This is a genomic window from Streptomyces sp. NPDC052101, assembly GCF_040680235.1.
Lineage (GTDB): Bacteria > Actinomycetota > Actinomycetes > Streptomycetales > Streptomycetaceae > Streptomyces.
Map to the genome: position 1 here is coordinate 1 of NZ_JBFAWH010000029.1, position 56477 is coordinate 56477.

Genomic DNA, 56477 nt, shown 5'->3' on the forward strand with positions numbered 1-56477 from the left:
GCGGCCACCGCCTCCCTGGGCCTGTCGTCCCGGCACCGTACCGACCCGTACCTCAGAGCCGGTGTCCTGGCCTGGCCCACCCGTCCGGGCGGCGCCGTCCGCCGCCTGGGCCTTGAGGGCCCGCTCGATGCCCGCGCGGGACTCCGAGACGAGGCGGCGCAGGGCCGCGTTCGGTTCGGCCGTGGCCAGCCAGGTGTCCGTCTTGGTCAGGGTCTCCTCAAAGACCTGGACCGTCGGGTACAGGCCGATCGCGATCTGCTGGGCGATCTCGTGCGAACGGGAGTCCCAGACGCCCTTGAGCGCCTCGAAGTACGTGTCCGCGTACGGCGCCAGCAGCTCGCGCTGGTCGGTCTGCACGAAGCCGCCGATCACGGCCTCCTGCACGGCGTTCGGCAGCTTGTCGGAGTCGACCACCGAGGCCCAGGCCTCCGCCTTCGCCTCCTCGGTGGGGCGGGCGGCGCGAGCCGTCGCCGCGTGCCGCTCACCGGCGGCCGTCTTGTCCCGCTCGTACTCGGCCGCGATCTCCGCCTCGTCGAAGCGGCCGACCGCCGCCAGCCGCTCCACGAACGCCCAGCGCAGCTCGGTGTCCACGGCCAGGCCCTCGACGGTCTGGGTGCCCTCCAGCAGCGCCTCCAGCAGGTCCAGCTGCTCCGGGGTACGGGCCGTCGCCGCGAAGGCACGGGCCCAGGCCAGCTGGTGGTCGCTCGCCGGCTCGGCCGCACGCAGGTGCGCGAGCGTGGCGTCGGTCCAGCGGGTGAGCAGGGACTCACGGGCGGCCGGGTCGGCGTACAGGTCGATGGCGAGCTTGACCTGGCGGTGCAGCGACTGCACGACGCCGATGTCGGACTCCTTGCCGATGCCGGACAGCGCGAGCGAGAGGTAGTCGCGGGTGGCCAGCTCGGCGTCCCGCGTCATGTCCCAGGCCGAGGCCCAGCACAGCGCGCGCGGGAGGGAGGCGTCGAAGTCGCCGAGGTGCTCGGTGACGAACGCCAGCGACTGCTCGTCCAGGCGGACCTTGGCGTACGACAGGTCGTCGTCGTTGAGGAGGACCACCGCCGGGCGGTGCTTGCCGGTCAGCTGCGGTACGGCCGTCAGCTCGCCGTCGACGTCCAGCTCGATCCGGTCGGTGCGCACCAGCTTGCCGGAGTCGGCGTCGAGGTCGTACAGGCCGACCGCGATGCGGTGCGGGCGCAGCACCGGCTCGCCCTTGGCTCCGGCGGGCAGCGCCGGGGCCTCCTGGCGGACGGCGAAGGAGGTGATGACGCCGTCGGCGTCCGTGGCGATCTCGGGGCGGAGGACGTTGATGCCCGCCGTCTCCAGCCACTTCTTCGACCAGGTCTTCAGGTCGCGGCCGGAGGTCTCCTCCAGGGCGCCGAGCAGGTCGGACAGGCGCGTGTTGCCGAACGCGTGGCGCTTGAAGTAGGCCTGCACGCCCTGGAAGAACTCGTCCTCGCCGACGTACGCGACGAGCTGCTTCAGGACGGAGGCGCCCTTGGCGTACGTGATGCCGTCGAAGTTGACGAGCACGTCGTCCAGGTCACGGATGTCCGCCATGATCGGGTGCGTGGACGGCAGCTGGTCCTGCCGGTACGCCCAGGTCTTCATGGAGTTCGCGAACGTGGTCCACGAGTGCGGCCAGCGCGAGCCGGGGGCGGCGGCCTGGCAGGCGATGGAGGTGTAGGTGGCGAACGACTCGTTCAGCCACAGGTCGTTCCACCACTCCATGGTGACGAGGTCGCCGAACCACATGTGGGCCAGCTCGTGCAGGATGGTCTCCGCGCGCACCTCGTACGCCGCGTCGGTCACCTTGGACCGGAAGACGTACTGGTCCCGGATGGTGACGGCGCCCGCGTTCTCCATCGCGCCCGCGTTGAACTCGGGCACGAACAGCTGGTCGTACTTCGCGAACGGGTAGGCGTAGTCGAACTTCTCCTGGAACCAGTCGAAGCCCTGCCGGGTCACCTCGAAGATCGCGTCCGAGTCCAGGAACTCGGCGAGGGACGGGCGGCAGTAGATGCCGAGCGGCACGGACTGCCCGTCCTTCTCGTACACGCTGTGCACGGAGTGGTACGGGCCGACGATCAGCGCCGTGATGTACGACGAGATGCGCGGGGTCGGCTCGAAGGCCCAGACGTTGTCCTTCGGCTCCGGCGTCGGGGAGTTCGAGATGACGGTCCAGCCCTCGGGCGCCGTCACGGTGAACCGGAAGGTCGCCTTCAGGTCCGGCTGCTCGAAGGAGGCGAAGACCCGGCGGGCGTCCGGCACCTCGAACTGGGTGTACAGGTACGCCTGCTCGTCGACGGGGTCGACGAACCGGTGGAGGCCCTCGCCGGTGTTGGTGTACGCGCAGTCCGCGACCACCCGCAGGACGTTACGGCCCTCCAGCAGCCCCGGCAGCGCGATCCGCGAGTCCGCGAAGACCTCGGCGGGGTCGAGCGCGTCGCCGTTGAGCGTCACCTCGTGCACGGCCGGTGCGACCAGGTCGATGAAGGACTCGGCGCCACCGCGCGCGACGTCGAAGCGCACCGTGGTCACGGACCGGTAGGTACCGCCCTCCTGCGCGCCGGAGAGGTCGAGATCGATCTCGTACGAGTCAACGGTGAGCAGCTCGGCCCGCTGCTGCGCCTCTTCGCGAGTCAGGTTTGTGCCAGGCACGCGGTCATCTCCTCGTTATGTGTGGGTTGCGCCATCCTTCCATGGGATCCACGGGGAACGCGATGTCCGGTTGCCGCCGGTGAGCGGGGCGCCGGGAGCGGACGCTGGACCCATGACGACGACACGCTCCGCAGCGACGTACACCGCACGTCCGATCAGCCCCGAGGCCCTGAGGGACCTGCGGACCGGCACCGACGACGCGGGCCGCCCCATGGCTCCCTTCACCGACGAGGAGGGCGGCGCCCCGCTGCGCTGCTGTCTGCGCCGCAGCGAGCCCGGTGAGTCGATCGCCCTGGTCTCGTACGCCCCCCTGCGCCGCTGGGCGGCCGGGACGGGCGCGGATCCCGGCGCGTACGACGAGCAGGGCCCGGTCTTCGTCCACGCCGAACCGTGCCCGGGCCCGACCGGCCCCGCCCTGCCCTTCACCGACGCCCACCGCGTACTGCGCCGCTACTCCGCCGACGGCCGCATCCTGGGCGGCCGCCTGGTGGACGACGACTTCCCGTCCGCCCTCACGGAGGCCTTCGCCGACCCGGAGGTGGCGGTGGTGCATGTGCGGGCGGTGGAGTACGGGTGCTTTCTGTACGAGGTACGGCGAGGCTGAGGCCGCGCCCTGGTACCGGGTCACTAGTGACCACCGGCGGTGGCCGCGTCCCGGAGTGCCTGCAAGGCGTGGGTCACCGCTCGGCCCATTTCGCCGCCCCTGCGGACCGCCGCCGTCACATGCCGGACCGGGCCGTCGGGCCCGAGGTCGCGCATCACCACACCGTCGCGGCGGGCCGCGGCCATTCTCGGGACCAGGGCCACGCCCATGCGCGCCTCCACCATGGCGAGGATCGCGGTCCAGCCGGAGGCCGAGTGGCCCTGGTGGGGGCTGAAGCCGGCCGTCTCGCAGGCGCGGCGGGTGATGTCCGACCAGGGGCCGCTGCCGCCGAAGATCCAGGGTTCGGCGGCCAGGTCGGTGAGGGTCAGGGTGGGGGCCGCGGCCAGGGGGTGGTCGGGGGGCAGGGCCACGTCCAAGGGGTCGGCCAGGAGGGGGACTTGGGTGAAGCGGGGGTCGGCCGCGCTCGGGGCCTGGGCCGCCAGGGACAGGGCCAGGTCCACGTCGCCGGCGGTCAGGAGGTCGTAGGCCTCCGCCGCCTCCGCCTCCCGTACGCGGACGGTCACTCGGGGGTGCGTGGTCCGCAGGGCGCGTACGGCCGGTACGACCAGGGCGGGGACCGCCGTGGAGAAGGCGCCTACCCGGACCTCGCCCGCCTCACCCTGGCTGTATGCCGCCAACGCGGCCTCCGTGCGCTCCAGTTGCTCGAAGACCGGCTCCGTGTGGGTCAGCACCAGGCGGGCCGCGTCGGTGAGCCGGACCCGGCGGCCCCGCGCCTCCAGCAGGGGTACGCCCAGCTGCCGGGAGAGATTGGTGAGCTGCTGGGAGACGGCGGACGGGGTCATGTGCAGGGCCTCGGCGGTCGCGGTCACCGTCCCCCGCTCGCGCAGGGTGCGCAGGATCTGCAGCTTCCGGATGTCCCACTCGGCCATGCCGGAAAGCTACACGTCAACGGCGTGCCCCCGCGCCCAGCACCACCCCGCCCAGGATCAGCCCCATCGACAGCAGCTGCGGCATGCCGGTCGTCTCGCCCAGGACGGGCCAGGAGAGTACGGCCACGCAGACCGGCTGGAGGTAGTAGACGATGCCCGCGCGGGTCGCGCCGATCAGGGCGATGGCCTTGTTCCAGGCGAAGAACGCGAGGGCGGAGGAGGCCACGCCCACGTAGAGGAGCGGCAGGACCGTGCCGGGGGTCGGGGTGAAGCCGCCCTGGAGGGCCACGCTCGCGGCCTGGGCGGGCAGGAGGAGGACGGTGCCGATGGTGAACGTGATGAACAGGAAGGCCGGGCCCGCCAGTTCGGCCGGCTTGCGGCGCAGCAGCGCGCTGTAGCCGGCGAAGCAGCAGGACGCGGCGATCATCCACAGGTCGCCGGGCGAGAAGTGCGCGCCGCCGCCGACGAGCAGCGCCACGCCCGCGCAGGCGATGAGCAGGCCGGTGGTGCGGCGCGCGCCGAGCCGTACGCCGCCGAGCCGTTCGAACAGCGCCATGAGCACCGGCGAGGCGGCCATGATCATGCCCATGGTGGCGGCCGGGGTGGTCAGCCCGGCCTGGTTGACGAGGGTGTTGTAGACGGCCACGCCGAGGAACGACGCGAAGAAGACGTAGCGGGCGTGGCGGCGGATCAGCGCCCGCTGCCGCCATGCCTGCCGGGCACCGAAGGGGGCCACGGCGATCAGGGCGATCACCCAGCGCCAGAAGGCGTGCTGGACGGGCGGGACGCTGTCGTGCAGCCCGCGCGAGGTGACGAAGCTGCCCGACCAGACGACCGTCGCGAGCGCGGCGCAGGCGAGGCCGAGCAGGGAGGTGGCGGCCTCGCGCGGGCGGCGGGCGGCGGCCGGGGTGGTGGTCCGGTGCAGGACGGCGGTCATGGGGTCCTTTCAGGAGCGGGAGCGGGAGCAGCGGCGGGAGCGACATGGATGCGTGCTCCTACCGTCGCAACGGCCGACCTGTCAGGTCCATCGAAAGTTTTCGACCGTTCTTTTCAGTAGAACTGAACGATCACGGGGCGAGCCCCAGGTGGCGGGTCACGGCCGCCTCGATGTCCGCCGTGGTGGCCGCGTCGGCGGCCCAGGCCGCGTATCCGTCGGGGCGCACCAGGACGGTCGTACGGCGGTCGCTCGCCCAGTGGGCCACGGCCAGCCGGTCCGCGCGGCCGGCTCCCGCCTCGTACGGCTCCGCTGTGATCAGGACGAACCGGCCGCCGCGCAGGGCCGCGTACAGGCGGCCGCCGCCGGCCAGGGTGACGTCCGGGACACGGGTGCCGCTGAGACGGTGGGCGCCGCGGGGTGCCGGGTAGCGGTAGCCGACGCCGGTGACCTGGGCGGCGACCTTGCGCCGGGCGGGGCCCACGGCGTTCAGGAACGCGGTGAGCGCGGCGCGCGCCGCGAGCGTCCAGGGGCGCTTGGCCATGGCGAGGCGGACGATCCCGCCGCTGCTGCGCAGCACCGCCCGGCCCACGGGGTGCCGCTCGGCCTGGTAGGTGTCGAGCAGCGCGGGGTCCGCGTGCCCGGTGGCGACCGCCGCCAGCTTCCAGCTCAGGTTGGCCGCGTCCTGGAGTCCGGTGTTCATGCCCTGGCCGCCGGCCGGGGTGTGCACATGCGCGGCGTCGCCGGCCAGGAAGACCCGTCCGACCCGGTAGGCGGGCGCCTGCCGTTCGTCGCTGTGGAAGCGGGACATCCAGCGGGCGTCGTGCATCCCGAAGTCCCGGCCGAGGGCGAGGCGGGTGATCTCCTTGACCTCCGCCAGGTCCAGCGGCTCGCTGTCGGGGACGTCGCGGCCGCGGTGCCAGCCGATGACCCGGTGGTAGCCGTCGCCGAACGGCGCGAGGAAGGCGAACGCGTCACCGACGGCGTTGACGGTGAGCAGCGTCGGCGGCTCCTCGGCGAGCTTGACATCGGCGAGGACCACGGACCGGATCACCGACCTGCCCGGGAAGGGCAGCCCGATCGCGTCCCGTACGGCGCTGCGCATGCCGTCGGCGCCGACGACGTACGCCGCCCGGAGCGTCTCCGTACGGCCCTCCGGCCCGCGCGCCGCGACGGTCACCCCGTCCGCGTCCTGTGTGAGACCGGCCATCTCGGTCTCGTACCGGAAGTCGACGCCCGCCTCGACCGCCCGCCGCTCCAGGGCCTTTTCGACCTCGCACTGCGGGAGGACGAGGAGGTGGTTGAACCGGGAGGGGAGGGCGGAGAGATCGATGGCCAGCCGGCCGAACAGGCGGAGGCGGTCGAGGGGCTGCCCGACCTTTTCGAGGTCGTCGGCGAGGCCCCGCGCATCGAGCTGTTCGAGCGTGCGGGCGTGCAGGACGAAGGCGCGGGAGAGGTTGCTGATCCTGTGGGGGCGCTTTTCGAGGACGGTGACCGGGACGCCGGCGGCGGCGAGGTCGCCGGCGAGGAGCAGGCCGGTGGGGCCGGAGCCGACGACTAGGACGGTGCCCGGGATGTCGGTGGTGCCGTTATTGCCAGTGGTGCCGGTCATGGTGGCCTCCTGGATGCCAACGCCTGTTGGTCAACGCTTGTTGGCAACGGTAGAACCGCACACCAACGCCAGTCAACACTTGTTGGCCCACAGATGTTGGCCTACGCTCGTTGGCATGACCGGCAGCAGCAGGACGAACCAGGCGCGCCGCTCGGACGCCACCCGTACCGCCATCCTCGACGCCGCCCGCGAGCGGTTCGCCGCCGACGGCTACGAGCGGGCCACCATCCGGGCGATCGCCAAGGACGCGTCTATCGACCCGTCGATGGTGATGCGGTACTTCGGCAGCAAGGAGGGACTGTTCGCGGCGGCCGTCGCGCTGGATCTGCGGCTGCCCGATCTGACGCGGATGCCGCGGGACGAGGTGGGGCGGGCGCTGGTGGGCCACTTCCTCGACCTGTGGGAGGAGAACGAGGAGCTGACGGCCGTTCTCCGGGTCGGCGCCACCAACGAGGCCGGGGCCGAGCGGATGCAGGGCATCTTCCGGGACCAGCTGCTGCCGGTGGCCCGGCAGGTGTGTCCCGACCCCGAGCAGGTCCCGGCACGGGCCGCGCTGTGCGCGGCGCAGCTGCTCGGGCTGGCCCTGACCCGCTATGTACTGCGACTGCCGCCGGCGCGGGAACTCACCCGCGAGGAACTGCTGGCCTGGCTCGGGCCGACGGTGCAGCGCTACCTGACGGCGCCGAATCCCTGAGCCGCACGAAGGAAGTCCCTGAGCGGCGCGACGAGAGCCGCACGAGGGAAAAAGAAAGCCGCACGAAGGAAAACGAGCGGCGGAGGAAACGCCGAGGGCGCCGCCCTCACCCCGGTACGGCGTCGCGCGCGTACCGGCGGGAGAGGAGGCGCCCCCGGCGGGAGTACCGGTGTCCGGTCAGGCCTTGGCGCCCGCTCCGGACTTGACGTCGGCGTCGGACGAGGAGGCGGTGCCCGGCTTGATGACCCGGATCTTGGACCTGTCCAGCGCCATCACCAGGCCGGCGATGACCGCGAACAGGGCGAGCGGAGCCAGCACGTAGAGGCCCAGCGTCTGGACGACGCTCAGGCCGTGGCCGGGGTCGTCGCCGTCGTCGCGGGTCAGCGCGAGCGCGGGGGACGACATGAGCAGCATCATCAGCGTCGTACCGGCGGCCAGGGCGCCGGCGCGCAGGGCGTTCTTCTTGTCCACGATCTCAAGTTAGCGAATCACCCGGAAGGACGCGCGCCCGGGGTCCCCTAGCGGGCGGCGGCACTCTCGCGACCTGCGCGAATACGGCGAGTAGCGCCCTGAGGCGGGGCGCGGCCGCCAGTTCCTCCAGCGGCATGGGGCGGCCCTCGCGGTCGGCGATCGGCAGCCGCCAGTTCGGGTACTGGTCCCAGGTCCCCGGAAGGTTCTGCGGGCGACGGTCGCCGACCCCGTCCGGGAGCCAGACGCCGATCAGGCGGGCCGGGGTGCGCAATAGGAAGCGGTGGACGGCGCGGATCTCCTCCTCCTCGTCCGTGCCGGGCGGTCCGGCGGCGGTGAGGTCCAGCAGGCCGAGGCTGCCCAGCAGGGCGAGCCACTCGGCGGCGTCGGCGGTGGCCTCGGCGCGTTCCTCGGTCGCCGGGCGGGTGAGCAGGCCCAGGCGGTCGCGCAGATCGACGTGGTCGCCGGTGAGCCGGGCGGCGGTGGGCGGCAGATCGTGGGTGGTGGCGGTGGCGAGGCAGTCGGCGCGCCAGCGGTCGGGGGGCAGCGGGCGCCCGTCGCCCTCCCAGTCGCGTTCGAACCACAGCACGGAGGTGCCGAGCACCCCGCGCCGCTGGAGCGTCTCGCGCACGCCGGGCTCCACGGTGCCCAGATCCTCGCCGATGACGACGGCACCGGCGCGGGTGGCCTCCAGGGCGAGGAGGGCGAGCATGGCCTCGGCGTCGTAGCGGACGTACGTGCCCTCGGTGGGCGGGCTGCCCTGGGGGACCCACCACAACCGGAACAGGCCCATGACGTGGTCGATGCGCAGGGCGCCGGCGTAGCGGAAGAGGGCGCGCAGGAGGTCGCGGTAGGGGGCGTGGCCGGTGGCGGCGAGCCGGTCGGGGCGCCAGGGCGGCAGGCCCCAGTCCTGGCCGCGGGCGTTGAAGGCGTCGGGCGGGGCACCGACGGAGGTGCCGGCGGCGAACACGTCCTGCTGGGCCCAGGCGTCGGCGCCGACGGGGTGCACGCCGACGGCGAGGTCGTGCACGATCCCGACCTCCATGCCGGCCTCCGACGCGGCGCGCTGGGCGGCGCGCAGCTGGCCGTCGGTGAGCCAGGCGAGGCGGGCGTGGAACTCGACCCGGTCGGCGAGGTCCGCTCTCGCGCGGGCGGTGGCGGCCGAGCAGGGGTCGCGCAGGCCGGCGGGCCACCGGTGCCAGTCGCAGCCGTGGGTCTCGGCGAGGGCGTACCAGGTGGCGTGGTCGTCGAGGGCCTGGCCGTGGGCGGCGCGGTAGTCGTCGTAGGCGGCCCGGCGGCCGGGGCTCAGCGGGACGGCCAGGACCAGATCCAGTGCCGCGCGCTTGACCTCCCACACCGCGTCCCGGTCGATGAGGGCGCCCTTGTCGAGAACAGCGGCGCGCAGTCGGGCGGCCCGCTCCAGCAGGCCGCTCAGCCGCTCGCGGTCCTCGACGTAGGCGAACTCGGGGATCGCCTCGATCCGCAGGTGGACGGGGTCGGGGAAGCGGCGGGAGGACGGGCGGTAGGGGGAGGGGTCGGTGGGGGCGCCGGGTACGGCCGCGTGCAGCGGGTTGACCTGGACGAATCCGGCGCCTGCGGTGCGTCCGGCCCAGCCGGCCAGCTCGGCGAGGTCACCGAGGTCGCCCATGCCCCAGGAGCGGCGCGAGAGCAGCGAGTACAGCTGGACGAGGAGGCCGTAGGAGCGGCCGGGCGGGGCGGGCAGCCGGTCGGGGGCGACGACGAGGTGGGCGTGGCCGGTGCGTCCGTCGGGGGCGACGGCACTCACCCGGTGCACGCCGAGCGGGAGGTTCCAGGTCCCGTCGCGCTCCTCCCCGTCCTCGGTCTCGACGCGCAGCCTGGTGCCGGGCGGCAGTGCGGCGAGGGCGGCGGGGCCCTGCGGGTCGCCGGCCCAGTGCACGACGGTCGGCGGCAGCAGGCGCTCGCGCAGCTCGCGTTCCCGTGCGGCGAGCGCGGTGTGTACGGCGTCGGGGCCGGCCGCGTCGACGCCGAGCGCGGCGAGGGCGGCGACCACGGCGGAGGCGGGGACCGGGACGTCACGGCCCGGGGCGGGGCTGTAGGAGGTGGCGACGCCGTGCAGCTCGGCGAGCCGGGACAGGTCCGCGTCCTCGAACGCCGCGGGCATCTACACCCCCGTACCGAACGCGTCGGATTCGTACGACCCCGTACCGAAGGCGTCGGACTCGCTGGTCAGCGGGCTGGTCTCGGCGAGCGGCGGCTCGCTGGTCAGGGGCTCGGCGTCGGGCAGGGGCGGTTCGCTGGTCAGCGGGACCTGGGCGCAGGCGCTCTCGGCGCTGAAGACGCACAGCGGTGCCTCGTCGGCCGGGGCGGACAGGGCTGCCTCGGGTTTCCACTGGGCCGGGATCGAGAGTCGCGTCGGTGCGGGCACGCGGGGCTCCTTCGGGTCGGTCGGATGGTGCGGCTTTGAACGGGTTACGGCAATACGGCAGGCCTACCCCGTGTCGGCGTCCGCACTCGTTCCCGTTCCGGGAGCACCTGAAAGGGGCGGCGGTGATCCGGCGCCGCGGAGGTGATCGACTGTCAGGGAGCAACGGCGAGCCGAAGGGGGCGCGGGGAACTGCGCGACCAGCCGCAACGAACCCGCAGTCGCCGAACAGCCACCACCACGCCCCCACCGGGCGCAAAACAATACAAGCCCGGATCTAGGCAGAAATGCCGTCGATCCGGGCCAAGGCGTCATCCGCGCCATATGGCTGCAAGTAGGGCAACCATTGCGGATCCCTGTGCCCGGTGCCGATGATGCGCCAGGCCAGCCCCGTCGGCGGAGCCGGTTTGTGCCGTAGCCGCCACCCCAGCTCGACGAGGTGACGATCGGCCTTCACGTGGTTGCAGCGGCGGCAGGAGGCCACCACGTTGTCCCAGACGTGCTTGCCCCCGCGACTGCGCGGGATGACGTGGTCGACGCTGGTTGCGACGCCACCGCAGTACATGCACCGGCCCCCGTCCCGCGCGAAGAGCGCACGGCGGGTGAGAGGAACGGGCCCCCGATAGGGAACCCGGACGAATCGCTTGAGCCGGACCACGCTGGGTGCGGGGACTGTGACGGTTGCGCTGTGCATAAAGGCGCCGGATTCCTCGAGGGAGACGGCCTTGTTCTCCAGGACGAGGATGAGCGCGCGGCGGAGCGGTACGACACCGAGCGGCTCGTACGACGCGTTGAGGACCAGGACATGCGGCACGGGTGCCTCCTTGGGCGTCGGCGGCGCGTGGCTCGCGCCGGGACGATCTGCAGTCAGTCTCCCCTCATGCCTGGTGGAAGCGCCACCATGTCCCGGTAACGGGCTGGGAGTGTTTTCGACCACATCCGATACATCCCCCGGATCATGGCCTGTTCAAGCCAGGGTGAGCCCTGTCTCTCCTGCGCCCCTCCTTGGCGGATCCGCGCGAGGCACACACAATGCCCCGTTAGTGTGGTGGTCCTGTCCGTCCGGTGATCTTTTCGTGACCTTGCACCCCTTGACCGCCCCACCGGTACGGACCGCGCAGCACCTTGGAGGTACCTGCCGTGTCGTCCTTGCCCGCCGTCCTGGTGGCCGCCGGTGCGTCGCCGACTCCGTCCCCTTCCCCCTCGCAGACGACGCCGACCGTGCCGTCGTTCCAGGACGCCCAGCAGAGCGCGACGAACGCGGCGAGCTGGGTCGAGCAGAACTGGTCGACATGGCTCGCGATGGGCCTGCAGATCCTGCTGATCCTGGTCATAGCGGTGGCGCTGCGCGCGGCGGTACGGCGGGCGATAACCCAGCTGATAGACCGGATGGGCCGTACCGCCGAAGCCGTGAACGGCACGGCGCTGGGCGGGCTGCTGGTCAACGCCGAGCGACGCCGACAGCGCTCGCAGGCGATCGGCTCGGTGCTGCGGTCGGTGGCGAGCTTCCTGATCCTCGGTACGGCCGCGCTGATGATCCTGTCCACCTTCAAGATCAACCTGGCGCCGCTGCTGGCGTCTGCCGGTGTGGCGGGTGTGGCGATCGGTTTCGGCGCCCGGAACCTGGTCACGGACTTCCTCTCGGGCGTGTTCATGATCCTGGAGGACCAGTACGGCGTCGGCGACGTGGTCGACGCGGGGGTGGCCACCGGTGAGGTGATCGAGGTCGGGCTGCGCGTCACCAAGCTGCGCGGCGCGGACGGCGAGATCTGGTACGTCCGCAACGGCGAGATCAAGCGGATCGGCAACCTCTCGCAGGGCTGGGCGACGGCCGGGGTCGATGTGACGGTGAGGTCGGGCGAGGACCTGGACCGGGTGAAGTCCACGCTGGACGACGTCGCCGAGCGGATGAGCAAGGAAGAGCCCTGGAACGAGCTGCTGTGGGGCCCGGTCGAGGTGCTCGGCCTGGACTCGGTCCTGATCGACTCCATGGTGGTGCGGGTCTCGGCCAAGACGATGCCGGGCAAGGCGCTGAAGGTCGAGCGGGAGCTGCGCTGGCGCATCAAGCGGGCGTTCGACGCGGCGGACATCCGCATCGTGGGCGGCACCACGGCGGCGGAGACCGTGGCGGACACCCCGGACCCGGCGGCCGCGATGGCGGCTCCCTCGGCCTTCTCCAACGCGGACTCGCCGCAGGCGAAGGCGACGGCCCCGATAGTTCCGCAGCAGCCGACGTCGCCGGGCAAGTAGGCGTTCGAGCCGATCGATGGGGCATTCCGGCGCCGGGGGCGCACGGGGTGCCCCATCGTTCGTACAACGACTCCGCCGCCTCGGCGGCGTTGTCTATTGACGCCCCCTTCGTCCTGGGCTTACGTTCCTCCCACCCGAATAGGAAAGTTTCCTAACAGTGATCTTCCGCGGCCGTTGATCGTCTCCGCACCCGAGACTGGACGTCCGCGCAGGTCACTGGGAAGCTGGGCGGCTGGAGAGGCAGGTGTCGACCCCATGGCAGGAACCGCCGGTACGCCGGGCACCCCGCGCGTGCTGCGCGCCATGAACGACCGCGCCGCACTGGACCTCCTGCTGGAGCACGGCCCGCTGTCGCGCACCCGGATCGGCAAGCTCACCGGCCTGTCCAAGCCCACCGCCTCCCAGCTGCTGGCCCGCCTGGAGGCGGCCGGCCTGGTCCGGGTCACCGGCACCAGCGAGGGCCGACCGGGCCCCAACGCCCAGCTGTACGCGGTCGACCCCCGTGCCGCGTACGCCGCCGGCCTCGACGTCGCCCCCCATCGCATCCGCGCCGCCGTCGCCGACATCACCGGCCGCACCGTGGGCGAGTACGAGCTGCCCACCCCGGGGCGGCATCCCGCACGGCCCGTCGTCCAGCAGGTGACGGACGCGCTCGACGGGGCCGTCAAGGCCGCCGGGCTCGCCCGGTCCGATGTGCACCGGCTCGTCATCGGCACCCCGGGCGCCTTCGACCCCACCACCGGCCGGCTGCGCTACGCCTCCCATCTGCCCGGCTGGCACTCCCCCACCCTGCTCGACGAACTCGCCGCCGCCCTGCCGATGCCGGTGGAGTACGAGAACGACGTCAACCTCGTCGCCCTCGCCGAGCAGCGGCTCGGGGCCGCCAAGGGCCACGGGGACTTCGTGCTGCTGTGGAGCCAGGAGGGCCTCGGCGCCGCCCTGGTCCTCGGCGGCCGGCTGCACCGGGGCTGGACCGGCGGCGCCGGCGAGGTCGGCTTCCTGCCGGTGCCGGGCACGCCCCTGGTGCGCCAGGTGACCAAGGCCAACAGCGGTGGCTACCAGGAGCTGGCCGGCTCCCAGGCCGTACCGAAGCTGGCACGGGAACTCGGTATCCACGATGTGCCGTCGGGGCCGTACACCGAGGTCGCCGCCGAGCTGGTGGCCCGGGGCGCCGACCATGCCTCCGGCCCCTACCGGGAGCTGCTGCAGGCCTACGCGACCCGGCTCGCCACCGGTCTCGCCTCGCTCGTCTCCGTCCTCGACCCCGAACTCGTCGTCCTCAGCGGCTCCGCGCTGACGGCCGGCGGCGAGGGCTTGCGCGCCCTCGTCCAGGCCGAGCTGGCGGAACTGGCCGCGGCCCGCCCCCGGCTGGTCGTCGGTGACGTCCATGAACACCCCGTCCTGCGCGGCGCGTTGGAGTCCGCGCTCGTCACCACCCGCGACGAGGTCTTCGACACCTCGCGCTAGAGCGTCCGCCCCCCCGTCTCACCCACCCCGCCCCCTGGGAGACCTCGTCATGCCCGAAGTCATACCCTCAGCTGCCCGAAAAGCGGCTTTCGCCCTGACTGCATCGCTGGCCCTGCTCACCACCGCGTGCACCGGTCAGTCCGGCTCCGGCGCCACGGACGACGCCTCGAAGGACACGACGATCAACTTCTGGCACGCCTGGAGCGCACAGAACGAGGTCAAGGCCGTCAAGTCGCTGGTCGCCGGCTTCGAGAAGGCGCACCCCAACATCCACGTGAACATCGTCGGCGACATGACCGACGACAAGATCAACCAGGCGCTGCGGTCGGGCGGTGGCACAGCGCCGGACGTGGTCTCCTCCTTCACCACCAACAACGTGGGCAAGTTCTGTTCCTCCGGCGCGCTGGTCGACCTCAACCCCTTCTTCAAGAAGTCCGGCATCGACCCGCGGTCCACCTTCCCGAAGCCGATGAATGAGTACACCCAGTTCGACGGCAACCGCTGCACGGTGCCGCTGCTCGGTGACGCGTACGGGCTCTACTACAACAAGACGGCGTTCAGGAAGGCCGGTATCGCCGGCCCGCCGAAGACCTGGTCCGAGTTCGAGTCCGACGCCAAGAAGCTGACCATCGCGCAGGGCGACAGCTACAAGCAGCTCGGGTTCATGCCGGACTACCACGGCTGGGAGTCCACCACCGAGCACTATTTCGGGCAGTTCTCGCCGACGTACTTCGACAAGGACGGCAGGTCGAACCTCGCCAAGGACCCGGCGTTCGAAAAGGGATTCAGCCTCCAGAAGCAGCTGGTGGACGAACTCGGCGGATTCCGGAAGCTGGAGAAGTTCCGCGCCACGCTCGGCGACGAATGGGGTCCCAGGCATCCCTTCCACACCGGTCAGGTCGCCATGCAGCTCGACGGCGAGTGGCGGCTCGGCATGACCGAGCAGACCAAGCCGCGATTCGAGATCGGCGTCGCTCCGCTGCCCGTGCCCGACGACCAGGCCGCGCAGTACGGCAAGGGGTACATCACCGGCACCATCGCGGGCATCGCAGCGAGCAGCCACAAGCAGAACGCGGCCTGGGAGTTCGTCAAGTACATCGCCACGAACACCGACGCCGTGGTCGGCTTCGCCAACGACATCCACAACGTGCCCTCGACACTGGCCGCGCTGAAATCGCCGAAACTGACGTACGACCCGCGGTTCAAGACATTCCTCGACATCGCCGCCGACCCGGATTCCACCACCTCTCCCGCCTCGGTCAACGGCGGCCAGTACCTGGTGACGATCCAGCAGCTCGGTTACGACTACGAGAGCGGCAAGGTCACCGATCTGAAGGCCGGTCTGAAGAACTCGGCCGCGCAGATCGACACGGACATCGCACAGGCGAAGTAGCCGATGAGTACGGTCACTCTGGCGTCCAAGCGCCGCCGGTCGGCGCTGCGGACCCTCGCCTTCATGTCACCCTGGCTGATCGGCTTCGCGGTGTTCTTCGCGTATCCGCTGATCTCGACGGTCTATTTCTCCTTCATGCACTACGACGGCTTCAAGGCGCCGACGTGGAGCGGGGGCAAGAACTGGACCTATGTGTTCGCGCACTACCCCCTCTTCTGGCCGGCGCTGCGCAACACGCTGTGGCTGGTCGCGGTGATGGTGACGCTCCGGGTGGTCTTCGGGCTCGGCGTCGGGCTGCTGATCACCAAGATCAGGACGGGCACGGGTGTCTTCCGCACCCTGTTCTATCTGCCGTACCTCGCCCCGCCGGTCGCCGCGACCATGGCCTTCGCCTTCCTGCTCAACCCCGGTACGGGCCCGGTCGACTCGATCCTGGAGAAGGCCGGCGTCCCGGCGCCGGGCTGGTTCAACGACCCGGCCTGGTCCAAGCCGGCGCTCACCCTGCTGGCGCTGTGGGGCATCGGCGACCTGATGGTCATCTTCATGGCCGCGCTGCTGGACGTGCCGACGGAGCAGTACGAGGCGGCCGAGCTGGACGGCGCCTCGGCCTGGCAGCGCTTCCGGTACGTCACCCTGCCGAACATCTCCCCGATCGTGATGTTCGCGGTCGTCACCGGCGTGATCCAGACGATGCAGTACTACACCCAGCCGCTGATCGCCGGGAAGGTGGCCTCCGGGGTGATCCAGGGCGCGGGCACCCAGTTCGAGCCCGGCTACCCCGACAAGTCCACGCTCACCCTCCCCCAGCTCGTCTACAACCTCGGCTTCCAGCGCTTCGACTACGGCTCCGCGTGTGTCGTCGCCCTCGTCCTCTTCGCCCTGTCGATGGTGTTCACCGGGTTCCTGATGCGGCGCCGGGGCGGTCTCATCCAGGCAGGTGACTGACCATGACCCAAGTACTGGACCGGCCGGTGCGGCCGGCACCGACGGTGTCCGGGGCGGAGCGCACCGCCCGCCGCAGGGCCCTGTTCGAATGGATCGCCGTCCACTCCCTCGGGGTCGCCGCCGCGCTCTTCTTCACGCTGCCCTTCGTGTTCGTGTTCCTGACCTCGCTGATGAGCGACACCCAGGCGCTCAGCCGCGATCTGATCCCGCACACCTGGGAGTGGGGCAACTACAGGAAGGTCTTCGACACGCCCGGCTTTCTGACCTGGTGGAAGAACACGCTGGTCTACGCCGGCCTGGGCACCGTGCTCACCGTCGTCTCGTCGATCCCGGTGGCGTACGCGCTCGCCAAGTTCCGCTTCCGGGGCCGCGGTCTGTCGCTCATGCTGGTGATCTCGATGATGATGCTGCCGCCGCAGGTGGTCATCATCCCGATGTACCTGTTCTGGGCGAAGCAGCTGGACCTGTCCGGCACGCTGTGGCCGCTGATCATCCCGATGGCGTTCGGCGACGCGTTCTCCATCTTCCTGCTGCGCCAGTTCCTGATGACGATCCCGAACGAGTACCTGGACGCGGCGAAGGTCGACGGCTGCGGGGACCTCAGGACCCTGCTGAAGGTGGTCCTGCCGATGGCCAGGCCGGGCATCGCCGCCGTGGCCCTCTTCCAGTTCTTCTACGCCTGGAACGACTACTTCGGCCCGCAGATCTACGCCTCGGAGAACCCGGGCGCCTGGACGCTGTCCTACGGCCTGGAGTCCTTCAAGGGCGCCCACCACACCGACTGGAACCTCACGATGGCCGCGACCGTGCTGGTCATGGCGCCCGTGATCGTCGTGTTCTTCTTCGCCCAGAAGGCGTTCGTCGAGGGCGTCACGCTCACCGGAGTGAAGGGTTAACCCCATATGCGGCATCTTCCCGGGGGACAACCCCCGGACCCCCGGCCGATGATCACCATCCCCCGCGCCCGGAAGCGAGGCAACCTCCAGTGAAACTCACCGTGGTCGGCGGAGGCTCGACCTACACCCCCGAACTCATCGACGGCTTCGCACGCCTGAGGGACACCCTGCCCGTCGAGGAACTCGTCCTCGTGGACCCGGCCGCCGAGCGCCTGGAGCTGGTGGGCGGGCTGGCCCGGCGGATCTTCGCCAGGCAGGGTCACCCCGGCCGGATCGTCACCACCGCCGACCTGGACGCGGGCGTCGACGGCGCCGACGCCGTCCTGATCCAGCTGCGCGTCGGCGGCCAAGCGGCCCGGCAGCAGGACGAGACCTGGCCGCTGGAGTGCGGCTGTGTCGGCCAGGAGACCACCGGCGCGGGCGGCCTGGCCAAGGCGCTGCGCACGGTGCCGGTCGTCCTCGACATCGCCGAACGGGTCCGCCGGGCCAACCCGCGCGCGTGGATCATCGACTTCACCAACCCGGTCGGCATCGTCACCCGCGCCCTGCTGCAGGCCGGGCACCGCGCGGTCGGGCTGTGCAACGTGGCGATCGGCTTCCAGCGGACGTTCGCGGGCATGCTGGGCGTGGCCCCGGCGGATGTGCATCTGGCCCATGTGGGCCTGAACCATCTCACCTGGGAGACGGATGTGCGCCTCGGCGGCCCGGAGGGCGAGAACGTCCTGCCCGAGCTGCTGGCCGAGCACGGCGACACGATCGCCGGGGACCTCCGGCTGCCCCGCCCCCTCCTGGACCGGCTGGGCGTGGTCCCCTCCTACTACCTGCGCTACTACTACGCCCACGACGAGGTCGTGCGTGAACTGCGCACCAAGCCCTCCCGGGCGGCCGAAGTCGCCGCCATGGAACGGGAGTTGCTGACGATGTACGGCGACCCGTCCCTGGACGAGAAGCCCGCGCTGCTCGCCAGGCGCGGCGGCGCCTACTACTCGGAGGCGGCCGTGGACCTGTCGGCGGCGCTGCTCGGCGGCGGGGGCAGCCCGTACCAGGTGGTGAACACCCTCAACCGGGGCACGCTGCCCTTCCTCCCGGACGACGCGGTGATCGAGGTCCAGGCGGCGGTCGGCCCGAAGGGCCCGGCTCCGCTGCCGGTACCCGAGCTGGACCCCCTGTTCGCCGGTCTGGTCGCGAACGTGACGGCGTACGAGGAGCTGGCCCTGGAGGCGGCGCTGCGCGGCGGCCGGGACCGCGTCTTCCGCGCCCTGCTCGCCCACCCCCTGATCGGCCAGTACGCGTACGCCGACACCCTCACCGACCAGCTGATCGCGCACAACCGGGAGCATCTCGCGTGGGCCTGACCGCACCTGGATCCGGGAGTGTTCTCGCCGTCGACGCGGGCAACAGCAAGACCGACGTGGCCGTGGTCACCGCCGCCGGGGAGGTGCTGGCCACGGCTCGCGGCGGCGGCTTCCGGCCGCCCGCGGTGGGGGTGGCGGCGGCGCTGGACGCGCTGGCCGAACCGGTCGCGCGCGCCTTCGCGGACGCCGGCGTCACCTCCGTCTCCCATGTCTCGGCGTGCCTGGCCAACGCCGATCTCCCCGTCGAGGAGGAGCAGTTGGCGACGGCGCTCAGGGCGCGCGGCTGGGGGGCGTCGGTGGAGGTCCGCAACGACACCTTCGCGATCCTGCGGGCGGGCGTCGCCGAACCGCGCGGGGTGGCCGTGGTGTGCGGCGCGGGCATCAACTGCGTCGGCATGCGCCCCGACGGCCGTACCGCGCGCTTCCCGGCCATCGGCCGTATCTCCGGTGACTGGGGCGGCGGCTGGGGTCTGGCGGAGGAGGCGCTGTGGTTCGCGGCCCGCGCGGAGGACGGCCGGGGCGAGCCGACGGCCCTCGCCCGCACGCTCCCCGGCCACTTCGGGCTGCCGACCATGTACGCCCTCATCGAGGCACTGCACCTGGAGCACGTCGGCCACGACCGCCGGCACGAGCTGACCCCGGTGCTCTTCGCGACGGCCGCGGGGGGCGACACGGTGGCCCGCCGCATCGTCGCCCGGCTCGCGGAGGAGGTGACGGTGCTGGCCACGGTGGCGCTGACCCGCCTGGAGCTGCTCGGCGAACAGACGCCGGTGCTGCTCGGCGGCAGCGTCCTGACGGCCGGGCACGCCCTGCTCGACGACGGCATCCGCGACCTGCTGACGGCCCGCGCCCCCAAGGCTGACGTCCACGTGGTCACGGCAAGCCCGGTCCTCGGCGCGGCCCTGCTGGGCCTGGACCGGCTGGAGGCGGGGACGGCGGCTCGGGAGCGGGTACGGGGGTACTGGCATCGGTAGCGGAACCGAACAGTTGCACCCGGCGTATTCATGAACAGCGTGCGCTGCGATCCGATCAAGATCCAGTGAAGGCCGGTGCGGATGTCGGTCCCGGCGGCGATACTTGGCGGCGAACGGATGACCATGGGGGAGGTCGAGTGACACACCCGCCGAAGAGCGCAGCACCGCCGGTGCCGAGTCCCGGCCTGCCCGCCGCCCCCGGCATCCCCGCGCAGCCCGCCCGCCCGGCCCCCGTCGGCTCCCCCGCGCCGTCCGCCCCGCGGACCGCGTTCGCCGAGGGCGTCGACCGGCTGCGGTCCGCCGCGACCACCGAACCGGGCCGGCTGCGGATCATCGGGGCCGTGCTGGCCCTGCTGGTCGTGGCGTTCGGCGCGGCCACCGCCTGGCAGGCCGGCGAGCGGGCGGCCGCCGCCGACGACGTGCTGCACCGCAGCCAGCCGCTCAGTTCGGGCGCGGCCGGCATCTACCGTTCGCTGGCCGACGCCAACACGGCCGCCTCCAGCGGCTTTCTGGCCGGCGGCCAGGAGACGGCCGCCTCCCGGGACCGGTACGAGAAGGACATCCGTACGGCCGCCGCGGGCCTGGTGACAGCCGCCGCGAACGCCGAGCCGGGCTCGGCCTCCGAGGCGACGATCGCGAAGCTGAACACGCTGCTGCCCCAGTACAAGGGGCTGATCGAGCGGGCCCGCACCTACAACCGGCAGGGGTACCCGGTCGGCGGCGCGTATCTGCGCTACGCCAACGAGAAGATGCAGAAGGAGATGCTCCCGGCGGCGGAGGATCTCTACACCAAGGAGAACCAGCGGCTGGACGCCGACTACGGCGACGCGACGCCGTTCCCCTGGGTCGCGATCGCGCTCGGCGTGCTCGCGCTGGCCGCGCTCGGCTGGGCCCAGCGCCGCACGTACCGGCGCACCAACCGCGTCCTCAACCACGGCCTGGTCGCCGCCTCCGCCGCCACCGCCGTCGCCCTGCTGTGGCTCGTCGTCGGGCACACGGTGGCCCGCGTGGAGCTGAACGGCTCCTACGACCACGGCATCCGCTCGCTGACCGTGCTGCACGACGCCCGGATCGCCTCCCTGAAGGCGCGCGGCAACGAGAACCTGAGCCTGGTGGCGCGCGGCGCCGAGACCATCACGGTCGACGGCAAGCCGTACGACGCGTACTACTACGACTTCGACAAGGACATGACCACCCTCGGCACGGGCCTGACCCGGGCGGAGCAGCTCGCCGACGACCAGGGCGGCCGTACGCCGGTCAAGGCGGCCGAGTCGAACATGGCGGTGTGGAAGCAGCGGCACGCGAGCGCCCGCACCGACGACGAGAACGGCAACTACGAGCAGGCGCTGGACAAGGTCATCGGCGCCAAGGGCGCCACCGGCGAGTGCTTCGACGGTGTCGACAGCAGTCTGGCCCGGGCCGTCGACCACGAGCAGGCCGAGTTCCAGCGGGCCGCCGGTGCCGGGCGGGACGCCCTGACCGGGCTGCCGGTGGGCGCGGCCGTGCTCGCGGCGCTCGGCGCGGCCGGCGGGCTGCTCGGCATCGGGCGCAGACTTTCGGAGTACCGGTGACAGGGGGCATGACGATGTACGCGGCACGTGTACGGGCCTCCCTGCGGGGCTGGGGCGGGGTCGGCGCGATGGCGGTGCTGTGCGCGCTGGCGCTCGCGTTCGTCCTGCTGCTGCCGAGCACCACCCAGACCCGCCGCCAGAGCGAGAGCCTCGGCGGCCCCGGGGTGGCCGACGGCAGCCAGGCCAGGGCCGAGGACTGCACGGACTCCGAGGCGCAGCAGCAGACCCTGGCGCCGTCCGGCGCGGACGGGCCCGCCATCGACGCGATCAAGTCCCGTACGGGCGCCAGGCGCAAGCTGATCGTCGGCGTCGACCAGAACAGCTACCGCTGGGGCTACCGCAATCCGAACACCGAGGGCGCGGAGCTGGAGGGCTTCGACATCGACCTGGTGCACCGGATCGCCAAGGACATCCTCGGCGACCCGGACGCGGTGCAGTTCAAGGCGATCCCGACCAGCCAGCGGATCTCCGCGATCCAGGACGGCCGGGTCGACATGGTCGTACGGACCATGACGATCACCTGTGAGCGGCTGTCCCAGGTCGCGTTCTCGGCGCCCTACTTCAAGACCGGCCAGCAGGTCCTCGCGCCCAAGTCGTCCTCGATCACCGGCTACGACTCCACCCTGGCGCACAAGAAGGTGTGCACGGCGGCCGGTTCGACGACGTACGCCAAGCTGGACGCCGACCGGAAGACCGGCGCCCTGCCCGCCTCCACGGACCTCTCCACCACCGTCCCGAACCAGCTCGACTGCCTGGTCAGGCTGCAACTCGGCGAGGTGGACGCGGTGGTGACCGACGGCGCGCTCGCCGCCAGCCAGGCCGCGCAGGACCCGACGGTCGAACTGAAGGGTGCACCGTTCACGACCGAGTACTACGGCGTGGCGATGAAGAAGGACGCCTCCGATCTGGTACGCCGGGTCAATCGCATTCTGGTGGACTACCGCGCCGACGGCTGGCAGCAGTCGTACGACACCTGGCTGTCGGCGACACTGGGAAAGGACTCGGGGCCGTCGAAGCCGCCCGCACCGCAGTATCTGCGCACGAGTTGAGCCACATCCGACCGGAACAGACAAGCAGCGAGAGGTGATCGATGGGCGTCACGGACCCCGCCGGGCCGGTGATGGACCGGGACGAGGTGGACCGTGCGCTGGCGCGGCTCGGCCAGGAGCACGAGGCGATCGAGACCTCGCTGCTGGCCCTGCAGGACCACGCGGGCCGCAGACTCCTCGAAGGCGCCCGGCTGACCGGGGTCACCAGCCGGCGCTGGCAGGCCACGGAGGCGCAGATCACCCTGCTGTGGGGGTATTTCGACGCCTACGCGGCCGCGCTGCGCTCCGCCCGTGAGATCCGCGGCCGGCGCCGCTGGGCCAGCCGCGAGGACCTGGTGGAGCTGACCGAGCTGCTGCGCGGCGAGTCCGTCACCGTGGCCGGGAACGGCCGGCTCAGCGAGTCCTACTCCCTGACCGCGCTGGTGGACCGGATGAACGAGCTGTACGCGACGAGCCTGGACCTGGTCGTCACCGCCGACGCGGTGTGGTCGGCGCTGCCCGCGCGGATCGATTTACTCGCCGCGGAGCTGCAGCGCACCCGCAAGCTCGCGCACTCCGTCGGCGTACGCCCCGGCGAGCACCCCTCCGGTGACGACCTGGAGCGGATCACGCGCACGCTGACCCGGCTGAGAGAGGACGTCGTCTCCGACCCGCTCGCGTTCTGGGTGCCGGCCGAGGGCAGTTCGGCGCCGGGCGGCGGCCGCCCGGACACCCTGGTGTACGACCGTGAGGCGCGCGCCCTGGAGGACGTGCGCCGCGAGATCGACGCCGTGCTGACGGTCCGGCAGGACGCGGAGGCGCGGCTGATCCGGCTGCGGGACGTGCTCTCGCGCGCCGACCGCACCCTCGCCGAGGCCCGTACGGCGCGCGGCGAGGTGCTGGCGAAGATCGCGGCGACGGAGGTGCCGGTGGTCAGCGGCCCGCCGACGGTGCTCCAGGAACAGCTGGCGACCGCGGCCGAGTACCGCAGGCAGGCGCAGTGGCACCGGCTGTCCCCGCTGCTGGAGTCGCTGGAGCAGAAGGCCGAGGACGAACTGCTGCGGGCCCGCGAGTCGTTGACCGCGGTCACCGCGCCGCTCGCGGTCCGCGCCGAGCTGCGCGGCCGGCTCGACGCCTACAGGGCGAAGATCGCCCGGCACGGGCTCGCGGAGGATCCGTTCCTGGTCGAGCGGTACGACGCGGCCCGGCGGATGCTGTGGAGCGCGCCCTGCGACCTGCGGGTGGCCGAACAGGCCGTGCTGCGCTACCAGCAGTTGGCGGCCGAGCTGATCGGCGGCGCGGGGGCGCAGGAGAACCGTGGGGGGGACCAGTCATGAGCCAGGCGGGGCAGGCCTGTCAGCGGCCCGGCTGCGAGGGGTCGTACGACGACGTCGGCGGCGGTGAGCTGTACTGCGACACCTGCGGCCTCGCACCGGTGGTGTCGGCGAACGGCATGGTCGGCTCGCCGCCCACCGGGCTCACCAAGGGCGCGGTGGACAGCGGAAGTTCGCGCGGTTCGCACAGTTCGCGTACGTCGTCGCAGTCGTCGAAGTCGCGCCGCTCGGTGTCCGGGCGGCTCTCGCGGTCCCTGTCGGGCCGCTCCACCGGGCGTTCGGTGTCGGTGCGCAGCTCCGGCTCCTCCTCCGGGGCGTCCGCGCGGGGACGGCTGGGCGCGGGGCTGGTGAACGTGCCGCAGGTGCCGCGCCCGGACCCGCGCTCGATGGTGCTGGAGCACCCGGAGGTGCCCGAGCGGAAGCGGTTCTGCTCGCGCTCCGACTGCGGGGTGCCGGTCGGCCGGGCCCGGGGTGACCGGCCGGGTCGCACGGAAGGTTTCTGCACCAAGTGCGGGCACCCGTACTCCTTCGTGCCGAAGCTGAAGACCGGGGACGTGGTGCACGGCCAGTACGAGGTCGTGGGCTGTCTCGCGCACGGCGGGCTCGGCTGGATCTATCTCGCCGTCGACCGTGCCGTCTCCGACCGCTGGGTGGTGCTCAAGGGCCTGCTGGACACCGGCGACCAGGACGCGATGGCCGCCGCGATCTCCGAGCGGCGCTTCCTCGCGGAGATCGAGCACGCCAACATCGTGCGGATCTACAACTTCGTCGAGCACCTCGACCAGCGCACCGGCTCCCTCGACGGCTACATCGTCATGGAGTACGTCGGCGGCAAGTCCCTGAAGGAGATCGCCAACGACCGCCGCACGCCCGCGGGCCGGCGCGACCCGCTGCCGGTGGAGCAGGCGTGCGCGTACGGCATCGAGGCCCTGGAGGCGCTCGGCCATCTGCACAGCCGCAACCTGCTGTACTGCGACTTCAAGGTCGACAACGCCATCCAGACCGAGGACCAGCTCAAGCTGATCGACATGGGCGCGGTGCGCCGCATGGACGACGAGGAGTCCGCGATCTACGGCACGGTCGGCTACCAGGCTCCGGAGGTCGCCGAGACCGGCCCGTCGGTGGCGAGCGACCTGTACACGGTGGGCCGTACGCTCGCGGTGCTCACCTTCGACTTCCAGGGCTACACGACGGTCTACGTGGACTCGCTGCCCGATCCGGACACCATCGAGGTCTTCCGCCGCTACGAGTCCTTCTACCGGCTCCTCGTGCGCGCCACCGACCCCGACCCGGCCCGCCGGTTCGGCTCCGCGCAGGAGATGGCCGAGCAGCTGACCGGTGTGCTGCGCGAGGTGGTCTCGCTGCAGACCGGGCACGCGCGGCCCGCCCTGTCGACGCAGTTCGGCCCCGAAGTGCGGGTCACGGACCGGGAGTTGTTCCCGCAGCTGGACGGTGACGTGTCCCGGCTGGGAGCGCGGGAGACGGCCAGGGCCACGCCCTCCGCCCCGGCGCTGCCCCCGGCCGCCCTGGTCAGGTCCGTCGACACCCCGGCCACCGCGCTCGCCCTGCCCGTCCCCCTGGTCGACCCGGGCGACCCCAACGCGGGCTTCCTGGCCGGCCTGCTGGCCTCCGCGCCGGCCGAGCTGATCAGCGCCCTCGACGCGGCGCCCGCCCAGACCGTGGAGACCCGGCTCAGGCAGATCCGCGCCCGGCTGGAGAGCGGCGATCAGCAGGCCGCGCTGATGAGCCTGGGCAAGCTGGACGAGGAACGGCCCGACGACTGGCGGGTGGTGTGGTACCGGGGCGTGGCCGCCCTGGTCACCGGCGACTTCGAGGGCGCCGCGCTCGCCTTCGACGCGATCTACGACGCCTTCCCCGGCGAGGCCGCGCCCAAGCTGGCGCTCGGCCTGTGCGCGGAGGTGCTCGGCCAGCTGGACAACGCGGCCGACTACTACCACCTGGTGTGGGCGACCGACCCCAGCTATGTGAGCGCCGCCTTCGGGCTCGCCCGGGTGCAGCTGGCGGCCGGGAACCGGCACGCCGCGGTGCGCACGCTGGAGTCGGTGGCGGAGTCCTCCATCCACTACACGGCCGCCCGGGTCGCCGCCGTACGGGCACGGCTCAGACAGCGCACCGCGACCGCCGGTGACGTACCGTTCCTGGACGACCTGACGGCCGCCGCCCGGCAGGTCGAGGCGCTGGACGCGTACGGCCTGGACCCGGCGCGGCGCGAGCAGTTGTCGGCGGAAGTGCTCGGCTCGGCGCTGGACTGGATACTCTCCGGGGGCCAGGGCACCGAGGCCGCCGCCGGCGGACGGGTGCTGCTGGGCAGCGGTCTGGACGAGCGGGGCCTCCGCTTCGGCCTGGAGCGCGCCTACCGCACGCTGGCCCGGCTGGCGCCCGGCGGCGAGGAGAGGATCGAACTGGTGGAACGGGCCAACCGTTACCGCCCCCGGACGTGGGTGTAGTTGATGTCGCAGATGCCCCAGCAGGCCGCACTGGCGAAGTGCCCGAGCTGCGCGGAGCCCGTCGAGTCGGGTGACCTCTTCTGCGGAGCATGCGGGTACGACCTCTCCGTCGTACCCGCGCCGCCGCAGGACCATCCGACGCTCACCATGACCGGCTCCGCCGGGGAGGGCCCAAAGGGCCCTGCCTGGCCCGCCCCCGAGCCCGACAGCGCCGCCGCCCCGCCGGAGGTGCATCTGCCGGCCGATCTGCCCGGCACCGACTCCGGCGGCGCGCCGCTCGCCGGCCACGAGACCGGCGGGGGCGGGGAGTCCGGCGCGCCCGGCTCGTCGCCGCACGGTCACGAGCCCGGCGCCGGGGAGCCGCAGCGGCCGGCCGGGTCCGGGGTGCGCTTCGACCGGCCCGCGGAGCCGGAGGAGTACCCGCTGCAGGCGCCCGACCCGCGCGTGGCCGAGAACCCGGGCGACCTCGACAACCCCGGGAAGCCCGAGAACCCCGGGAACCCTGAAAGCACGGCCGTACCGGAGGAGCCCGCGCAGGTGTGCGTGGCCTGCCGGGCAGGCCGGGTGGACAGCGACGGCTACTGCGAGAACTGCGGGCACGCCCAGCCCCGCGAACGCGACCACATGGAGCGGGAGTCGGGTCCGGTGGCCGCCGTCAGCGACCGGGGCCTGCGCCACCACCGCAACGAGGACGCCTTCGCCGTGGGCCACACCACGCTGCCCGACGGCACCCCGGCGGTCCTCGCGGTCGTCTGCGACGGCGTGTCCTCCGCGACCCGCCCCGACGACGCGTCCTCCGCGGCCTCCCAGGTGGCCGGTGACACGCTGCTGGCCGCCCTGCCGCGCGGCACGCATCCGCAGACGGCCATGCACGAGGCGATCGTCGCCGCCGCGCAGGCCGTGAACGCGCTCGCCGAGGAACCCGCCACGGCCCGCGAGCACGCCCCGCACCAGAACGCCCCGGCCTGCACGATCGTCGGCACGGTCGTCGCCGCCGGGCTGCTGGTCGTCGGCTGGGTCGGCGACAGCCGCATCTACTGGGTGCCGGACGACCGGAGCGCGCCCGCGGCCCGGCTGACCGAGGACGACTCCTGGGCCGCGCAGATGGTCGCCGCCGGTCTGATGAGCGAGGCCGAGGCGTACGCCGACGAGCGCGCCCACGCCATCACCGGCTGGCTCGGCGCGGACGCCTACGAACTGGAGCCGCACACCGCGTCCTTCAAGCCGGACCGGTCCGGCGTCGTGGTGGTGTGCACCGACGGCCTGTGGAACTACGCCGAGACGGCCGAGGAGATGGCCGAGGCCGTGCCCCAGGACGCGGCCGAGCGCCCGCTGCACAGCGCCCGGGTGCTGGTGGGCCACGCCCTGGACGGCGGGGGCCACGACAACGTAACAGTGGCCGTCGTACCGTTCCCGGCACCGCCCGAAGGGGCAGGATCGGCCTGAGGCCGCAGACCGGAGGGGACCGGTCTGTTCACCGCCGTCGCCCTGCGTCAGCAGGGGCATCAAGGGGGATTTGAATACGCATGGCCAATTTCGCGAAGTCGCATGCGCCGCGGTTCTCGATGGACGTCTACCAGAACGAGTACCTGCCGGAGGGCGGGCGCGAGGTCAACGCGATCGCCACCGTGACCGCGACCGGCGGCGGCACGGTCGGCAGCGCCATGACCCCGGTGTACCCGGCGGGCCGCGGCCCCTCCGCCGCCGTCGCGCTCATGGTGGACTGCTCCGGCTCCATGGACTATCCGCCGGCCAAGATGCACAACGCCCGGGCCGCCACGGCGGCCGCGATCGACACCCTGCGCGACGGCACGCACTTCGCGGTGATCGGCGGCACCCACGTGGCGAACGAGGTCTATCCGGGCGGCGGCCGGCTCGCGATCGCGGACGCGGGCACCCGTGAGCAGGCCAAGCAGGCGCTACGGCGGCTCAGCGCGGGCGGCGGTACGGCCATCGGCACCTGGCTGCGGCTCGCCGACCGGCTGCTGAACCCGGCGGACGTCACCATCCGGCACGGCATCCTGCTCACCGACGGCCGCAACGAGCACGAGTCGCCGGAGGACCTGGGGGCCACGCTTCAGGCATGCGCCGGACGGTTCACCTGTGACGCGCGGGGCGTGGGCACCGACTGGGAAGTGAAAGAAGTCACAGGGATCGCCTCCGCGCTCCTCGGCACCGCCGATATCGTCGCCGATCCGGCCGGTCTCACCGCCGACTTCACGCAGATCATGGAATCGGCCATGGGCAAGGAGGTCGCCGACGTCTCGCTCAGGGTGTGGACGCCGGTCGGCACGACCATCCGGTTCGTCAAGCAAGTGGCGCCCACCGTCGAGGACTTGACCGCCCGCCGCACCGAGGCCGGACCCCGCGCCGGGGACTATCCGACCGGGTCCTGGGGCGACGAGTCCCGCGACTACCACCTGTGCCTGGAGGTCCCGGCGGCCGGTCTCGGCCAGGAGATGCTCGCCGCCCGGGTCTCCTTGGTTGTGCCACAAGCGGACAGATCGGTACAGAACCTCGGCGCACAGGGCCTCGTACGGGCCGTGTGGACCGACGACATGGCCGCCTCCACCTCGATCAACCCCCAAGTCGCCCACTACACCGGGCAGGCCGAACTGGCACAAGCCATCCAGCAGGGGCTCGATCTTCGCAAAGCGGGCGATTTCGATGGAGCAACGGCCAAACTGGGGCGCGCTGTTCAGCTCGCCAGTGCCTCCGGGAACGCCGATACTGCGAAACTGCTTGCGAAGGTGGTGGACGTGGTCGACGCCGCGACAGGTACTGTGCGGTTGAAGACGAAGGTCGCAGAGGCGGACGAGATGACTCTGGAGACCCGGTCCACAAAGACTGTTCGTGTAAAGAAGTGACTTTCTAGAACTGGCCCTGAAAGCGTAGGAGAAGGGGAAGCGCCGACATGCCGACCTGCCCGAACGGACACCAGTCGGGTTCCGACGACTGGTGCGAGGTCTGCGGTCACCGCATGGCCGGTGCCGTACCTCCGCCCCCGCCGCCCCCGCCCACGAGCGGTTACGGCTTCCCGCCCCCGCAGGGCGGCCCCACCGGCGGCCGTCCGCCGGCCGCCCCGGAGCCGGAGCTGTGCCCGCAGTGCCGTACGCCCCGCGAGGGCGGCGCGCCCTTCTGCGAGGAGTGCCGGTGGAACTTCCTGACCAACACGGCCACCTCGTACACCCCGGCCGCGCCGCACTCGCCGCAGCCGCCGCAGCCGCGGTTCCAGCCGCCGAGCGCGACCTACGGCGGCGGTGACGGGTACGAGTACCACGGCTCGCGGCCCTCGCAGGTGAACCGGCCCGCCGAGCCGATCCCGTCCTTCGGCAGCGAGCCGTCCGGCCCGACGCCGTTCGGCGGCGACCGCGGCCCGTCCGGCCCGCCGCCGACCTCCCCCGGCCCGTCCGGCTTCGGCGGTGTCCCCGGCCAGGGGCCCGGCGGTCCCGGTGGCCCGTCCGGCTTCGGCGGCGGTCCCGGACAGGGGCAGGGTGGTCCGGGTGGCCCGTCCGGCTTCGGCGGCGGTCCCGGGCAGGGCCCCGGTGGTCCGTCCGGCTTCGGCGGTGGCCCGGGGCAGGGTCAGGGGCAGGGGCCTGCTGGTCCCGGCGGTCCCGCCGGTCCGCCGTCCTTCGGCCGTGAGCAGTCCGGTCCCGGCGCGCCCTTCGGCCGCGAGCCCTCGGCCCCCGGTGCCCCCACTCCCCCCGGCCCGCCCGGTCCCGCCGGCTTCGGCGGCGCCCCCTCGCGGCCGGTCCCGCCGCCGCCCGGCCCGACCCCGCACGCCGGGCCCGGTGCCGGTCCCGGCGCCGCCCCGCAGGGGTATGCCCAGTCCGGTCCGCCCGCACCGCCCGCGTTCCCGGGCGAGACCGGCCGGCCCCCGCTCGGCGGTCCGCCCTCCGGCGGCCCCTCCTTCGGCGGCGGTGACGACGACTGGGTGATCCCCCCGCCGTCGGCCGGCGGTCCCGGCGGCGGCCCGAACGGCGGTCCCGGCGGCGGGTACGGCTATCCGCAGCCCGGTGCCACCCAGGCCCCGCCCCCGCCCGGCCCCGGCTTCCCGCAGGCGCGGGGCACCTGGACGGCGACCATCGGCCCGGACCGCGACTACTTCATGGCGATGATGCAGCGCTCGGGCCCCGAGGCGGCGGGCCTGAACCTGCCCGCGTACTCGCCGGAGCAGCAGCGCACGCTCAGCGGCAACCAGCTCACCATCGGCCGCCGCCGGCACTCCACCGGCGACACCCCCGACGTCGACCTGTCGGTGCCGCCGGAGGACCCGGGCGTCTCGCATCAGCACGCGGTGCTGGTGCAGCAGCCCGACGGCAGCTGGGCGGTCGTCGACCAGAACTCGACCAACGGCACCACGGTCAACATGTCCGAGGAACCGATCCAGCCGTTCGTACCGGTGCCGCTGCAGGACGGCGACCGGGTGCATGTGGGCGCCTGGACGACGATCACCATCCGCCTGGCCTGACCGCGCTCACGGCAGGGGCCAGCCGTACGGCCCCGCCGGGTCGTCCAGCCACGCCCACTCGTGCTCGCCGTCGACCGTGACGCCGTAGCGCTCGCGCTCCGGGCTGCCCTCGCGCTCCCACAGCGCGTAGGCCTCCCGCGGATCGAGGGTGCCCCGGGTCAGCGCGAGCAGGAAGCGGAACGTCTCCTGCTCGCGGGCCCGGCCCGGCAGCCCGGCGAGCGACACGCTCCCCGGCTCCGCCCTGCCCTCGCCGCGCAGCGGGACGAAGTAGGCGGCCGTGGGCAGGAAACGGCCCTCGGCGTGGGCCGCGTCCCGGACCGTGAGCGCGAGCAGGCCATTGGCCAGCGGGGTCAGGATCCGGGCGCCGGGACGGCACTGGGCGAGCCAGGCGCGCGGGACCGTGGACAGCTCGCAGGTGGCGATGATCCGGTCGAAGGGGGCGCGTTCGGGCACCCCGCGCGCGCCGTCGCCGGTGACGACGACGGGGTGGAAACCGGCCGCGTCCAGGTGCCGGCGGGCCGCCTCGGTGATCTCCGGTTCCAGATCGATGGTGGTGACGAGGTCGTCGTCGCCGAGCCGGTGGGCGAGCAGGGCCGCGTTGTAGCCGGTGCCGGCGCCCACCTCCAGGACCCGGTCGCCGTCCTCGACCTCCAGCGCGACCAGCATCCGCGCCATCAGGGAGGGCTGGCTGCTGGAGGAGAGCAGCTCGCCGTCGCGCAGCCGGGTGGCCAGCGGCATGTCCGCGTAGGCGCCGCGCACCCAGCGCTTTCGGGCCTCCCGGTCGGGGCTCTCGCCCCAGCGGCGCTCGTAGCCGCGCCGGCCGGCGACGTAGTAGTACGACACGAACAGGTGCCGGGGCACGGCGGCGAACGCCTCCCGCCACACCGGGTCCGCGGCGAAGACCCCGTCGGCGTCGATCTCCCGCACCAGCGCGGCCCGCGCGGCGGCGGCCAGGGCCTCGATCTCGGTGTCGTAGGCACCCATACCCATGGGTCCACAGTAGGGGCGGGCCGGTTCCGCGAGTCCTAGGCCTTGAGTCCTGGGTCGCCCGGTCTGAGACGATGTACAGGTGAATGAGATTCGGCGCGGCACGCTTCAGGAGCAGACCTTCTACGAGCAGGTCGGCGGGGAGGAGACCTTCCGCCGGCTCGTCCACCGTTTCTACGAGGGTGTCGCCGGGGACCCGCTGCTGCGGCCCATGTACCCGGAGGAGGACCTGGGCCCGGCCGAGGAGCGCCTCGTCCTGTTCCTGATGCAGTACTGGGGCGGCCCCACCACCTACAGCGAGAACCGCGGCCACCCGCGGCTGCGCATGCGGCACGCCCCGTTCACGGTGGACCGCGCGGCGCACGACGCCTGGCTGCGGCACATGCGGGCGGCCGTCGACGAACTCGGGCTGTCCGAGGAGCACGAGACGACGCTGTGGAACTACCTGGCGTACGCCGCCGCGTCGATGGTGAACACCCCGGACTGAGCCTCGACTCGCGTGTGAGCGGAGTGCTTCAGCGGACGCTGACGCCGAGCGCCCCGAGCCCGGCCCGCCGTACGACGACGGACCCGTACGGGGTGCGCAGCCTGAGCCACGACCCCGAGGAGAACAGCCCGGTGTCGGCGGGATCGCCGCCCGGCCGCAGGAAGCCCAGGGACTGGGCCGCGTGCACGGCCCGCACCGGAAGCCCGGTCCGCCCGATCTCCCGGGACCAGATGTCCCGCCCGATCCGGTCCAGTTCCGCGCGGGTACGGCCGTCCGGCGCCAACTCCTCCGTACGCGACCGGAACTCGCCGACCGCGGCGGCGACGGTCGCCCGCAGCGCGTCCGGGGCGGGCAGCCCCGGTTCGGCCTGCCAGCCGCCGCGCGGCGGCAGCACACCGGCCCAGGGCGGACCGGTGACCGCGGCCGGCACGTCGGCGACGGCCGCGCGCTCGTCCACGGACTCCAGGAACTGACCGGCGGAGACAGTCACGTCGAGGGTGACGTCGAGCCCGTTCTCGTAAGGCTTGGCGAGGCGTACCGCGCGGACGGCCAGCACCTCGAAGGACGGCGGCCGGCCGAACACGGCGAGCGCCGTACCGGCCGCCTGCAGGCGCACCGCGGCTCCACGGTCGTAGTGGAGCAGCCGGGAGAGGAAGGCGGCGAGGTCGGCCGCCTCCGTCTCATCGGCCAGGTGCAGCACCGTCATGCGGCGACGGCCTCCTCGTCGGAGGAGTCGTCCTCGCCGGTGGCCGTGTCCGTGTACTGCTGGAGGAACTCCCGCTCCTCGGCGGTGATCCGGCGCGGCCGCTGCGTCTCGAAGTCGAACGGGACGACGACGGTCCGGGCCTGGACGTAGATCGTGTCCGCGTCCTTCACCTCGTAGGAGACGGTGAAGGACGCGGCCTTGATCTCCGTGACCCACAGCTCGATGTCCACGGGCGTGGGCCGGTGGACGAGCTGGCGCCGGTAGTCGATCTCATGGCGCGCCACCACGGACCCCTGCTTGGACTCCGCGCCCCTCAGGGACGTGAAGTCGATGCGGGCCTCCTCCAGATAGCGGAGGAAGATCGCGTTGTTGACATGTCCGTACGCGTCCATGTCCGACCAACGCAGCGGGCAGCGGTAGATGTGGCGCAAGACCGATCAGCCCCGGGTCAGCTTCTTGTAGGTGGCACGGTGCGGACGCGCGGCGTCCGCTCCCAGCCGATCGATCTTGTTCTTCTCGTACGACTCGAAGTTGCCCTCGAACCAGAACCACTTGGACTCGCCCTCGTAGGCGAGGATGTGGGTGGCGACCCGGTCGAGGAACCACCGGTCGTGGGAGACGACCACGGCGCAGCCGGGGAAGTCGAGCAGCGCGTTCTCCAGGCTGCTGAGGGTCTCGACGTCGAGGTCGTTGGTGGGCTCGTCGAGCAGCAGCAGGTTGCCGCCCTGCTTGAGGGTCAGCGCGAGGTTGAGGCGGTTGCGCTCACCACCGGACAGGACACCGGTCGGCTTCTGCTGGTCCGGCCCCTTGAAACCGAAGGCGGACACATACGCCCGGCTCGGCATCTCGACCTGACCGACGTTGATGTAGTCGAGCCCGTCGGAGACGACCTCCCACAGCGTCTTCTTCGGGTCGAGGTTCTCGCGGCTCTGGTCGACGTAGGAGATCTTGACGGTCTCGCCGACCTTGATGTCACCGGAGTCCGGGGTCTCGAGCCCCTGGATCATCTTGAACAGCGTGGTCTTGCCGGCGCCGTTCGGCCCGATGACGCCCACGATGCCGTTGCGCGGCAGCGTGAAGGAGAGCCCGTCGACCAGCACCTTCTCGCCGAAGGCCTTGTTGAGCTTGTCGACCTCGACGACGATGTTGCCGAGCCGCGGGCCCGGCGGGATCTGGATCTCCTCGAAGTCCAGCTTCCGCATCTTGTCGGCCTCGGCGGCCATCTCCTCGTACCGCGCGAGACGGGCCTTGGACTTGGCCTGCCGCCCCTTGGCGTTGGAGCGGACCCACTCCAGCTCTTCCTTGAGCCGCTTCTGCCGCTTGGCGTCCTTCTGGCCCTCGACCTTGAGACGGGTGGCCTTGGTCTCCAGGTACGTGGAGTAGTTGCCCTCGTACGGGTACGCGCGACCGCGGTCCAGCTCCAGGATCCACTCGGCCACGTTGTCGAGGAAGTACCGGTCGTGCGTAATGGCCACGACGGTCCCCGCGTACTTGGCGAGGTGCTGCTCCAGCCAGTTCACCGACTCGGCGTCGAGGTGGTTGGTGGGCTCGTCGAGCAGCAGCAGGTCGGGGGCTTCGAGCAGCAGCTTGCACAGCGCCACACGCCGCTTCTCACCACCGGAGAGGTTGGTGACGGGCCAGTCGCCGGGCGGGCAGCCCAGCGCGTCCATGGCCTGCTCGAGCTGAGCGTCCAGGTCCCACGCGTTGGCGTGGTCCAGCTCCTCCTGCAGCTTGCCCATCTCGTCGAGCAGCGCGTCGGAGTAGTCGGTCGCCATCAGCTCGGCGATCTCGTTGAACCGGTCGAGCTTGCCCTTGATCTCGGCGACACCCTCCTGGACGTTCTCCAGGACGGTCTTCTCCTCGTTCAGCGGGGGCTCCTGCAGCAGGATGCCGACGCTGTAGCCGGGGGACAGGTACGCGTCGCCGTTCGACGGCTGCTCGAGCCCCGCCATGATCTTCAGCACGGTCGACTTACCGGCACCGTTCGGACCGACGACGCCGATCTTCGCTCCCGGCAGGAAGTTCAGGGTGACATCATCAAGGATCACCTTGTCGCCGTGCGCCTTGCGCGTCTTGCGCATGGTGTAAATGAACTCAGCCAAGAGAAACCGTCCGGCAGCTTGAAATCTGGCAGTGGGCAGATACACCCCATCTTGCCTGAACGCCAGGCTTGGGTGTTAACCCGTTTGGTTTGGGGGCTGTGACCTGGGGTTTCGATGATGGTGTCGCTGGCTTGTCCGTCGGTGGCTCGGTGCCGTTGTGCCGAGGGATGTCAGCGGGAAGGCTTCGGGGACGGGCGACGCAGGGTTCGCAGGACGAGGACCGACACCGTGGCCGCGAGGAGGAAGTCGAGCGCGTCGACGGCCTCGACGACGGAGCGGGGTGCGTGCAACATGCCCGGCACCTTGGTCCCGATCATCCCCAGCCCGACGAGGAGAGGGAGCCATGCCCAGGGGGCGGGCGTGCGCTGCTCCAGGGCCTCTTTCCGCCCGGCCCGGGTACGCCCCCACCGCTGGCCGGCGAGGCTTGCGAGAGCCAGCAGGCACCCCAGCCCGACTACGGACCAGTCCATGAACCGCAGCATCACAGCTCCCTTGATCGGCAGGATCTTCCTCCTGCGGTCGACGTCACGCAAGGGCCGGATGCGGACGGGCGAGGTCAGTCGCCGGGCTGTTCCCTCTTGCGCAGGAACACCAGGACCGCGCCGCCGATCACCACGAAGCCGATGGCCACGCCCGCGATCAGCGGGGTGATCGCAGAGCCGCCCGTCGCGGCGAGGTTGGTGTCCGGTGCCGTGGTGCCGCCGCCGACCGTGGCGGGGCTGGGCTCGTTGTGGACCTGGGTCGTCTGGGTCGTGATCGTGCCCCGCGTCCTGCAGTCGAGGACGCCGGTGAAGCGCCGGCTGAAGCCGTGCGGCCCGGTGATCGTGAAGTCGTAGGGCTGGTCCTCCTGGAGCGGGATGGTCACCGTGCGCGTGGCGCCCGCGGGGATGGTGTGCTCGGCGCCCATCAGCTCGAACGTGAAGGGCTTGTCGCCCTTGTCGGTCGCGATGATGTCCACGCCGCCCTTGGCGCAGTTCTTCCGGGCCGAGACCGCCGGTATGGCGCCCTCGGACGCCCAGGTGGCGGTCGCGGTCGCGGAGACCGTGGACTCGCTGGAGCCGGCCAGGATCTGGGTCTGGCTGCGGTTGTCGGAGGCGAAGGCACGGCCGACGGGCACGGTGGTGGAGGCCTGCGCGGTCAGCTGGGCCGTGCCGGCCGCCGCGCCCTCGGGGACGTCGAAGTACAGCTTGCTGCCGTCGCGCGCGGAGGTGATCACCTTGCCGGTCTTGTCGATGATCCGCACTCCGCTGGTGGCCGCGTCGGCCGGCGGGCTCACGGAGACACTCGCCGCGTTGGTGTGGACGGTCACCGGTCCCAGCAGGTCACCGGGCCGGCCGGAGACGGCCGGCGGGTCCAGGGTGAGCGAGGCCTGCGGTTCGCCGAGGTCGCGGGCGCTCTTCTGCAGATAGTCGGCGAGCTTCTCGGCCTGCGGGTCGACGGCGTCGACCTTCCCGTGGTCGGAGTAGCGCCAGATGGCCACCTGGGTGCCGGCCGCCGCGTCCTGCTCGGTGAGCGTGCCGGTGCCGGCCCGGCGGGCGAGCGCGGCGAGGTCGTTGACCTGGGGGTAGGAGTTCTGCAGGATCCAGCGGATCCGGCCGGCGTCCTTGTCGGCGCCCAGTGACGTGCCGCTCCAGGACGTCTCCTGGTAGTGGGCGTCGCGCTGGGTGGGGTTGTGCAGGTCGACGCAGTACGTCTGCAGGGTGCCGCCGTCGTCGACGGACATCTCGAACAGGCCCGCCTCCACCCGCTGGTCGACGCCGTTCTCGTGGATCACGGCCTCGCCGTAGGTCTTCAGGCCCTCTATCGTGGCCGTCGCCCCACCCTGGGTCTGCGGTGTCTCGTCGGCCGCCGCCGTATCGGCGCCGGACAGCACACCGGCCGCCACGAGACCGGACGCCACCGTGGCGGCGGCCAGGCGGGCCGCTCCGGCGGAACGGCGGAACCCAGAGAACGCAGAGAGCACAGAATTCCCCTTCGAGCAGGACCCGTTGGACTTGGGGGGACGGTCCCACCAGCAGAATCGGCAGCCCCTAGGGGCACGCCCGGCATCCTATGGATCACGCGGAGCCTCTCTTGCCGGTCGGATGATCCGATGGGCGATCCGATCCGTAATCGTTATCCCCGGGACCGTCCATGAGCTGGGCATATCGACAAATCCACCGGTTCGCGCGGGGTGTTCGGCACGTGCGTCGCGGCCGATCGGCCGGTCCCCGGGCGTGCGCCGGTTACTGATGTCATGTCACCGCGACCGGCTCCGGCACCTGTTGGCTCGCCCGCCCGTCCGGGGTGTCGGCGGGGCGCGGTGTCTCCCAGGCCGGCTCCGGCCGGGTCGCCGTGAGGGCGGCCTCCGGTTTGACCGCGCGCTGGAAGGCGGCCGTACCGCGGGAGAGGTCGTGGCCGATCGCCACGGCGTCGATGTCGGCGGAGGACCACTGCTGTTGCCCGTCGCGCACTTCGGTGCGCACCTTCAGCCGGCCCTGGACGAGGACCGGCTGGCCCACCTCCACGCACGCCGCCACGTTCACCGCGAGCTGGCGGTTGGCCCACACCGTGAAGAAGTTGGTGTGTCCGTCGGTCCAGGTGCTCTTCTCGCGGTCCCAGTAGCGCGCGGTCACCGCCAGCCGGAACCGGGCCGACGGGCCCGCCGCCGCCTCCCGGTACACCGGCGCCGTCGCCACGTTGCCCACCACGCAGACGATCGTCTCGTTCATGTTCTCGCTCCCCTCCCCCACCCGGCCCGCTACGGCCGGACGGACACACGTACGGGCCCGTCCCGTACGGCTGCGTCTGCCGTGCCGAGCGCGTACGACCTCCGTATGACCGCCGTACGCGCCGACACGTCCCGCCGATCGCCCGCGCCGTCCGCCGTCCCTCCGGCCGGACCCGCCGTGCGATCGCCGCGACCTCAGACTGCCTCCGCCGGGCCGGGCCCGCCGAGCGCTGTGGAAGGCCACCTCACCTGTGGAAATCCCCGCCACCCGGACGAGTGACCTCCCCGACCCCCGTCACCCGCACGAGCGACTCCCGCCCCCGTAACCCACAGGAGTCATGCACAGGAGTCATGCACAGGGGTTACTCGCAGGCCCCACCGCCGCCTTCGCCCGCCCTCGCCACCCGCCCTCGCCTTCCCGCCACCACCGCCCGCCCTCCCTCGCGGTGGCCGCCGCTGCCGTCAGCCCACACCCGCCCCCGCCCCGGTCCGCACGACCCGCGCGTACTGCTCGCGCACCTCCCGGTAGCGCAGCAGCTCCGCGGCCACGGGGTCGAGCACCCGGGCCCGGCCGCAGCCGGCGGCCGCCTCCCGCAGGCGCCGTTCCGCCTCCTGGCCGTAGCGCCGTGCCGGGCCTCTGGCCGCCATCCGGCAACCCCACTCCACCAGCGGCCCGCCGATGATCCCGCACACCATCAGCAGCACCGGGATGCCGAGGTTGGCCCCCATGACGCCGGCGATCTGGCCCGCCAGCCACAGGCCGCCCACGATCTGCAGCAGGGTCATGGCCGCCTGGACCAGCACGGCCAGCGGCCACCAGCCCGGCCGTGGCGGCCGGCCGGGGGGCAGTCCGGCGCGCGCCGCCAGCTCGTCCAGCGCCTCCGACAGCCCGTGCGCGCCGCGTACGGCCGCCTCGCGCACCGCCTGTGCCCAGGGCCCGGGCAGCCCGGCCGAGGCCCGGTCGGCCACCGTACGGACCGCCTGCTCCACGCGCTGGCGTGCCGTGGTCTCCTCCTCGGCCTGGTGACGCACCTGGTGGCGGCCGGTCGTGGCGTCGCCGCGACCCCGGTACCAGCGCCACAGCCGCAGCCAGGGGGTGCCGCAGGCGCGGCCCGCGTTGCGCAGCCAGGCTCGCTCGGCGGCATCGCCCGCCGCGGTGGCACCCACCGCGTCCGCGAGCCGCGCCGCGAACTCCTCGCGTGCCTCCTCGCTGAGGCCGACCCGCCGTTCGGCGGCGTAGACGGGGCGCAGGTCGGTCGCGGCGGCGTCCACGTCGGCCGCGACCCGGCGGGCCGCCGCGCCGCGCTCCGCCACGAACTGGCCGAGCGCCTCGCGCAGTTCGCCGACGCCCTCGCCGGTGAGCGCGGACAGCGCGCGCACGGTGGCGCCCGGTTCGCCGTGCTCGCCGAGCGCGATGCCGTCCTCGTCCAGCAGCCGGCGCAGGTCGTCCAGGACCTGGTCGGAGGCCTCGCCGGGCAGCCGGTCGACCTGGTTGAGGACGACGAACATGATCTCGGCGTGGCCGGCCATGGGCCGCAGATAGCGCTCGTGCAGCACGGCGTCGGCGTACTTCTCGGGGTCGACCACCCAGATCACCGCGTCGACCAGCTTCAGGATCCGGTCGACCTGTTCGCGGTGCTGTACGGCGGCGGAGTCGTGGTCGGGCAGGTCGACCAGGACGAGCCCGCGCAGCTCCGCCTCGTTGTCCGGGTTGTGCGCGGGGCGGCGGCGCAGCCGGCCCGGGATGCCCAGCCGGTCGATGAGGCCCGCCGCGCCGTCGCTCCAGCTGCACGCGATGGGGGCGGCCGTGGTCGGACGCCGTACGCCGGTCTCCGAGATGGCCACTCCGGCGAGGGCGTTGAACAGCTGCGACTTGCCGCTGCCGGTGGCGCCCGCGATGGCGATGACGGTGTGCCGGCCGGAGAGTTTGCGGCGGGCGGCCGCCTCGTCCAGGACCCGGCCCGCCTCGGAGAGGGTGAGGTTGTCCAGCCGGGTGCGGGAGAGGCCGACGAGTTCGCGCAGGGCGTCGAGGCGGGAGCGCAGCGGGCCGTCGTACGCCAGTGGGGGCGGGGGGTTGCTGCCCTGGCCCCGGCTGTCGGTCTCGCGTTCGGCGGCGAGCGCGGCGGCTCCGGCCTCCGTGATGCGCCGGGCGATCAGGCCGTCGTCCCAGGTCTCCGTGGCGTCGCCGTCGAGGTCGGCGTCCGTGTCGGCGTCGGCTCTGCGTCGGGGAGGGGCTTCTGAGGCGGAGCCCGGTTGCCGGTGGGGCGCCTCGTCGCTGGGGCCGGGTTGCCGGGGGGTGCGGTGCGGTGGGCGGGAGCGGTGCCGGCCGTCCGCGTCGGCGGGGCTGGCGAGGGCGGGTACGTCCCGGACCGTGTCCTGGTCGCTCACGCGCGCGTCCCGCTCACGGGCCGCTCCCGCCGCCATGCCGCGGACCTGCGGTTCGGGCGCCGGGTCCGCCGCCGGCACGCGCGCGTGGCGGCCCCAGTGCAGCGGGTTCTGGCCGAGGACCTCGCCGTCGTCGTCTCGCGGGTCCTGGGTTCCTGGTCTGTTGCCGCCCGTGTCCAGGTCCGCCGCGGGGGCGGCCGGCCCGGGGGGCGCGGCAGGGTCCTCGGTCCGGTCCGCCAGGGGGGTGGTGGCGAGGGCTGCACCGCCCGTGCCGCCGTTCACCGGCTCGACGGCGGTGTCGCCGGGAGCCGCCGGGCTCGGGTGCAGCAGTTCCCCGAGAAGGTCGCCACGCTCTCCGGGGTTCACGACCTCGGGATTCATGTGACCGCTGTGCTCAGTAGGCGCCATGTGGTCGGTGTGCTCCATGTGGTCCTGATCAGTGGCGGCCGTCACCGGTCACCTCTCCTTCTGCAGTACGGACAGGGCGGCGATGAGTTCGGCCTGGGGCGCGGGATGGACGTCCAGTGCCTCCAGCGCGGCGAGGCGCCGCTCGCGTTCGGCGTGCATGACCCGGTCCACGTACTCCGTCAGCAGGCGCCCCGACCTCTCACGCAGCCGCAGCGCGCCCTGGGCGCCCATCCGGTCGGCGAGCCCCTCGCCGGCGTTGCGCGCCCGGCGCCCGCCCAGCAGCGCGGTGGCGACGACGGCGGCGACGATCTCGGGATCGGGTGCGGAGGTGCGCTCCAGTACCCGCACCTCGTCCTCGGCGTACTCCTCCATCTCGCGCCGCCAGCGCCGTACGGCGAGGCCGATGCGGTGCTCGGCGGTCTCCAGGGAGTGGCCGCGGTCGGCGAGGCCGGCGGCGCCGGCCGCGGGCTCGTGGCGCCAGGCCTCGTCGATGCGCTCGTCCGCGGCGGTGACGGAGCACAGCAGCAGGGCGCCGAGGCTCTCCACGAGCGCGTCGAGGAGTTCTCCGGGGGTGCAGTCCAGGGGGAAGGCCCGCCAGCGCTTGAGCGCGTCCCCGGCGAGCACGGCCCCGGACTGCAGGCGGCCGCGCACGCGCGCGTGCTCGCTGTCGTAGGCGGCGTCCACGGCGGAGGTGAGCCGGAGGGCGGCCGCGTACTGGGCGGCGGCGGCGCTGGCCAGCTCGGGCATGCGCGACTGGAGCGAGTCGAGGAGGCCGTAGGCGGTACGGGCCATGACCTGCTGTCGGGCGCCGGGGTCCTGGGCGTGGTGGACGAGCCAGTTCTTCAGGGGTGCCACGGCGGTGGCGGGCAGCAGTCCGGCGCCCCAGGCGGACTCGGGCAGCTCGGGCACGGTGAAGCGGGGTACGTCGCCGAGCCCGGCCTTGGTGAGCAGGGCGCCGTACTGCCGGGAGACCTCGGAGACGACCTGGTGGGGTACCCGGTCCAGGACGGTGACGAGGGTGGCGTCGTACTCCTTGGCGGTGCGCAGCAGGTGCCAGGGGACGGCGTCGGCGTAGCGGGTCGCCGTGGTGACCATGATCCAGATGTCGGCGGCGCAGATCAGCTCGGCGGCGAGGACACGGTTGTCGGCGATGAGCGAGTCGATGTCGGGCGCGTCGAGGAGGGCGAGCCCGCGTGGCAGGGACTCGGCGGTCTCGATCCGCAGCACGCGCGCGGGTTCCTCGCGGGCGGGCAGCAGGAGATCGTCGACGGGGTCCTGCTGGGCCGCCCACACGCGGGTCAGCTCGGGGAGCACGCGCATGGCGCTGAACCAGTGATGGTCCTCCGGATGACAGACGAGGACGGGTGTCCGGGTGGTCGGCCGCAGCACACCCGCCTCGCTCACACGCCGCCCGACGAGGGAGTTGACGAGCGTCGACTTGCCCGCGCCGGTGGATCCGCCGACCACGGCGAGCAGGGGCGCCTCGGGCTCTCGCAGCCGGGGCACGAGATAGTCGTCGAGCTGCGCGAGGAGTTCGTCGCGGTTGGCACGCGCGCGTGCCGCCCCGGGCAGGGGCAGCGGAAAGCGTGTGGCGGCGACACAGTCGCGCAGAGCGGAGAGTGTGTCGAGCAGCTGAGGCCGTACGTCCAAGGTCACCACATGCGAAGAATGCCCAACTTTAGGGGAATTCTGAAGCATATAGACATGTCTGCGCGCCGGGGGGACAGAACAGACGGAAGGAACCATTGGGGCGCGGGCACAGTCCAGGCATAACGAGTGCACAACACCCGGTGCGTCGGACGCCAAAAGCGGTGCATGAATCGCACCTGCCTGCGATTATCAGGACCGCTTCACCGAACCTCCACATCGAGCCACGGAGGCGAAGCAGCAGGGTCAAGGAACCGGGAGCCCTATCCTTGTCCCGGGCCACGTCACGGATCAGCCCGGCCAGGGCACCCGGCACGAGGCCACCGCACCAGGCCCCCGTAGCTCAGTGGATAGAGCAGGCGCCTTCTAAGCGCTTGGCCGCAGGTTCGAGTCCTGCCGGGGGCGCCCACTGTCCGCCCTCCCCTCCGGGAGGGCGTTCTTGCTGTTGCGCACCCTCCCGAAGGCCGTCCCTCCGTCGAGGAACGAAGATCCGTTCCCGTACGTTCGAGGTGACAGGTGCTCGGGAGGAGAGACGACGTGCGACTTCGCTGTGCGGTGCTGGACGACTTCCAGGGTGTGGCCACCGAGTTGGCCGACTGGTCGGTCATCGAGGACGAGGTGGAGGTCGTCGCGCTGCGGGAGCACCCGGCCGACGAGGACGCCCTCGCCTCCGCTCTCGCCGACTGCGACATCGTCGTCACGCTGCGCGAACGCGTTCCCTTCCCCGGCTCCCTGTTCGCCCGCCTGCCCCGGCTGAAACTGCTCATCGCCTCCGGCATGCGCAACACCGTCATCGACTACGCCGCCGCGCGGGCCCATGGCGTCACCGTGTGCGGTACGGAAAGCTCGGGGACCCCGCCGGTCGAGCTGACCTGGGCGCTGCTGCTCGGTCTGGCCCGCGGGCTCGTCGAGGAGAGCACCGCCCTGCGCACGAACGGCCCCTGGCAGTCCACCGTCGGCGCCGATCTGCACGGCCGTCGGCTGGGCCTGCTCGGACTCGGCCGGATCGGCAGCCGGGTGGCCCGGGTCGGGCTCGCCTTCGGCATGCGGGTAGGCGCCTGGACCCCGAACCTCACCAAGGAGCGCGCCGAGCAGGCGGGGGTGGAATGCGTCGCCTCCAAGGAGGAGTTGCTCGCCGAGAGCGACTTCGTCTCCGTCCAGGTGCCCGGAGGCGAGGGCACCCGGGGGCTGGTCGGCGCCGCCGAGCTGGCCCTGATGAAGCCGACCGCCTACCTCGTCAACACGTCCCGCGCCTCCGTCGTCGACCAGGACGCCCTGCTGGCCGCGCTGCACGAGGGCCGGATCGCGGGCGCCGGCGTGGACGTCTTCGACATCGAGCCGCTGCCCGCCGGCCACCCGATGCGCACCGCCCCCCGCCTCCTCGCCACACCCCACCTCGGCTATGTCTCGCACGCCAACTACACGACGTACTACCGCCAGGCGGTGGAGGACATCCAGGCCTACCTGGCCGGGTCCCCCGTGCGGCTCCTGTCCTGACGCAGGGCGACACGGCCGCACACAGAAGAGCGCCGGACCCTCCCCCGGTATGCGGGGGGAGGATCCGGCGCCGGCCGGCCGACTGTCACCGGGTCGCCGCGGCCCTTCGAGCGCACCGTCCGTCTGCCGCCGCGGCGGCACAACTGCGGCGTGCAGCGCAGCCGGTCACAGAGCCTTGCTGTTGCAGCCCATGTCCGAACCGAGGTTGGTGGGCTGCGCGCCCGGGGCCCCCTCGCCGTTCAGCAGGTTGCCGGCCAGGCCGTTGAGGGCGCCGACGTCGCCGAGCACATCGATGTTCATGTCGTGCGAGCGGCACTCGGTGCTCTGCTGGACGTCGAGGTCGTGGCCCGGCTCACCGTGTGCGAAGGCGGTGTTGATGCCGAGGGAGCCGACACTTCCGAGCATGGCGCCCACGAGGACGGCCTTCTGAAACGTGCGCATTACTTCTCCGTTGGTCGAGCGGATGCGATCTGCAGCAGATCGAGTGGGGGGGCGGCGAACATCGCCGGAGGCGATCAGCCGAGTCGGGGCAGACCCAGCGAGCCGACGGGAGGCGCGGCGATCTGCCCGAGGCCGAGCCCTGGCGCCTGCGGAGTGTCCGGTGCGACCAGCGGGTTGACGAGCGGGTTCACCTGAGGGTTCACCGACGGGTTCACCTGCGGGGCGACGTGTGGCGGACCATCCGCGGCGCCGAAGGTCTGGGGCATGGCCACCTGCGGGGCGACCCGCGGCATGACCTCCGGCGCGGACTGCGGGCTGACCTGCGGCATGACCTGCGGCGGCTGCTGGGGGGCGGCGGCCGGCTGCGCGACGTACTGCGGGGCCTGCTGCGGGCCGTACGGCGAGTTCGAGGCCTGCGCGGAGCCGCCCGACGAGGCCGAGGCGGTGGCGTAACCGGTGGGCGCCTGCGGCGGCGCGGGAGGCGCCGGAGGAGCCGGGGGGGCCTGCATCATCGGAGGGGAGTACGGCGGCGGAGCGGCGACCTGTGCGTAGCCCCGCGAGTGGGCCACCGCCGCGGCCTCCGGACCGCTCGGCATGGGCGGCGCGTACGCCGGGTACTGCGGTGGCGCGTACGGCACGTACTGGGGAGGCGCGTACTGCGGTGGCGCGTACGGCGCGTACGGGGGAGCCGCGTACTGCGGTGCGGGGTACTCGGGAGCCGACATTGGAGCGGCACCGTATCCGACGGGAGCGTCGGCATGGCTGACGCCGGCGCCGATGGCGGTCAGTCCGCCGGCCGCTGCTGCGACGACAGCGGCCTTATGAAGCTTGCGCATGGAACCCTCGGCCCTTCGAAACCTGAACAGGAAATCCGTTTTATTCGGCGCAGTCTCACCGTAGGTCCAGTCTGATTTTCGCACTGCGCCTTTATAGGAATTAACTACTGGACTGCACATGGACTCACGCCGGAAGTCGGCAGCGAATTTCCGCACCCCTCCGTGATCCATGATCGCTGCCCTCTCCCAGCTGGCAACGACTTTTCCCCCACGTCGGTCACGGGACCAGAAACCGCGTCACCCGTTTGCCATTGACGGTCGAAAGCCCCGGAGCATGATTGCAGAGGCGCCGGGAACGCGGCACCGTGGCGCACAGGGCCTGAGGCAAATGGGTGATCAGGGCCCGGCACGCCGTATCCGAAGCCCCGCTCCCCTCGTTCCCCGTTGAGTCAAAGCGATGTTCCGTGCACAGGTCAATGAAGGGCCGAGGGTTCCATGCGCAAGCTTCAGCAAGTCGCGCTCATCGTCGCAGCAGCCGGCGGTCTGTCCGCCGCCGGTGCCGGCCCCAGCTCCGCCGTAGCTCCCGAGTACAACGGCGGTTATCCGCCCCCCGTCTCCCAGCCGGACGCCCAGGCCTCCGCGGCGACCTCCGCCGCGGCCACCGCACAGAGCTATGGCCCGCAGGCACCGCAGGCTCCACAGCGGGGCGCGGACGTCACGCCGCAGGTCAACCCCAACCTGAGCCCGCAGATCAACCCGCAGATCAGCCCCCAGGCGGCCCCGGGGCGGGGCGGCGACTCGCTGCAGAGCAACCTCTTCCGCCCGTCCCAGGAGTGCAGCCCGCAGGCCCTGCTGGGCGCGAACGTCCCGGTCGCGCTGCTCGCCGCCGCCGACACCCACGGCATCGAGTGCAGCCAGGGCAACACGCAGTCGAACGCCCTCGCCCACTCCTCGCACTAGCCGTCCGCAAACGGACACCGACGCCCCGGAACGGGCCCTTCGAGAACGCCCTCGAAGGGCCCATTTTCTTACAAATACGGCTTTCGAGTGCTTTTACCAATAGATCACGAAACCGGCGCGCCGCCGTCCGTTTTGGGTTATTTCCTATTAATCTCCGGTAACTGTAAGAACGCGATCGGCTACAGATCGCAAACCCTTCACTCCACCGGAGATGACATGCACAAGCTTCGTAAGGCCGCCGTCCTCATCGCCGCAATCGGCAGCATCGGACTCGTGGGCGGCACCGCGCACGCCGGCGGCCAGGGCGGCGAGGGCGGCAAGGGCGGCAAGGGCGACAGCTTCAGCGTCCTGCAGAGCTCCAACTGCAAGTCGCACGACCTGAACCTGGACGTCCTCGGCGAGGTCGGCATCCTCAACGGCCTGCTGGGCAACGCGCTCAACGGCGAGGGTGACCCGGGTGCCCAGGCCACGCACATCGGCTCGACGATGGGCTGCAGCAACAGCGCCTTCTAAGGCGCACCGTCGCAGCCGCGACAAGAACGGGAAATAGTCCCGGCACCGAGCCCCAGGCTCGGTGCCGGGACTCTTTTTGTGCGCCATTGAGCATTCAGGGTGACGGCATTTACAGAATTCGGCGCGTCGCCGTTTGTCTTCGGATATTTCGATTACCCTGCATAACCGTACGAAGTCGATCTCTCACGGATCGCAACCACTTCACCCACCGGAGAAGACATGTACAAGCTGCGCAAGGCTGCCGTCCTGGTTGCCGCCCTCGGGAGCGTCGGGCTCCTGACGGCCGGCGCTGCTCACGCCGGCCAGGACTGGGGCAAGAGCGGCCGCGACAGCGGCGGCTCCCGCTTCAGCGTCCTGCAGAGCACCACCTGCAGGTCCCACGACCTCAACGCCGACGTCCTCGGCGAAGTCGGCATCCTCAACGGCGCGCTGGGCAACGCGCTCAACGGCGAGGGCAACGCGGGTGCGCAGGAGTCGTCGCTCGGCTCGAACATGGGCTGCAACAACAGCGTCGGCAAGTAAGCAGGTAAGCAAGTAGTTCTTATTCCCCGGTGTTCCGGCCGCAGGCCGGGATACCGGGGAATTTTCATATGACCCCAGAAAGCCGAAATGCCGGACCGGGGCGATCCCGGTCCGGCATTTTCCGGTCATATGTCAGAAGTCGATGCGAGGCTTCTGGAACTCCTTCTTGAAAGACTTGGGCAGCTTCAGCTCGTTGGAGCAGGTCACCACCGGCCCGACGTTCTTGGATCCGCCGCCCAGCAGGTCGTCCTCGGGCCCCTCCAGGCGCGGCCGGTCGACGACCGAGCACTCCCGCGCCTGCTTGAGGATCTGCTTGCCGTGCTTCTCGACGCGGGCCTCGCTCTTGTGGATGCAGATGGTGTCGCCCATGGCGGTGCTCCTGCAGTCCGGCCTGGGATTGTCGGTGTGCGCGTGTGCGGCGCCGACCCAGATCACGGCGAGACTTCCGACGAGCCCCGTGACGGTCGCAATCTTCTGCCGAGTGAACATGTGCTGCGTTCCTTTGCACTGGAGGCCCGGCGCCTGCGCCGTCGACCGGCGCCCGCCCGGGCCTTGGAGAAGGACGAAAGTGGGGACCCGGCGCCTGGACGCATGGTCGGATGCGTCCGGCTGCGGCATTGCCGCAGCCCGGACGCGCACCCTGAGGGGTCTTCCGCGCGTCCGGGCTGCCTTCGCCATGGGGTATTACTCAGCACACCGGCGAACCGTCCGAGTTGGTCCGGGACAAGGGCGTACAGCTCGTGCGATGTGCATATCGCGTTCCAAATGAATGTCGATGCGCTACGACCGCAGCGCGCTCACACACGCGCAGCGAGGACCTCGGTGGTCTTACTGGCCTTCGGCCGGGGCGGCGTAGGTGCCGTAACCCGCCTCGGGCGCGGGGTCGTCGTGGCCCTCCTTGCCGCCCGGGCGCGTGTTGTAGCCACCGTAGGTGGCCACGGCGTTGGCCGACGAGTTGGCCACAGCGGTGTACTGCTGCTGAGGCTGGTCTTCGCCGCCGCCGCCGGCGAAGCTGACGCCGACGCCAAGGGTGGACAGCCCCGCAACCGCTGCCACTACGACCGCAGCACGCTGAAACTTACGCATGGATTGACCCTTTCTTGCCCGGGCATGCCGCCCTGGGGTTGACTACTTATCGTGAGCATATGCACACGATTGGTAGGAATTCGGGATCTTCGCCCATACGTCGTGTCGGCTTACGGGAATGTGTTCACCAGCAGGCGCCGTCCGGCGGCTCAGTCGAACAGGCCGGGGAATTCCAATTTGCCGTCGCCCTTGTCGCGCGGCGGCGCGGAACAGGTGATCTCGGGTCCGTACTTGATGGTCCCGTTCCCCAGGGCGGCGGGCAGCGTCACGGGCTGGACCGGCATGCAGTTGTCCTGGTGCGGAATGGTCCCGCCCTCGGGAATCTGACCCTGGATCCGCTGGATGCAGGTGACGTTGCCCTGGATGTCACGCGTGCAGATTCCGGGGTCCGCCGCGGCGTACGCCTGGGCGAGGCCGGTGCAGGTCACGGCAAGGCCACCCACGAGCCCCGAGACGGCCGCGATCTTCTTTCTACTGAACATGTGATGCGTTTCCTTTGTGAGGGGCGCCGGAGCACCGTGCGCCGCGAACCGGCCTCGCCCGGCTCCGACTTCATCCTCGAGAGCCGGACGACCGGCCGAGCGTGAAGGGAACCCCTCGGGGGCGGCCCGAAGGGTTCCGCGGAGGGCGTCGCGCGTGATGACGCCGTCGACGTCAGCCAGTGAAGGCGTTGTTGAACTGACCGCAGGTCGTGTCCAAGGTCTGCGCGAGACCGAGCACGCCGACCGGGAGGCTGCCGTCGGCCACCGTCTGCGGGCTGCACTCCTGGTAGGGACGGTAGAGGTCGTTCACCTCCACCCCGCGGCCGTGGGCGTAGGCGGTGCCGGCTCCGGCACCGACGCCGACCAGGCCGCCGGCGGCCGCTGCTGCGATCACGACTTGCTGAAGCTTGCGCATGGAACCCTCGGTTCTTCAAGGCTTGGACAACTGAGGCTGATTGCCTACCGTGACTGAGCGAACACTACCAGTAGCCATACACGGTATTCCACTTTGCCGGATATCCGTGTCCAAAAGGGGACATGGGTGCGATGGATTTCCCCGGCGATATCAACTGCCGCTCCGGCATTGCGGGTTGTCGTCCGTGCCCGGCGTTGACCGGCGCGCCGCCGGTCCGATGCACCAACACCGAAAGCCGAAAAGGCAGTTGCGCCGCACCCGGTATTACGAAAATGTCGGTTCCGTGGCCAGGATTCGTTTGTGCGCGGGCACGGACAGGATGAGGTCCCGCAGCGCCTCGATGTAGCGCCGCATGTTCTTGTACGCGACCTCGGTGTCGGGATAGCGGCAGGCCAGCCACAGGCCCTCGTGCAGCCGGCTGACCCAGACGCACACCTGGTCGCCGTAGGACACCCGCAGCAGCCCGTACACCTTCCACTCCGGCCAGCGGGCCGAGCCGGGCACTTGGCGGGCGTCCACGTACGAGACGATCGAGTACAGATCGGGCGAGGTCGGGCGGAAGTCCGCGCCGAGCAGGCGCAGTACCCGGGCCAGCGGAATGCGCGCCAGCGACCGGTTGGCCTGCAACTCGGCGCGGACCGCGGCGAGCGCGCCGTCGAAGTCCGGGGCCGCGGGCACCTCGATGGGCGCCCCGCCGACGTACCAGCCCACGGAGTCCGACCACGCCGATTTCACCCGGGTGTGGAACGGCACGACCGTGCGGTAGACGGGCTGCCCGCCGAGTTGGTGCACGATCAGGCTGGTCGCGGCGAGGAGACCCACCATGCTGCCGCCGTAGGGCCGGCAGTACGCCTCGAACGCGGCGGCTGCGTCCGCGTCGACGAGCGGCTCGCGCATCATCTTCTGGGCGGGCAGCGGGCCACCGGGGTGCAGGCCGAGGTCGACCGGGAAGTCCGGGAGCGTCCCGTCGCACCGGGCGATGAACTCCCGCCAGCGGGCGACGATCGCATGGGTGTCGTCGATGCCGTCCGCGCTCGCCCGCTCCAGCTCGCAGAAGTCGACGTAACTGCCCACGGGCGCCTCGGCCAGAGACCGGCCCGTGACGCCCGCCAGGTACAGCTCGTGGATCTCGTCCGGGATGCGCTGCAGGGAGTAGGCGTCGACGTTGGTGTGGTCGAAGGCCAGGTACACGCTGGTGGAATCGTCACGGACGACCGCCGCGTAGATGAAGTTCGGCCAGTCGAGCGCGTCCGCCGCGACGTCGAATCGGTCCTGCAGATAACGGACCAGCGTGTCCGTGTCGGCGAAGTCGCCGACCACCTCGCGGTGCAGGGACACGTCGTCCTCGTCGAGGGTGAACCGGTGCATGTCGTCACCGGCCCACCTGAAGCCGCTGCGCAGCGTCTCGTGGCGCAGGGTCCAGTCGCGCAACGCCTGTTCCAGCGCGTCGAGATCGGCTCGGCCCGGCAGGTCGAACGTCGCGCCGATCCAGGTCGGCACGAACAGTCCGTCCTCGCGCACCGAACGCGCGGTTCTGATGTGCGACTCCTGGAGGTACGAGGGCGGCCGCGGATCCGGCGGCAGCGCCGCAGCGGCCGCGACGGTCGCCGGGCTGAACGTCCACTCGACGAGCTGTCCGGGCCGCACTTCGCAGCGCTGAATGTCAGAAATTCGCACAGGGGCGTCTCCTTCGCAGAAGACTCAGACTTGATCAACGGAGAGCCGTGCGCGGGGCGGCGGTTGCCGTGTCGCCGGCTTTTCAGCGGGACGTGTGACGCTTCGAACGATGAAGCGAACACACCGAGTTGGCGGGCGCGCCGGACACCCGGGAAGAGCCCCGGCACCTTGAGCACCGGGGCTCCGCGGCGCTGTCCGGGTGCTCGTCCCGCGTGGCGCCTCCCGTGAACCGGCCTCACTCGTACTGGTAGATGCCGCTCATGTCCTCCAGCTCGTCCGGCGTCACGTCCCACGGTGGCAGCCGCTCGTGCCGGGCCACTACCCGGCCGTACTGGGCGTCGTGCTCGCCGGGCGGGTTCGCCGGGAGGTAGCGGTGGTCGCGGTGGCGCTGCTGCCAGCGGGTCCACTGCAGGTCGACGAAGGAGTGATGCAGCCAGAAGACGGGGTCGTTGACGGCGGCGCCGCCGAGCATCACCCCGCCGATCCAGCGGTGCACCCGGTTGTGGTTGTGCCAGGAGACGCTGCCCCGGCCGGGCCCCCACCCCTCCAGCTTGTTGCGGAACCCCTTGGTGACCGTCGAGTCCCAGGGCGCCGTGTCGTAGACCGGGTCGACCAGTGCCGACTCCAGGTCCTGGCCGGTCGGCAGCTGGATCGGGTCGCGGGAGCGGCCGAGGTCGCGGGTGAGGTAGCGCCGGTCGGTGACGTTCTCGGTGATCTTCCAGTAGCCGGCCCGGTAGGCGAACGGGCCGGTCATCACCTGGCGGTCCGAGCGCCGCCCGTTGCCGCCGAGCAGGTCGTCGGTCCACGGCACCGAGGTCGCCGTGCGGTCCCGGGTCCAGTCCCAGTACGGCACCGCCACCGACGAGTCCACCCGGCGCAGCGCCTGCTCCAGGTCCAGCAGGAGCTTGCGATGCCAGGGCAGGAAGGAGGGCGTCATATGGGCGGTGCGCAGCCCGTCTTCACCGTCGGGGGTGTTGTACGCGATGTGCATCCGTACGAACTCGTCGTACTCACCGCGCCGTTTGACCTCCAGCAGGGCGTCCACGAACCGTCGCCGCTCGGCGGTGGTCAGCCTGTTGACGTTCTTACGCGTGTACGCCATGGCCGCCCTCCTGGTGCATCGGCCCGCCGCCCATCGGTCCCGGCGCCAGGTCGTGCAGTTGCTCCTCGGGGCCCAGCTCGTCGACGGCCCCGCGCGCCGCGGCGAGCGGGGTGGGGTACGAGCGGTAGTGGTCGACCATGCTCAGCCAGCTGCCGTCGGCGCGGCGCATCAGATGCAGCGGACGGCCGTCGATCGTGACCTGCCACCGGCTGCCGCCGAGGACGGCCCGGCTGGTGGTGCGGACCTCGACGCCGCGGATGTGGCGGCCTTGGTAGGTCTCGTCGAAGGTCGTGGCCCGCCGGCCGTCGTCCGGGGCGTGCGAGCGCCGCCCGCAGGCCGCGGTCACCGGGGCGAGCGCCGCCACGACGGCCGAGGAGAACAGTCTCCGTGCCACGTCCCGCCGTGTTCTGCCCTGGGGCCGCGCTCCGTCCGCGGCCGGCGTGCCGCGCTGCCCGCCCACCGGCGCTCCGCCGACGCCTGGAACCATCGTTCAACTCCTCGTCCGGTTCGGTTGTCGCAGGCGGTAACAGCAGGGCAGCCCTCCCGGTCACCACGGTGCGGCCGTACCGGTGACGGGGTGCCGGCAAAGTCAGCTGGTCCAGAAGTCCCACCAGCGGGTCAGGATCAGCATGCCGACGACCGCGGTGTGCAGCAGCGGCAGCATCCAGGTGAACTCGGCGAGGAACGCCCGCAGCGGGGCCGGCGCGGGCAGGAACCGGTGGCGTACGGCGAACGAGGTGACGTACCAGAACATCAGGATCGTGGCGACCCAGGCCAGGCAGCACCACAGGCACAGCGCGTCGATCCGGTACAGCGACTCGAACTGCAGCCAGGACACGAACCCGACCCCGAACAGGCAGCCCGCGTCGAACGTCAGCCAGTACCAGCGCGGGAAGGCGGCGCCGGCCAGCAGGCTCGCGCCGACGCAGATCACCACGCCGTAGGCCACCAGGCCGAGCATCGGATTGGGGAAGCCGAAGACCGCGGCCTGCGGGCTCTTCATGACGCTGCCGCAGGACACCACCGGGTTGAGGCTGCACCCCGGTGTGAAGTTGGGGTTCTGGAGCAGCTTGAACTTGTCGAGGGTGATGACCCAGGAGGCCAGCAGCCCGGCCGCGCCCGTGAGCACCAGGAGCAGCGCGAAGCCGCGGCTGCCGCCGGCGTCGGCGGGGCGAAGGGGGCGCGTGTCGCCGGGGGTTGAGGTCATCGCGCGACCCTATCGATCACGGGCACTGCGGCCCGGTGTGCGCTCACCCGACCGGAGGAGGGCGGCGGGGGCTCCACACGATCGGGGGACGCCCGCGGTCGGGAGCCGTCATGGGCGTACGCGGGGATCTCGAACGGGCCCGGCGGCGGGCCGGTCCGGCGGCCCGTACGACGGTGGAGCCGGTCCGGGACGAGACCGGCACGGTGCGCGAGGTCCGCACCCCTGCCCTATGCGACCTCCTCCGCCGAGCAGGCGGAGTGGATCGTCCGTGACTCCGGTGCCCGTTCCGTCGTCATCGCGACCGCCGAGAACACCGAACCCCCGTGCATCCGGCGGCTGGACGCCGGGGCGCTGCCCGAACTCGCCGCCCTCGGACCCGACACGGTGGCCCACTGGCTGTCGGTGCGCAAACTGTCCGCGACCACTCCGATGGCGGAGGGCCTGCGTGACCCGCGGATGCGCGCCGGGGTGCAGCGAGCCGTGGACCATGCCGGCGAAGCCGTCTCGCGCGCCGAGTCGTTCCGCGCCCTCGCGCCGGCCGAGGGCGCGGAACGGCGAGGAGAACGGGCTGCTCACCCCGTCCCTGAAGGTCGAACGGCAGGCCGTGACGGCCGCGTACGCGGAGCAGATCGAGGCGCTGTACGGCGGGTGAGCCCGTCAAGCCGAAAGCGGGCGATCGGGTGAATTCTGCGGCGATTCACGCGTATCGATTTCCTCCGACCTCCATATTTCGTTCACAGTCCGCAGGTGGTGGCACATGCGAACGTGCCCCCCTTCATCTGGCTGCAGAGCCGGCTTTTGAACCCCTCTGAGAGGAAGACAAAGAGTGCGACAGACCCTGACCAAGGGATTGGTCGTGGCCGCAGCCGCGACAGGCGCCCTGTCTCTGTGTGGCGGCTGGGCGTTCGCGGACTCCGATCCGTATACGACAGGGGCCGACTCATACGCCGCTGTGGCGGACGACGTGGGCGATTGGGACTTCCCGGGTGCGGCCAGCGCCCAGCGGGCGATGGACCGCGCGGAGAGCGCCATGCGGATGGCGCACGAGTTGACGGACAACCTCTCGTCCCGGGACTACTCCACCCACCTGACGTCGAGTCACAAGTCCTCCTACAGCAGCGGCTACGGCGACAAGGAGTCGGACCACAAGTCGTCCTACGGGAACAACTACGGCGACGACGACTCGGATCACAAGTCCTCCTACGGGAGCGACTACGGTGACGACGATTCGGGGCACAAGTCCTCCTACGGGAGCGACTACGGCGACGACGAAAAGCCCTGCGGGTGCTACGGCGAGGAGGAGAAGCCGAAGCCCCCGCACCACCACAAGCACCCCATCCACCACGTCCACCACCACAAGCCGCACCACCACAAGCCCCCGCACCACCACAAGCACCACCACCATCACCACCACCACAAGCCCACGATGCCCCACACCGGCGCGGAGGGCACCATCGCGGCTGCGGCCGCCAGCGCAGCGCTGCTGGGCGGCGGAATCATCCTGTACCGGCGAGGCCGCCGGACCGCGACCCGTCAGTAGCCTCCCGGGTGCCGGACGCCTCGCGCCCGGCACCCGCCGGAGAACCATCTCGTCAGGTCATCCTTGTGGCCTATCAGCGTCGAGCCGTCCGACTCAATTGGTGCAATGAGCGTATATATGGCTGTGTCCCTTTGAACAGGGCGCAGCCGCACCGAAGGAGTGGGCATGGCCTCCGAGCGTCTCCGGTCACTGAGGCGAGTGACGTTCCTCGCCGCCGGGGTGTTCGCGGCAGCGACGGTCCTTCCCAGCCCCGCCCTCAAGGCCGGCTCCACGGCGCACCTGGACGAGGGGACCTGCCCGCCGGCGGTGCGATCCGCCTCCGCGGCGTGTACGGCGAACCGCGCGACGAGTCCCCCGGCGACACAGCCGCCCGCGTTCGGCGCGTACCTCAACTACGGCCCTCTCGGCGTGCTGCGCATGCAGGGGCTCAGCACCTGGCTCGACCACTCCGAGATCCGTGTGGGGCACACCTACCTGCCGGGCGACCAGTGGAAGAACATCGAGGGCCCGCCGGGCTTCCTCGACATGTGGGCCCAGTGGCGGCGGAGCAAGGACGACCGGTTCCTCGTGGTCAACGTCCCGCTGATGGAACGCGACGAGGAACACCTCCCGGACACCGAGGTCGGACAGCTGCTGCGCCGAGCCGCGGCCGGCGAGTTCGACCGGCACTTCCGCACGCTCGCCGAGCACCTCGTCGACCTGGGGGTGCCGGACACGATCCTCGTGCTCGGCTGGGAGATGAACGGCACCACCTACACCCACCGCTGCGGCCCCGATCCGGACGCCTGGAAGACGTACTGGCGGCGCATCGTCACCGTCATGCGCTCGGTGCCCGGGCAGCGCTTCACCTTCGACTTCGCCCCGGACCGGGGCGAGGACGCGGTTCCGTGGCCGCAGTGCTATCCCGGCGACGACGTCGTCGACGTCATCGGCATGGACTCCTACGACCAGCCGGCGGGCATCTCGTTCGACCAGCAGGTGTCCGAGCCCTACGGCCTGCAGGACCAGGTCGACTTCGCGAGGTCGCACGGCAAGCCGATCTCGTATCCCGAGTGGGGCCTGTTCCGCAACGGCGACAATGTGACGTACATGCTGCGCATGCTCGCGTGGATGGACGAGCACAGGCCGCTGTACAACACGATCACCGACTACTGCCCGCACGGCGTGTGGCTGTGCTCCGCCAATCCCCGGGCAGCCGCCCTCTACCGCGCGGCGCTGTCCGGCCAGGCTCCGCCGGCCCAGGGACCGAGGCCGCCGGTCCCCGCTGCACGCGCGCCCACGGCCGGGCGCGAGCCGCAGCCGGCACCGCGTCCGGCGCCTGCCCTGCCGCCCGGCCCCCGTGAGACGCCCGGCACCGACGCCGGCTGACTCAACTGCCGTCCAGATACCGGGCGATGACGACGAGTTTGCTCCCCCGGCCGACCCTGCTGGCCGCGCCCTCCAGCCGTGGCCAGGCACGGGCCAGCGCGCGGCTCCGCCACGAGGCGTCCGCATGACGCCGGAAGATCTCCCGTGTCTCCGTCCGCGGTGACGCCTGGCGCTCCACCGAGATCACCTCGCAGTCCAGCCGGCCCAGGAGGGCACGCAACCCGGCTTCCGTGAAATAGACCTTGTGCTCCCAGTAGTACATATGCCCCGTCAGATCGACCCGGCCCCGGCTCACGGCGTGCACGGCCCGAAGGACGCGGCGCACCGGGAACGACGCATCAGGTGTCTCCAGGATCAGCGTGCCTCCCGGACGGAGTTTCCCGAGGATCCGGCTCATCACGGGAAGCGGATCGTGGAGGTGCTCGATCACATCCCACAGCGTGACCGCGTCCGCCTCGGCGTCGGGCAGCAGCGCGTCCAGGTCGCCGCTCAGCGCGACCCGCAGCCCACGGGAGCGCGCCGTGTTCACGGCGTCGGGGTCCACGTCGACACCGTAGGCGCGGCCGCAGCGGGCCTGGGCGAAGCTGACGAAGTTCCCGATCCCGCATCCGACGTCGAGCACCGTGCCGATGGGTCCGCTCAGGCACTCCGCCTCATCGAGCGTCGCCTCGTACCGTTCCTCGTAGCCACGCCGGACCTCGTCACTCGCGTAGAGGCCGAACTTGTACTGCTTGCGGCACTCACTCTCCGGTGGCTCCCGGCCGGGTCCGGCCGGTGCGGGGTCGGCGCGGAGGTACTCCGTACGGCAGTCGAGGCAGCGCACCAGCCGATACCCGCCCTCGACGACACAGCGCAGCGGCCTGCCCTCTTCCGCGCACGCGGGACACCACAGATCCCGCATGTCGTTAGCCGTGCGGACGCCCGCCTCCTCGCTGTCGGCGCGCTCGACCCGAGAGACTGTCATTCCGTTCCCTTCCTTGCGTTTTCGGTGTTCGCGACGGATGCGG

Annotated in this window: 53 protein-coding genes, 1 tRNA gene and 1 pseudogene (1 of these 55 running past the window's edge); 26 read left to right on the forward strand and 29 right to left on the reverse strand. The window is 71.7% G+C overall.

What is annotated here, in order from left to right; translation table 11 throughout:
- Positions 1-2655: aminopeptidase N (gene pepN, locus AB0L75_RS34765; protein ID WP_365189268.1), on the reverse strand; the 2655-nt coding region annotated here is incomplete at its 3' end.
- 112 nt (positions 2656-2767) lie between these two features.
- Here pepN and AB0L75_RS34770 point away from each other — a divergent pair.
- Complete coding sequence (locus AB0L75_RS34770; protein WP_365189270.1) at positions 2768-3259, forward strand: DUF1203 domain-containing protein; 492 nt, start codon at positions 2768-2770, stop codon at positions 3257-3259.
- Positions 3260-3282: 23 nt separating this feature from the next.
- Here the strand turns inward: AB0L75_RS34770 and AB0L75_RS34775 are convergent, their stop codons facing one another.
- The 3 genes from AB0L75_RS34775 to AB0L75_RS34785 all read right to left on the reverse strand — a co-directional run bounded on the left by AB0L75_RS34775 (position 3283) and on the right by AB0L75_RS34785 (position 6734).
- Entirely contained in the window at positions 3283-4188 is a 906-nt protein-coding gene (locus AB0L75_RS34775; protein ID WP_365189272.1) for a LysR family transcriptional regulator, read from the reverse strand.
- A 16-nt stretch (positions 4189-4204) separates the two neighbouring features.
- Positions 4205-5125: an EamA family transporter gene (locus AB0L75_RS34780; RefSeq protein ID WP_365189275.1), complete on the reverse strand. Its 921-nt coding sequence runs from the start codon at positions 5123-5125 to the stop codon at positions 4205-4207.
- A 130-nt stretch (positions 5126-5255) separates the two neighbouring features.
- A complete protein-coding gene (locus AB0L75_RS34785) occupies positions 5256-6734 on the reverse strand; it encodes an FAD-dependent monooxygenase (RefSeq protein ID WP_365189278.1) in 1479 nt (492 codons plus the stop codon).
- 115 nt (positions 6735-6849) lie between these two features.
- Between AB0L75_RS34785 and AB0L75_RS34790 the strand changes: the two genes are divergently transcribed.
- The gene (locus tag AB0L75_RS34790) at positions 6850-7428 is read left to right on the forward strand and encodes a TetR family transcriptional regulator (RefSeq protein WP_365189280.1); all 579 of its coding nucleotides are present in this window, start codon (positions 6850-6852) and stop codon (positions 7426-7428) included.
- A 177-nt stretch (positions 7429-7605) separates the two neighbouring features.
- On the opposite strand, the gene AB0L75_RS34795 is transcribed toward AB0L75_RS34790, so the two are convergent.
- The 4 genes from AB0L75_RS34795 to AB0L75_RS34810 all read right to left on the reverse strand — a co-directional run bounded on the left by AB0L75_RS34795 (position 7606) and on the right by AB0L75_RS34810 (position 11114).
- Positions 7606-7899: a hypothetical protein gene (locus AB0L75_RS34795; RefSeq protein WP_365189283.1), complete on the reverse strand. Its 294-nt coding sequence runs from the start codon at positions 7897-7899 to the stop codon at positions 7606-7608.
- Between the two features lie 4 nt (positions 7900-7903).
- The gene (gene malQ / locus AB0L75_RS34800; RefSeq protein ID WP_365189286.1) at positions 7904-10039 is read right to left on the reverse strand and encodes a 4-alpha-glucanotransferase; all 2136 of its coding nucleotides are present in this window, start codon (positions 10037-10039) and stop codon (positions 7904-7906) included.
- Complete coding sequence (locus AB0L75_RS34805) at positions 10040-10303, reverse strand: hypothetical protein (RefSeq protein WP_365189287.1); 264 nt, start codon at positions 10301-10303, stop codon at positions 10040-10042.
- Positions 10304-10577: 274 nt separating this feature from the next.
- Positions 10578-11114 carry an HNH endonuclease gene (locus tag AB0L75_RS34810; RefSeq protein ID WP_365189290.1) on the reverse strand — a complete coding sequence of 179 codons (537 nt, stop codon included), beginning with the start codon at positions 11112-11114 and terminating at the stop codon, positions 10578-10580.
- 326 nt (positions 11115-11440) lie between these two features.
- Between AB0L75_RS34810 and AB0L75_RS34815 the strand changes: the two genes are divergently transcribed.
- From AB0L75_RS34815 to AB0L75_RS34880, 14 genes are all read left to right on the forward strand, one after another.
- On the forward strand, positions 11441-12550 hold the full coding sequence (locus AB0L75_RS34815) for a mechanosensitive ion channel family protein (RefSeq protein WP_365189293.1): 1110 nt from the start codon (positions 11441-11443) through the stop codon (positions 12548-12550).
- Positions 12551-12805: 255 nt separating this feature from the next.
- Positions 12806-14017, forward strand: a complete 1212-nt coding sequence (locus AB0L75_RS34820; RefSeq protein WP_365189295.1) for an ROK family transcriptional regulator — start codon at positions 12806-12808, stop codon at positions 14015-14017.
- 49 nt (positions 14018-14066) lie between these two features.
- Positions 14067-15410 carry an ABC transporter substrate-binding protein gene (locus AB0L75_RS34825; RefSeq protein WP_365189298.1) on the forward strand — a complete coding sequence of 448 codons (1344 nt, stop codon included), beginning with the start codon at positions 14067-14069 and terminating at the stop codon, positions 15408-15410.
- Between the two features lie 3 nt (positions 15411-15413).
- Positions 15414-16355, forward strand: a complete 942-nt coding sequence (locus AB0L75_RS34830) for a sugar ABC transporter permease (RefSeq protein ID WP_365189301.1) — start codon at positions 15414-15416, stop codon at positions 16353-16355.
- A 2-nt stretch (positions 16356-16357) separates the two neighbouring features.
- Positions 16358-17251 carry a carbohydrate ABC transporter permease gene (locus tag AB0L75_RS34835; protein WP_365189304.1) on the forward strand — a complete coding sequence of 298 codons (894 nt, stop codon included), beginning with the start codon at positions 16358-16360 and terminating at the stop codon, positions 17249-17251.
- An 89-nt stretch (positions 17252-17340) separates the two neighbouring features.
- A complete protein-coding gene (locus tag AB0L75_RS34840) occupies positions 17341-18606 on the forward strand; it encodes a 6-phospho-beta-glucosidase (protein WP_365189306.1) in 1266 nt (421 codons plus the stop codon).
- Positions 18597-19580 carry a BadF/BadG/BcrA/BcrD ATPase family protein gene (locus AB0L75_RS34845; protein ID WP_365189309.1) on the forward strand — a complete coding sequence of 328 codons (984 nt, stop codon included), beginning with the start codon at positions 18597-18599 and terminating at the stop codon, positions 19578-19580. The genes AB0L75_RS34840 and AB0L75_RS34845 overlap by 10 nt, the downstream gene beginning before the upstream one ends.
- A gap of 137 nt (positions 19581-19717) precedes the next feature.
- Entirely contained in the window at positions 19718-21151 is a 1434-nt protein-coding gene (locus AB0L75_RS34850) for a hypothetical protein (RefSeq protein WP_365189312.1), read from the forward strand.
- A gap of 14 nt (positions 21152-21165) precedes the next feature.
- Positions 21166-22200 carry a glutamate ABC transporter substrate-binding protein gene (locus AB0L75_RS34855; protein ID WP_365189315.1) on the forward strand — a complete coding sequence of 345 codons (1035 nt, stop codon included), beginning with the start codon at positions 21166-21168 and terminating at the stop codon, positions 22198-22200.
- A 41-nt stretch (positions 22201-22241) separates the two neighbouring features.
- The gene (locus tag AB0L75_RS34860; RefSeq protein WP_365189318.1) at positions 22242-23516 is read left to right on the forward strand and encodes a hypothetical protein; all 1275 of its coding nucleotides are present in this window, start codon (positions 22242-22244) and stop codon (positions 23514-23516) included.
- Positions 23513-25981, forward strand: coding sequence for a tetratricopeptide repeat protein (locus AB0L75_RS34865; RefSeq protein WP_365189320.1), 2469 nt, complete (start codon positions 23513-23515; stop codon positions 25979-25981). Before AB0L75_RS34860 ends, AB0L75_RS34865 begins: the two co-directional genes overlap by 4 nt.
- Before the next feature lie 3 nt (positions 25982-25984).
- Positions 25985-27427: a protein phosphatase 2C domain-containing protein gene (locus AB0L75_RS34870; RefSeq protein ID WP_365189323.1), complete on the forward strand. Its 1443-nt coding sequence runs from the start codon at positions 25985-25987 to the stop codon at positions 27425-27427.
- Positions 27428-27507: 80 nt separating this feature from the next.
- The gene (locus AB0L75_RS34875; protein ID WP_365189326.1) at positions 27508-28848 is read left to right on the forward strand and encodes a VWA domain-containing protein; all 1341 of its coding nucleotides are present in this window, start codon (positions 27508-27510) and stop codon (positions 28846-28848) included.
- A gap of 47 nt (positions 28849-28895) precedes the next feature.
- Complete coding sequence (locus AB0L75_RS34880; protein ID WP_365189329.1) at positions 28896-30452, forward strand: FHA domain-containing protein; 1557 nt, start codon at positions 28896-28898, stop codon at positions 30450-30452.
- Positions 30453-30458: 6 nt separating this feature from the next.
- On the opposite strand, the gene AB0L75_RS34885 is transcribed toward AB0L75_RS34880, so the two are convergent.
- Positions 30459-31436, reverse strand: a complete 978-nt coding sequence (locus AB0L75_RS34885) for a methyltransferase domain-containing protein (RefSeq protein WP_365189450.1) — start codon at positions 31434-31436, stop codon at positions 30459-30461.
- An 85-nt stretch (positions 31437-31521) separates the two neighbouring features.
- Here AB0L75_RS34885 and AB0L75_RS34890 point away from each other — a divergent pair, with 85 nt between their 5' ends.
- The gene (locus AB0L75_RS34890; RefSeq protein ID WP_365189331.1) at positions 31522-31926 is read left to right on the forward strand and encodes a globin; all 405 of its coding nucleotides are present in this window, start codon (positions 31522-31524) and stop codon (positions 31924-31926) included.
- Positions 31927-31954: 28 nt separating this feature from the next.
- Here AB0L75_RS34890 and AB0L75_RS34895 read toward each other — a convergent pair whose 3' ends face one another.
- From AB0L75_RS34895 to AB0L75_RS34930, 8 genes are all read right to left on the reverse strand, one after another.
- On the reverse strand, positions 31955-32632 hold the full coding sequence (locus AB0L75_RS34895; protein ID WP_365189333.1) for a hypothetical protein: 678 nt from the start codon (positions 32630-32632) through the stop codon (positions 31955-31957).
- Entirely contained in the window at positions 32629-33063 is a 435-nt protein-coding gene (locus AB0L75_RS34900) for a thioesterase family protein (protein ID WP_365189336.1), read from the reverse strand. Before AB0L75_RS34900 ends, AB0L75_RS34895 begins: the two co-directional genes overlap by 4 nt.
- Before the next feature lie 6 nt (positions 33064-33069).
- The gene (ettA, locus tag AB0L75_RS34905) at positions 33070-34734 is read right to left on the reverse strand and encodes an energy-dependent translational throttle protein EttA (protein WP_365189337.1); all 1665 of its coding nucleotides are present in this window, start codon (positions 34732-34734) and stop codon (positions 33070-33072) included.
- 170 nt (positions 34735-34904) lie between these two features.
- On the reverse strand, positions 34905-35267 hold the full coding sequence (locus AB0L75_RS34910; RefSeq protein ID WP_365189340.1) for a hypothetical protein: 363 nt from the start codon (positions 35265-35267) through the stop codon (positions 34905-34907).
- Between the two features lie 23 nt (positions 35268-35290).
- Positions 35291-36697, reverse strand: coding sequence for a Cys-Gln thioester bond-forming surface protein (locus AB0L75_RS34915; protein ID WP_365189343.1), 1407 nt, complete (start codon positions 36695-36697; stop codon positions 35291-35293).
- Positions 36698-36968: 271 nt separating this feature from the next.
- Positions 36969-37445, reverse strand: a complete 477-nt coding sequence (locus AB0L75_RS34920) for a single-stranded DNA-binding protein (protein ID WP_365189345.1) — start codon at positions 37443-37445, stop codon at positions 36969-36971.
- 461 nt (positions 37446-37906) lie between these two features.
- Entirely contained in the window at positions 37907-40282 is a 2376-nt protein-coding gene (locus tag AB0L75_RS34925) for a GTPase (RefSeq protein ID WP_365189348.1), read from the reverse strand.
- 3 nt (positions 40283-40285) lie between these two features.
- Positions 40286-41896 carry a dynamin family protein gene (locus AB0L75_RS34930; RefSeq protein WP_365189350.1) on the reverse strand — a complete coding sequence of 537 codons (1611 nt, stop codon included), beginning with the start codon at positions 41894-41896 and terminating at the stop codon, positions 40286-40288.
- Between the two features lie 320 nt (positions 41897-42216).
- Here AB0L75_RS34930 and AB0L75_RS34935 point away from each other — a divergent pair.
- Both AB0L75_RS34935 and AB0L75_RS34940 read left to right on the forward strand, forming a co-directional pair.
- Positions 42217-42289 (forward strand) — tRNA-Arg (locus AB0L75_RS34935).
- 132 nt (positions 42290-42421) lie between these two features.
- A complete protein-coding gene (locus tag AB0L75_RS34940; protein ID WP_365189353.1) occupies positions 42422-43381 on the forward strand; it encodes a D-2-hydroxyacid dehydrogenase family protein in 960 nt (319 codons plus the stop codon).
- Positions 43382-43546: 165 nt separating this feature from the next.
- On the opposite strand, the gene AB0L75_RS34945 is transcribed toward AB0L75_RS34940, so the two are convergent.
- Positions 43547-43822: a hypothetical protein gene (locus AB0L75_RS34945; RefSeq protein ID WP_365189356.1), complete on the reverse strand. Its 276-nt coding sequence runs from the start codon at positions 43820-43822 to the stop codon at positions 43547-43549.
- 74 nt (positions 43823-43896) lie between these two features.
- Positions 43897-44658, reverse strand: a complete 762-nt coding sequence (locus tag AB0L75_RS34950) for a hypothetical protein (RefSeq protein ID WP_365189358.1) — start codon at positions 44656-44658, stop codon at positions 43897-43899.
- A 435-nt stretch (positions 44659-45093) separates the two neighbouring features.
- Here AB0L75_RS34950 and AB0L75_RS34955 point away from each other — a divergent pair, with 435 nt between their 5' ends.
- The 3 genes from AB0L75_RS34955 to AB0L75_RS34965 all read left to right on the forward strand — a co-directional run bounded on the left by AB0L75_RS34955 (position 45094) and on the right by AB0L75_RS34965 (position 46593).
- On the forward strand, positions 45094-45558 hold the full coding sequence (locus tag AB0L75_RS34955; protein WP_365189361.1) for a hypothetical protein: 465 nt from the start codon (positions 45094-45096) through the stop codon (positions 45556-45558).
- 216 nt (positions 45559-45774) lie between these two features.
- On the forward strand, positions 45775-46071 hold the full coding sequence (locus tag AB0L75_RS34960) for a hypothetical protein (RefSeq protein WP_365189364.1): 297 nt from the start codon (positions 45775-45777) through the stop codon (positions 46069-46071).
- Positions 46072-46290: 219 nt separating this feature from the next.
- A complete protein-coding gene (locus AB0L75_RS34965; RefSeq protein WP_365189367.1) occupies positions 46291-46593 on the forward strand; it encodes a hypothetical protein in 303 nt (100 codons plus the stop codon).
- A 132-nt stretch (positions 46594-46725) separates the two neighbouring features.
- Here the strand turns inward: AB0L75_RS34965 and AB0L75_RS34970 are convergent, their stop codons facing one another.
- From AB0L75_RS34970 to AB0L75_RS35005, 8 genes are all read right to left on the reverse strand, one after another.
- Entirely contained in the window at positions 46726-47082 is a 357-nt protein-coding gene (locus AB0L75_RS34970) for a hypothetical protein (protein ID WP_365189369.1), read from the reverse strand.
- A 339-nt stretch (positions 47083-47421) separates the two neighbouring features.
- On the reverse strand, positions 47422-47679 hold the full coding sequence (locus tag AB0L75_RS34975) for a hypothetical protein (protein ID WP_365189372.1): 258 nt from the start codon (positions 47677-47679) through the stop codon (positions 47422-47424).
- A gap of 149 nt (positions 47680-47828) precedes the next feature.
- The gene (locus tag AB0L75_RS34980) at positions 47829-48161 is read right to left on the reverse strand and encodes a hypothetical protein (protein ID WP_365189374.1); all 333 of its coding nucleotides are present in this window, start codon (positions 48159-48161) and stop codon (positions 47829-47831) included.
- Positions 48162-48333: 172 nt separating this feature from the next.
- Entirely contained in the window at positions 48334-48576 is a 243-nt protein-coding gene (locus tag AB0L75_RS34985; RefSeq protein ID WP_365189377.1) for a hypothetical protein, read from the reverse strand.
- A 264-nt stretch (positions 48577-48840) separates the two neighbouring features.
- Complete coding sequence (locus AB0L75_RS34990) at positions 48841-50253, reverse strand: condensation domain-containing protein (RefSeq protein WP_365189380.1); 1413 nt, start codon at positions 50251-50253, stop codon at positions 48841-48843.
- Between the two features lie 235 nt (positions 50254-50488).
- Positions 50489-51355, reverse strand: a complete 867-nt coding sequence (locus AB0L75_RS34995; protein WP_365189382.1) for a tyrosinase family protein — start codon at positions 51353-51355, stop codon at positions 50489-50491.
- On the reverse strand, positions 51339-51842 hold the full coding sequence (locus tag AB0L75_RS35000; RefSeq protein ID WP_365189384.1) for a tyrosinase family oxidase copper chaperone: 504 nt from the start codon (positions 51840-51842) through the stop codon (positions 51339-51341). The genes AB0L75_RS34995 and AB0L75_RS35000 overlap by 17 nt, the downstream gene beginning before the upstream one ends.
- A 102-nt stretch (positions 51843-51944) precedes the next feature.
- On the reverse strand, positions 51945-52562 hold the full coding sequence (locus tag AB0L75_RS35005; RefSeq protein WP_365189387.1) for a vitamin K epoxide reductase family protein: 618 nt from the start codon (positions 52560-52562) through the stop codon (positions 51945-51947).
- 110 nt (positions 52563-52672) lie between these two features.
- On the opposite strand from AB0L75_RS35005, the gene AB0L75_RS35010 reads away from it, so the two are divergent.
- From AB0L75_RS35010 to AB0L75_RS35025, 4 genes and pseudogenes are all read left to right on the forward strand, one after another.
- Entirely contained in the window at positions 52673-52834 is a 162-nt protein-coding gene (locus AB0L75_RS35010) for a hypothetical protein (protein WP_365189390.1), read from the forward strand.
- Positions 52835-52931: 97 nt separating this feature from the next.
- Positions 52932-53214 (forward strand): annotated as a pseudogene (locus tag AB0L75_RS35015) (long-chain fatty acid--CoA ligase); the annotation flags it as partial.
- Between the two features lie 174 nt (positions 53215-53388).
- Positions 53389-54102 (forward strand): LPXTG cell wall anchor domain-containing protein, encoded by a 714-nt coding sequence (locus AB0L75_RS35020; protein ID WP_365189393.1) that lies wholly within the window; start codon positions 53389-53391, stop codon positions 54100-54102.
- Positions 54103-54267: 165 nt separating this feature from the next.
- Complete coding sequence (locus AB0L75_RS35025) at positions 54268-55470, forward strand: glycosyl hydrolase (protein WP_365189395.1); 1203 nt, start codon at positions 54268-54270, stop codon at positions 55468-55470.
- A 1-nt stretch (position 55471) separates the two neighbouring features.
- Here the strand turns inward: AB0L75_RS35025 and AB0L75_RS35030 are convergent, their stop codons facing one another.
- Together AB0L75_RS35030 and AB0L75_RS35035 are read right to left on the reverse strand one after the other, a co-directional pair.
- Entirely contained in the window at positions 55472-56434 is a 963-nt protein-coding gene (locus AB0L75_RS35030; RefSeq protein WP_365189397.1) for a class I SAM-dependent methyltransferase, read from the reverse strand.
- Positions 56431-56477: the final stretch of a GNAT family N-acetyltransferase gene (locus tag AB0L75_RS35035; RefSeq protein WP_365189453.1), read on the reverse strand. It continues 1090 nt past the right edge of the window; the window shows 47 of its 1137 coding nt (coding positions 1091-1137); its start codon lies off the right edge, out of view; its stop codon occupies positions 56431-56433. The genes AB0L75_RS35030 and AB0L75_RS35035 overlap by 4 nt, the downstream gene beginning before the upstream one ends.

Coding starts and splice junctions, on each gene's coding strand:
- AB0L75_RS34835 (WP_365189304.1), top strand. CDS start 16,358: ATGACCCAAGTACTGGACCGGCCGGTGCGGCCGGCACCGACGGTGTCC.
- AB0L75_RS34970 (WP_365189369.1), bottom strand. CDS start 47,082: ATGTTCACTCGGCAGAAGATTGCGACCGTCACGGGGCTCGTCGGAAGT.
- AB0L75_RS34785 (WP_365189278.1), bottom strand. CDS start 6,734: ATGACCGGCACCACTGGCAATAACGGCACCACCGACATCCCGGGCACC.
- AB0L75_RS34855 (WP_365189315.1), top strand. CDS start 21,166: ATGTACGCGGCACGTGTACGGGCCTCCCTGCGGGGCTGGGGCGGGGTC.
- AB0L75_RS34985 (WP_365189377.1), bottom strand. CDS start 48,576: ATGCGCAAGCTTCAGCAAGTCGTGATCGCAGCAGCGGCCGCCGGCGGC.
- AB0L75_RS35030 (WP_365189397.1), bottom strand. CDS start 56,434: ATGACAGTCTCTCGGGTCGAGCGCGCCGACAGCGAGGAGGCGGGCGTC.
- AB0L75_RS35005 (WP_365189387.1), bottom strand. CDS start 52,562: ATGACCTCAACCCCCGGCGACACGCGCCCCCTTCGCCCCGCCGACGCC.
- AB0L75_RS35000 (WP_365189384.1), bottom strand. CDS start 51,842: ATGGTTCCAGGCGTCGGCGGAGCGCCGGTGGGCGGGCAGCGCGGCACG.
- malQ (WP_365189286.1), bottom strand. CDS start 10,039: ATGCCCGCGGCGTTCGAGGACGCGGACCTGTCCCGGCTCGCCGAGCTG.
- AB0L75_RS34820 (WP_365189295.1), top strand. CDS start 12,806: ATGGCAGGAACCGCCGGTACGCCGGGCACCCCGCGCGTGCTGCGCGCC.
- AB0L75_RS34975 (WP_365189372.1), bottom strand. CDS start 47,679: ATGCGTAAGTTTCAGCGTGCTGCGGTCGTAGTGGCAGCGGTTGCGGGG.
- AB0L75_RS34960 (WP_365189364.1), top strand. CDS start 45,775: ATGCACAAGCTTCGTAAGGCCGCCGTCCTCATCGCCGCAATCGGCAGC.
- AB0L75_RS34980 (WP_365189374.1), bottom strand. CDS start 48,161: ATGTTCAGTAGAAAGAAGATCGCGGCCGTCTCGGGGCTCGTGGGTGGC.
- AB0L75_RS34885 (WP_365189450.1), bottom strand. CDS start 31,436: ATGGGTGCCTACGACACCGAGATCGAGGCCCTGGCCGCCGCCGCGCGG.
- AB0L75_RS34780 (WP_365189275.1), bottom strand. CDS start 5,125: ATGACCGCCGTCCTGCACCGGACCACCACCCCGGCCGCCGCCCGCCGC.
- AB0L75_RS34950 (WP_365189358.1), bottom strand. CDS start 44,658: ATGCGCAAGCTTCATAAGGCCGCTGTCGTCGCAGCAGCGGCCGGCGGA.
- AB0L75_RS34880 (WP_365189329.1), top strand. CDS start 28,896: ATGCCGACCTGCCCGAACGGACACCAGTCGGGTTCCGACGACTGGTGC.
- AB0L75_RS34790 (WP_365189280.1), top strand. CDS start 6,850: ATGACCGGCAGCAGCAGGACGAACCAGGCGCGCCGCTCGGACGCCACC.
- AB0L75_RS34965 (WP_365189367.1), top strand. CDS start 46,291: ATGTACAAGCTGCGCAAGGCTGCCGTCCTGGTTGCCGCCCTCGGGAGC.
- AB0L75_RS34995 (WP_365189382.1), bottom strand. CDS start 51,355: ATGGCGTACACGCGTAAGAACGTCAACAGGCTGACCACCGCCGAGCGG.
- AB0L75_RS34825 (WP_365189298.1), top strand. CDS start 14,067: ATGCCCGAAGTCATACCCTCAGCTGCCCGAAAAGCGGCTTTCGCCCTG.
- AB0L75_RS34870 (WP_365189323.1), top strand. CDS start 25,985: ATGTCGCAGATGCCCCAGCAGGCCGCACTGGCGAAGTGCCCGAGCTGC.
- AB0L75_RS34920 (WP_365189345.1), bottom strand. CDS start 37,445: ATGAACGAGACGATCGTCTGCGTGGTGGGCAACGTGGCGACGGCGCCG.
- AB0L75_RS34860 (WP_365189318.1), top strand. CDS start 22,242: ATGGGCGTCACGGACCCCGCCGGGCCGGTGATGGACCGGGACGAGGTG.
- AB0L75_RS34770 (WP_365189270.1), top strand. CDS start 2,768: ATGACGACGACACGCTCCGCAGCGACGTACACCGCACGTCCGATCAGC.
- AB0L75_RS34830 (WP_365189301.1), top strand. CDS start 15,414: ATGAGTACGGTCACTCTGGCGTCCAAGCGCCGCCGGTCGGCGCTGCGG.
- AB0L75_RS34895 (WP_365189333.1), bottom strand. CDS start 32,632: ATGACGGTGCTGCACCTGGCCGATGAGACGGAGGCGGCCGACCTCGCC.
- AB0L75_RS34775 (WP_365189272.1), bottom strand. CDS start 4,188: ATGGCCGAGTGGGACATCCGGAAGCTGCAGATCCTGCGCACCCTGCGC.
- AB0L75_RS35025 (WP_365189395.1), top strand. CDS start 54,268: ATGGCCTCCGAGCGTCTCCGGTCACTGAGGCGAGTGACGTTCCTCGCC.
- AB0L75_RS34955 (WP_365189361.1), top strand. CDS start 45,094: ATGCGCAAGCTTCAGCAAGTCGCGCTCATCGTCGCAGCAGCCGGCGGT.
- AB0L75_RS35010 (WP_365189390.1), top strand. CDS start 52,673: ATGGGCGTACGCGGGGATCTCGAACGGGCCCGGCGGCGGGCCGGTCCG.
- AB0L75_RS34865 (WP_365189320.1), top strand. CDS start 23,513: ATGAGCCAGGCGGGGCAGGCCTGTCAGCGGCCCGGCTGCGAGGGGTCG.
- AB0L75_RS34875 (WP_365189326.1), top strand. CDS start 27,508: ATGGCCAATTTCGCGAAGTCGCATGCGCCGCGGTTCTCGATGGACGTC.
- AB0L75_RS34945 (WP_365189356.1), bottom strand. CDS start 43,822: ATGCGCACGTTTCAGAAGGCCGTCCTCGTGGGCGCCATGCTCGGAAGT.